Genomic DNA, 57,671 nt, shown 5'->3' with positions numbered 1-57,671 from the left:
TCCGCGTGCTTCAGCAACCAATGTGGTAAAGTTTGCGTCGGCAGAGATATGGGTGTAGCGCTCTTCCATCTCGGCGTACGTGGTGGGATAACCAAGTTGGTCCATCAGAATGACCATATCTTGCAGATCGGTAGGGGAGCTATGTCTAATCGTCACATCCAGGCTCATAATGTTGTATCCTCCTTGGGTCTTTCCTTCAATGAAAGTTCAATAATGGTATCCAGCAGCTCTGCAAAAGAAATGCCTGCAGCGGCTGCACTTTTGGGCAGCAGACTGTTACGGGTAAGTCCCGGCAGCGTGTTCACTTCAAGCACATAAGGCATGCCTTCCCGAATCATCATATCCACGCGCGCGTAGACGCTGCATTTGAGCACCTGATAGCAAGCCAATGCCGCAGCTTCAACGCGATGGTGAAGGTCCACAGGCAAATGCACAACCTGCTCATCGGCTCCATGGTCATCGTATTTGGAAGAATAATCGAAAAACTCCGCGTTCGAACGAATGGAGATCACCGGCAGCATCTTACCATCCAGAATGGCACAGGTAATCTCTTCACCTTCGATATACTGTTCAATCATGACCGTGTCATCCCAGGCGAGGGCAGCCTCTACAGCGGCGGGCAGGGCGGAAGCTTCCTTCACCACTTGGGTACCAATGCTGGAACCGCCTGAATTGGGTTTGACCACCACGGGGTACGTTAATTGTTGAACAGCAATAGAGGATAGTTCCTCCATATGGCTCACCCGCAGCCATTCTCCGGTAAGCACACCTGCATGCTGCATGAGTTGTTTGGACATGTCTTTATCCATGCATACACTACTTGCCAGCACACCACAGCCTGTGTAGGGAATACCCAGCGATTCCAGTGTGCCTTGAACCGTACCATCTTCGCCGTATTTGCCATGCAGGGCAAGCAGTGCCACATCGATCCCCGCTGACTTGTCGATTAGATCGCGCTTGGTATTCAGCTCAATGGGTACAACCTCGTATTTGTCTCTATTCAGGTGTGCAATCATCTCCTGTCCGGTGAGCAGGGAAATATCCCGCTCTGAAGATGTACCGCCCATAATCACGCCAACTTTCATGTGAAATCCTCCTTATCTCATGTGAGCTGCTGTCTCGCCAATGATACGAATGCCTTTACGTATATTCTCATCGCTGACTCTGGAGAAACCCAGACGCATCGTGTTTACACCCTGACCGGGTTCCAGATAAAAGGTATCCCCTGGTGTAAACGTTACACCTTTCACTTTACAGGCCGCCAGCAGTTCACGGGTTCTGTATTCAGACGGGAACTGCACGAACAGATGCAGACCACCCGCACCGGAAATCCGGCACATTGGTAGATGCTGCTTCAGGCAACGCACAACCAATTCGTATTTTCGCTTATACTCCGTGCGAGCTCGCTTCAAATATTTCTCGAAATTACCGTTGCTCAAATATTGATACAATAACGATTGGTCCAGCGTGGAGGTATGGATGCTGCGTGCCCGTTTCATACTCTCCAGATAATCAATCAGCGCCGCATCCGCAATAATCCAACCTACCCGCAGACCTGGGAACAGAACTTTGGAGAAGCTGCCCAGATACACCAGTCCATTGCCTTTGCCCATGCTGGCGATCAGGGGAGATACGTGGGAACCGGAATAGCGCAATTCTTCGTTGAATCCGTCCTCAATGATGGGTACCTGATACTTGTTCATCAACCGGATGATCTCTACCCGTTTCGCAGGGGACGTCACAATCCCGGTTGGATTGTGATAGGATGGCACGAGATATGCCAGATCATATGGACTTGCCTCAAGTTCATGTTCCAGTTGCTTCAAGTCCAGGCCATCCGGCTCCATATTCACACCGGTCAAGTGGAACTGGTGCAGCTTCAGGTTTTTGATCGCCGTGTGGTGCGTTGGATTCTCGCAGAGCGCTTTTCCGCTTTTTTTGCGCAACGATCCAAGCACCAGATCGAAACCTTCCGTGAATCCGTTGGTGATCAGAATGTCCTTGCCCCGGAGGTCGACACCTTTGTTCTCCATATAACGTAGTAAATAGTTCATCAATGGTCTGTATCCTTGCGCATATCCGTAATTCAGCAGTACTTCGCCTTCAAGTGACATGCGATCCAGAAAAGCCCGCTTCACGTTGTGCAGATCAAACAGCTTTTCATCCGGTGCTATGCTGGTAAACGATATCTCGCCGCGCTCTGCCCCGGAGCCATGCTTCATCAGATCGTACTGCTCTGCCTGAATGGCATACTCGCTTACCTCTGTTGTCCAGTCCAGTTCCCAGCTTGCTGTTGCCTCAGGTGTTTCGATGGAGGCACTGACGTAATTTCCCTTGCCTTTGACGGCATAGATCAAACCTTCATCTTCAAGTTCGGCATATGCGAGCAGGACCGTGCTGCGACTAACCTTCATGAGTGTACTGAGTTCACGGGTCGAGGGCAGCTTTTGTTTGGCTTGCAGGCCACCTTTAAGCATCAATCGCTTCATATAATCTTTGACTTGTATATATACAGGGCGGTCCTCCGTCAGTTTCAGATCGGAATACATCCCATCACTCCCTCTACTGGTATCTTGCCATATTATAAACCCGACAGAAAGAACCACGATACCTCTGTTTCCCTGCGAGTGTGGTTGGTTATTCGTATAAACGCAAAAAAGCCCTGGCAAGTATGCCGGGGCCTGGTGGTGAAACTTGATCCATTTTCTATAGTACTGCTGCTATAATTTCTACAGTTGCATTGCATGACTAGTCTCTCTAGGATCGATAGCTATCTGACCTTCTACGTGTGTCTATTAACTTCAGTACGACTATAATTGCAGGCTTTCTAGGTGATACTTAAAATCTACAGTGAATCATGAATCTAGGTTTTTCTACGTTTGCTTGCTGCAAGGGTCGATTAGATGATGAATCCACAATCTATAAGCTAGTGTTCTTGCTAACTGTACTCTTGTCGTGATCACGTAACAGAATTCAGCATGAAAAAGAGTTTCAATCATAGGGTACAATAGACGGAGGTAGATATAAAGACGTATGTCTCAGTGCCCAATTTCTTCCTCATACCCCTATAGTACCACTTTGAATCAGGGAAGTTAACCTTTTTTTTGAAATATTTGTCGTAATAGCGAAAATTGCGTGAATTGTACTTCATATAGATTGAAATGGTGTCCCTTTATAATATGTGATAGGATGAAAACCTATAGATAATGAGGAAGTGAGCCTATTGATTAATATTACCGTGCCAACACCGGATGTAACCATCACTAAGCAGGTTGATCCACAGCTTAGCCACATTTATGGATTTACTGATTTTCACCTGATTACCCGGGAACTAGGCGGGATTTTCATGTTTTACAATGCCGCTGGAGAGTTGTTATTTGTCGGGAAAGCACGAAAATTAAGACCACGTATCAAAAAGCATTTTGAAGACACGGTATCACCAATTAAGAATCACCGCGAGGAAGTAACGAAGATTGAAGTATGCCTGGTTGAAGATCCAGTAGATCGTGAAATTTACGAGACCTATATCATTAACACGATGCGAGCGAAATACAATGTAGACAAAGTGTTGTACAAATAAGAAGCTTAAAAAGCACATGAACATGCAATGTCTGGGACATATGTCCTAAGTGTTGCGCCAGTGGGTAAGGATGTAATCGAAGGATTGCATCCGATTCCTTCTGGTGGCATCCCGATATTTTCAAGGGAGTAGCTTGTAGAATTGAAACGTAGTAAGCCCAAGCTTAGTATCACAGATATACCAAATACATATGAAGAGGTGATTGTGTTGATCGGTCGTAGCGGTAACCCTACACTTAAAGACAGCACGTTTGAAAACAGAGGATATGGAGAAGATCGGTATCAGAATTACATGACGATCAACGGCACGGTGAACAAAGCGTTTATTACGCTTGTGATCCTGCTGGGCAGTGCATTTGCAACCTGGATGATGTTCTTTAACGGACAACAAGTGATGCCGCTCGCTTATGGCGGATTAATCGTTGGTTTCATTCTGGCACTTGTCATTTCGTTCAAACCCGTAGCGGCACCTTATCTGGTACCCGTCTATGCCGTGGCAGAAGGGTTATTCCTGGGCGCACTCTCAGCAACCTATGAGTCACTGTATAACGGAATTACTTTGCAGGCGGCCCTGTTGACCATGGCTGTGTTCATCGCCCTGCTGATGGCATACAAAACCAGATTGATCAAAGCTACGGAGAACTTCAAGCTTGGGGTCGTGGCTGCAACCGGCGGTATAATGATCATGTATCTGCTGAGCTTTGTACTGAGTTTCTTCGGCATTTCGATTCCTTACCTGCATGATAACAGCTTGATCGGCATTGGTATTTCGGTCGTTATCGTCATTGTGGCTGCCCTCAATCTGGTCCTTGATTTCGACTTCATCGAGGGTGGTGCTGAACGTGGTGCGCCCAAGTACATGGAGTGGTACGGTGCATTTGGATTGATGGTTACCCTGGTATGGCTGTACATTGAGATCATCCGTCTGCTTGGCAAATTGCGGAGCCGGGATTAGTCCTATTCAATACGTCAGATAGACGTAAACGGATTGTGGATTTAAAGCTAAAAAGCTAACGCGTGATACTCACGTCGTTAGCTTTTTTTAACATCAGCCGGGGTCATCTTGATGGAGGCCTGTTACTCTGAGTGACAAGTTTTGTTAGAAATCATTGACTCGTTGAGCCTAGCACCGCTTTATACCAACTCTGTATACAGATCCTCCAAGGTTAAAATTTCGGGTTGGCTCGGCAGCTCTTTCCCAGCCGAACATGCCGCAAGCATATGTCCATCATCCAGTCGCTGACTGAGAAAGAGATATGTCTCGGCCTGTTTGCAATGCCAATCCTTCCGCTCATCTGGCAGGATGGCGAAGGAATCCAGTGGTATGGACAAGCCCATACCCTCTGCCTTGATATAACTTTCCTTCAGCGTCCATAGACGGTAGAAGGTTTCCAGCCGACGATCGTCAGGCTCGGCGGCCAAGAACTGGCTCTCCTTAGGAGAGAAGAAACGCTCTGCAATCTGCATGTCAATGGGAGCTATTTTTTCCACATCCACGCCCAGTTCATCTGTACCGCCGGAGATCAGAGCAATCCAATCACCAGAATGGGAGACGTTGAATTGTACATCCGAATGGTGACTGAGCGAAGGTTTGCCGTAGGAATTACGGGTAAAAGAAAGCTCAGCAGGTCTCAGTCCAGTTAACTTGCTCAAAGTCACACGAGTCAATATCTCGCCCAGCACGGAGCGATATGCGTCAGCCTGATGCACAAAACGCGAAGCCTGAGCACGTCGCTCCGCAGAGACTTGCGACAGAAAATGGTTCCAGTACGCCTCGGGCAATACTTCTGGAACTTGGAGCACACGAATAGTTATCATCATTAATCACCTGAGGACATATTCGGCGTGGATCAACGAGTTTCCTTTATATGGAACGTTCCCTCAACTCTTCCTCCCAAATCATCACTATAGGGATGTCCCTAACAAGCAAGCCGGTTGTCTCGCTTTTCATGTTAAGGCCTCAGGTTCTGCATCTCCCTCTCATGCTTCCTGTACTCGTTTCCATTCCGTGTGTGCAGACTGCACTCGCTCCCACATATCTTGGCATTCCAGTTCGCTGTAATTCACCAAGGGTTCATAGAATATTTCAGTTAATACGTCACGCCACTCGGTATAATTCTTGGTCTCCGTTTTCCGGATTCCTTCGATATCATGTGTTCGGAGTATACATCCACGTAGTTCATTACTGCGGTTCTCATTCCGCTGACGAAGCAAAAATACGTTATGCCAAGGTGATTCGACCGCTCGACTGTAGAAATCATGTTTGGGAATGAACTCTTCCAGACTGGAGAGTGCTTCAGGAGCATAGTCGACTCCTTCACTTGGCCCATTCGGCTCGTACTCAAGCCGCCATCCCTCAGCAGCAACAGATGATGGCATCAATTGGTATGTGAACGGAGCTGAACCATAGGTTCCATAACGAAGTGGCAGAGGTTCAAAGGGCATTCCGCCGAGACCTACATCTACAATCCAGCGCTCAACTGTCGGGTCAGCATCCGGCAGAAGGACAGACAGACCGAGATGGAATGAGTTCACACGGGGTTGTTCACCATGAGGCTGTACTCCCCCGCGATGCCAATCAACCGTATAACCCAGCGAGCGGAGAAGAACACTAAATGCACCATTTAGATGAAAGCAGTAGCCGCTGCGTCCCTGTAATATAAGCTGAATTGAATCTTGAAGACCGATTCCCGCAGGACGACCTGCAAAAATATCGACCGTTTGCCAGGATAAATATTGGACATGTGCTCGCTGGAGTTCAAATAAGAATTCCAGTGAGGGTTTCTTTATATCATCTATGCCGATCCGTTTCAGATAGGCCTGTATTTCAGCTGTATTCAATAGTTCAATCATTCAGATCACCTCACGTCATATAGTGGGCTGCAGCCCACATTTTTATAAACTTCTGCTGCCCTGAGTTCATTGTAAAAGTGAACGGATGAAAACAACATCATCAGTTGAGCAGATTGTATCGGTACAATTCATAGGATAGCCTTGAAAATCATCTCAAGAGATAAACATGGTTTTTACATCATTGAAATACAATATATGGATGAGCTATTTCTTTTTCTGGGGTATGCTAACCCTTTGGAGTGGATATAGGTTAGAATATAGATAGATAGCAGGATTAGGAGATGGAAAAATGGCTAATGATGAAGTGATTTTGACACAGGAAGGCTTGGAAAAGCTGGAGGACGAACTGAGGGATTTGAAGACGGTGAAGCGTAAGGAACTGGCTGAGCGTCTGAAACTCGCGATCAGTTACGGTGACCTGAAGGAAAATAGTGAGTATCATTCAGCCAAAGATGATCAGGCCTTTATGGAGACACGGATTTTGATTCTGGAGAAGATGTTGACGAAAGCAAGAGTCATCTCTTCAGACAATATAGACTCCAACAAAGTGAGCATTGGATCGACGGTGTTGCTTAATGACATTGAGTTCGCCGAGAAGATTGAATATAAAGTGGTTGGTCCTGCCGAGGCCGATGTTGCGGATAATAAAATTTCGTACGAGAGCCCGCTGGGCAAGGAATTGATGGGCAAAGAAGTGGGTAGCGTCATTCATGTCAATGCTCCAATGGGCGTTATCAAGTACGAGTTACTTCAAATTAAAGTGTAATTCAAAATAAGAGGTGCTCCGCAGTCATCCAAGTGGCTGAGGGGACACCTCTTTTTGATTCTATTGGGCTTTGAACGGTTGGGAATATGGATTTGTTGAAACTTCATACGGTTGGACTATCGGACTTTATCACATACTGTGTTTAGGGAACTTATGAGATGAAGATTTCCGCGTGTTTTATATGTAAAAAAATAACATTTCGACAAATTTCGAATTTCGAATGACCTGACAAGGTGAGTAGTATATAATTACGGGAAAACTTTAAAGTGATGGAGTAGATACGATGAATTTTAGTAAGCCTAATCTAGATCAAGACAACGCTGGCAAAGGAGAACGTTTCTCCCAAGCTGGATTTATCCTGGCAGCCATTGGTAGTTCGGTTGGTCTGGGCAACATGTGGAAATTCCCGTACATTACGGGTGAGAACGGAGGGGCTGCGTTTTTCCTGCTCTTCATCGTCTGTTTGCTGCTCATCGGTCTGCCAGTGCTCCTGGCTGAACTCGCGATTGGTCGCAGTGGCAGAGGTAGTGCAGCTACGGCTTTTATTAAAGCAGGTGGACATAAGGGCTGGCTCGCAGCCGGATTGTTGCAAGTATTAACGCCGTTTATCATCCTGTCCTTTTATGTCATTATTGCGGGCTGGACATTGCAATATGCAGTGACTTCCTTCAGTGGCACATTGTTCAACAATCCGGATTATGCCGGACAGTTCGATTCCTTCATAGGTGGCTATATGCCGATTGTATGGCAACTGGTTTCAGTTCTGATCACAGGCTGGATTGTTGCCAAAGGAGTATCAAACGGAATCGAAAAGTTCAACAAAATTCTGATCCCGGCGATGCTGGTGCTGCTCATTATCCTGATGATCCGTGCAGTTACATTGCCGGGTGCGGGAGCTGGGGTGTCCTTCTTCCTGAATCCGGACTTCTCGCAGCTTACAACGGAATCCGCACTGGTGGCGCTTGGACATGCCTTCTTCTCCCTGTCACTCGGGATGGGTATTCTTGTAACCTACGGTTCGTATGTGGATAAAAATCAATCCCTCGGTGCGGCAACCGTTGCTGTTGGTGCAGGTGACCTGATCTATGCATTCATTGCCGGCCTGATCATCTTCCCAACAACATTCTCGTTTGGTATTGCACCAGACCAAGGACCGTCACTGATCTTCGTGGCTCTTCCGGCGGCCTTCTCGGCGATGCCACTTGGCTTCTTGTTTGGCGGACTGTTCTTCATCCTATTGGCTATTGCGGCATTGACGTCAGCAGTATCCTTGCTGGAAGTTCCGGTGAAATATTTCATGGAACGTTTGTCCTGGAGCCGCAGTCGTGCGGTATGGGTTATTTCGCTAGCGGTCTTCATCGTGGGACTTCCTTCGGTATTATCGCTCGGCTTGCTGCCTGAATGGACGATTGGATCGAAGAGTGTGTTCGACTGGATGGACTTTGTAGCATCCAACATCCTGCTGCCTGTAGGTGGACTGCTTGTGACGATTTTTGCCGGATACTTCTGGAAAACGGCTGCTGAAGCTTCCGGCCTGCGTTCCGGATGGTTCCGGGTGTGGCTGTTCATGCTGCGTTACGTAGCTCCGATCCTGGTTCTGCTGGTCCTACTGCACACATCCGGTATCATTCACTTCTAATGGTGAAGGCCCGATAGGGTTAAATATGGTCTGTTGTGCAGATTTACCATGGATAAAACCTCTTGGAAGAAATGCAAAAGCCCTTGTTTTCCCTCGTCAATTTTGGGACAATACGGAGTAGAGGTTTTTTGGGTAGGACCGATAAGCCATATGCTTTCTTGCGAAAAGAGGATTATACAATGAACAAATCATCCATATATGGATTAACATTAGAGCAATTACGTTCCTGGCTACCGGAGCATGGGCAGAAAAAATCCCGTGCTTCCCGGATCTGGGAATGGTTATATCAAGAGCGTGTACACGATTTTCCGGCAATGTCCGATGTCCGTCAAGAATGTCTGGATGTGCTCTCCGAGCACTTCACAATGAACTCTCTTAGCGAACATGTGAAGCAGGAATCGGCAGATGGTACCGTGAAGTTTCTGCTTCGGATGCAGGACGGCAATCTGATTGAGACGGTATTGATGCGGCAAAAATACGGACTTACCGTCTGTGTGACCACACAAGTGGGCTGTAATATTGGCTGCAGCTTCTGTGCGAGCGGTTTGATCAAGAAGAGCCGTGACCTGACCGCTGGAGAGATTGTGGAACAGATTATGCATGTGCAGCGACATCTGGATGCAGCAGGTCAAGATGAGCGGGTAACAAACGTGGTTGTGATGGGGATTGGCGAACCATTCGACAACTTCCAGCACATGAGTGATTTCATCGAAGTCATCAAGGATCGCAAAGGACTGGCACTTGCCGCCAAACGGATTACTGTGTCCACGAGTGGCCTTCCGGACAAAATCAAGGAATTTGCAGACAGCAGTCTACAGGTTAATCTGGCGATCTCTCTGCATGCGCCTAATAATGAACTGCGTACACACATCATGAAGATCAACCGGGCTTTCCCAATCGAGCAATTGATGGATGCGGTGGATTATTATTTGACTACAACGAACAAACGCATCATGTTTGAGTACATCCTGCTACGTGACGTTAACGATCAACGTGAGCATGCTGCGGAACTGGCTGAACTGTTGTCCAGCCGCAAGAGTATGGTCAGTGTGAATCTGATCCCATACAACCCGGTGGATGAGCACAGTCAGTATCAACGGAGTACAGAAGAATCGATTCTGGGCTTCTATGATACGCTCAAAAAGAACAACATCAACTCCACTGTACGTATGGAACATGGTACGGATATCGATGCCGCCTGCGGACAGTTGCGCAGTAAACAAATAAAGAACAACGCTGCCGAATCCCAATCAGACCGTCTGGCACTGGGATAAGCCACAGCGCGGAGCTGGCAAGTAAAGTTAGGATACTTGGTTGCTCTAATGGGTGCCTCTACGTGCCATTTACCGTTGTTGGGTCGCAAATGCGTTGCCTGAATGCAAAACGCCTCTGTATATCACTGAGAAGTGATAAGGAGGCGTTTTTTTGGAGTGTCATTATTTCAGTTTTTTGGTCATCAGCAGATGGGGAATGCCGTCTTCCATAAATACTTCCGATGCGGGTGTATATCCGAGACGTTCGTAGAACCCGGAAGCTTGTACCTGTGCGTGCAGCTTGGCTTTCTCAAGACCATCAGCAACAGCCATCTGCTCCAGCTTGTCGATCAGCACACGGCCCAGGCCGTGTTTGCGGTAATCGAGCATGACACAGATCCGTTCCAATTTGGCGACCTGTTCCACCACGCGCATTCTGGAGGAAGCAGCAGGTACACCGTCTACGTAGAGCAGAATATGGCGCGCCTCCGCATCTAATGTATCATAAGCATCGAATTCATCCGCTGCGGGCACGCCTTGTTCTTCGACGAAAATAGCGGTGCGAATGGCGAAACAGGCATCAAGCAGTTCCTGATTCTTAACTTCAACAATCGTTGTATTCATGAATGTTTCTCCTTTGGGTGATCGTAATGTTATCCTGACGTGATAAACTGGTACATAACAGGAAGTTGGAACGAATCTCGTTATTTTACATGCTTTAAGTTATATAGCTAAAATTGAAACCAATTCAACTGTAGTTATACCATCAATTATGTTGCGAATGCAACAATTTTATAGGGGCGTGAATGTGTTGACTGAGAAAAAAGAAGTGCTGCGTGAAATTGGTATGATTGCCCGCTGTCTGGATTCAATCAGTAATGTCGAGTTTCAGCATCTGAACCTGTCCCGTGGGCAATATCTATATCTGTATCGAATCTGTGAGAATCCGGGTATTATTCCGAATCAGCTTGCTGAACTGATCAAAGTGGATCGCACGACGGCGGCCAGAGCGATTAGCAAACTTGAATCCGATGGATTTATTGTTAAACAATCGGCAATAGATAATAAGAAGAACAAGTTGTTATATCCAACAGAGGCAGGGCTTGAAGCGTGGCAATTTATTCGTAAAGAGGGTGTGCATTCGGATCAGGTGACTCTGGATGGTCTGACTGAGGAAGAGATCGAGACCGCGGTTATGCTTCTCCGTCGAATGCGCCATAATATCGAGGTGGACTGGAAATTTGTCAAAAAGGGTGGACGAAGACCCTACATTGATATTTCGGAATGAACAGAGGAACGATCCTTGACCCCAGCATCCCAGACTCTAGCCGAACCTATCTAAAGGAGAAGAGCCATTATGCCAGAGCAGCATCAGTACAGGAGGGAGTCATGAAACGGGTAAACCGGAAAAGGCTAACGTGGTGGATCATATTGGCAGTCAGTATCACGGCAGCGTTAATTATTTTTGTGAAGGAGCGGTTCGTGATGAATGAATCATCCCCTACGGTATCCTTTGTCCAAGATCATATGACCAATCCCAATGGTACACTTGCGTCCTATTTGCAAGATGCTACCTCAGAGAGAGCGGACATTGTAGCAGGCAGAGAGGCTTTATCTGAGTCACTTGGTCTTTGGATGCAATATGCTGTAGCCAAGAATGATCAGGCGTTATTCGAGGAAAGCTATAAACTGTTGACGACCTATTTCCTCATGCCGCAAAAATATATTGCCTGGAAGCTGGATGCTGAAGGTAAATCTCAAGTGACCACCAACGCGCTTGGCGATGATTTTCGAATTGTCGGTGCCCTATTAAAGGCAGCAGATCAATGGGAACAAGGAAGAGAAGCCAAACTGAAAACGGCTTCAGAAATATCCCGTACACTTTCGCAATCGGTTCAGAATAAAGGATATTATGTTGATTTTCACGATTTCGCGACTGGTCACTCCACAGATACGTTAAGCCTGGTTTATGTTGATCTCCCGTCTCTGCAATTGATGGAAAAACATCAGATGGTGGAACCGGGAACTTATGCCAAGTACGAAGCGTTGCTGAAGAGGATGCCAGACGATGGATTGTTCTATCCGAAGACCTTCGATGTGGTCCGTAAAAAATATACGTATGATAATAAAGTGAATCTGATCGACCAGTTAATCGTGGCGAACCATCTAACGGTGACCGATCGCAAACCGGACAAGCTCATTTCTTTTTTGAAAAAGGAGTTCAATACCCGGCATCAGCTGCCCGGGCAGTATAAGCGAGAATTACGCACACCTGCCGTCTCTTATGAATCTTCTTCGGTATATGGCCTCGCCATCTTACTCGCTGTACGTTCAGGTGATCCAAAATGGGCCAAACAGTTGTATAACCATATGATTACGTTGCGTGGTCAGGAATCTCGTTATCCAGGTGGATATGTATTTAGCGGAAACACACATCTGTTTGATAATCTTTTTCCTCTGCTTGGAGAGACTGCATTACAAAATTCACTTAAGAAGTAATCTACTGGAGAGAATAAACCTATGATGAGGAATAAAGCACCCATCCGTCGTATTGCATGGGGATATGCCAGTTTGATCGGATTAGCCGTGATTCAGCAGCTCGCTGTCTATCTTAAAATTTATATGAATCAGAGCTATACCACACAGGATTTTGTGTTTAGCATCGTGTCGCTTGTAACGCTGATTCTGGGTTTTGTGATACCTGTCGGAGTGTCTGTCGTTCTCGGATTTATATATCTGGTCGCTTATTTTGTATGGCTTGTTACTTACGCGGATGTCAATGTGCTTACGTTCTCATGGTGGTTGCTCATTCCGGCTAATGCGGTTGTGGCTGCCTTTATCAAGGCAAGTCTTGTGCGTAGAGCGCGTGTCATAGAGCGTCTGCAGGAGCTTAAGGGGCGTAATCCGGAGATTGATCTGGACACCTCCCTGGGTAATAAGGGTGCCCTTGCGGACACACTTGTTAAGCAAAGTAATCTGGCCAGACGTTATTCGGAGCAATATGGCTTCAGCATGGCGATGTTCAAGATCGAGTTTTTGCCGTTGGTATTGGAATCACTCGGTTCCGTGCGTTATGCACAGTTTCTTCTTGAACTATCCACTACCATACAGAAGCAGATTCGGTTTGAGGATTATAAATTTTTTGTGGATCGGGGAAGGTTTGTCATTATCTGCCCGATGACCAATGTGGAATACATGCCCATTCTGAAACAACGGATCAAAAAAGCCATGATGGATCTGCAGATTATCGATAAAAGGGGAAATGAATTGCAGACGGTTATTCGAACTGGTGCGCTGGTATTCCACAAGGAACAATTCAGTAAGTATAAGGATATCGATGCAGTTATTGCGGCGCTGGAACGGAACACAGAGACGGATCTCATTGGTGAATATATCTAACGAACAGGAAGGAGAGATTTGCTGTGGATTATATGTCCTGGTTCATCCCTGTCTGTATCGCTGTCAGTTGTATGTTTGCCGTATGTACCGTTTTACTAACGATTGCTACCCTTCGTTTTCGGTCAAAAGTCAATCGCAAGTACGATCGGAGGAAATTAATTGACTGATTTTATTCTGCTGTTATCGATATTCAGCATCTGGATTGCCGTATTCGAGTCCATTGTTATCATGGCAGGTGCGATTCGTTTTATTAATAAACAGGACAAAAAAGGGATTCAGATCCCTGAAAATATGGATCATTATCCAACAGTCACGGTCATGGTACCTGCGCATAACGAGGGTCTGGTCATTGTTGCGACGGTAGAGCATATTCTGTGCCTGAATTATCCGGAGGATAAAGTTCAGGTCATCGTGATCGCAGATAACTGTACAGATGATACCGCAGAGAAGCTGAGATCATTCCTCAGTCAGACCAGTTATAGGCATCGCAATGTGACGGTAATGGAGCGAAAAGGAACCGGTGGCAAGTCCGGGGCATTAAATGACGGACTGGAAATTGCCACGGGCGACTGGATCTGCATCTTCGATGCAGATGCCGCACCTGAACGGAATTCATTAATGTTTTTGACGCAAAAATCGCTTGAGAACCCTGAACAATATGGCGTGGTTTTTGGCAGAAACAAAGCACGCAACAGAGGACAGAATTTCCTCTCCAAATGCATCAATCTGGAGATTATCACTTCGCAACGTGTGTATCACACGGGTCTGTGGGAATTGTTCCAGCTTGGTTCCATCCCGGGAACGAATTATATTATCAAAACCGAGTTGATCCGGGAGATTGGCGGCTGGGATGTGACAGCTATTACAGAAGATACTGCGCTATCATTCGAGATTTTGAATCGCGGACAGTTTGTGGCGCTTGCGCCGCAAGCGGAAGCCTATCAGCAGGAGCCGGAACAGCTTCGTGTATACATGAAGCAGCGCGAACGCTGGGCCAAGGGGAACTATCAGGTCGTACTGGATAATATCCATAACCTGTTTAACCGCTCCAGTTGGCGTAATAAGTTGCTGGTCATCTATTATGCGGTCAGTTACTTCTGGTTTATGCTTGCGATCATTGTATCGGATATTATATTTCTCGTGAATCTGGTCTATCAGGTCATTGCCATATTTAAACCAGATGTAAGTTCACCGTTCCAGTTTGCCGGTGATGCGTATGTGTTCCTGGTCATTGGTTGGGCGCTTATGTACTTTATTTACGTGTTACAGATCAATCTGGCACTTGCCGCAGATATTGGACAGAGCAATACCCGTAATTTCATCTATGCCTGCGTGTCCTACTTCACGTATGCACAGCTGTTCATCCTGATCTCGATCAAGGCATTTTACTCCTTGATTATGGACAAGATTCGGAAACGCGAGAGCAAATGGTACAAAACAGAACGTTTTGGCTAAGCGGCGAAAAATAGGTTAAGTGTAAGGAAGAAAGGCTATTTGCTGGTCAATATCAGTAAACAGCCTTTTTGTTATAGCCAGACCCATCCATATTCTGTATACTCTTACAGGCTGTAAATAGGAAGTATGCTTATCCGAAATGGAGGGTCACGGAATGAAGGACAGAGGATCGGATTTTTACGATGATGTGGCGAACTTTGAGAAGTATATGGAACGTCGCAAGTGGCAGGAGAACGCCAATGATACATTGGAGAAGCCGGTGATGCTGGAGTTGATTGGAGATGTTGCCGGCAAGAACATACTGGACCTTGGTTGTGGAGATGCAAGGTTCGCCGCAGAATTGCTGAGTAGCGAGCGCGAAGGTGCGACGTATACGGGGATTGAAGGTTCGGTGAATATGATTCAGGCAGCCAACAAATCCGTAAAAGGATTGAATGCCCGGATTGAGCAAGCGTTCATGGAAGATTGGACCTACCCGGCCGAAGTGTACGATCTGGTGATATCGAGACTGGCTGTTCACTATATTGAGGATGTGGAGAGCCTGTTCTGCAACATATACAATACGTTAAAAGAGAATGGGACATTTGTATTCTCGGTAGAACATCCTGTGATCACGTCCACACTGCAACCTTCCGGGACACGAACGGATTGGGTGGTTGATCAGTATTTTGTGGAAGGATTCCGTGAGCAGCAGTGGCTGGGCGGTTCTGTGAAAAAGATGCATCGTTCCATTGAATCCTACTTTATGGCATTGCAGCGGGCAGGATTCCGTGTAGAACATTTGCGCGAGTCAGCACCACAACGTGCTTATTTTGTAAACGAGGAAACCTATCTGCGCAGGCAGCGTATTCCATTGTTTCTGTTCCTGGCAGCCCGGAAATAGATCGTGGAGAAGAATATAGATAAATAGAAGGACATAACTAAGTTATACTCATAAATTAGAAAGTTCTACACAGAAAACGGTGGATAACACTAGATATAGCAGTTAAAAGCCCGAAATCTATCCACATGTGGATAAGATATTGGGCTTTTACTGTTAAGTTTCTTCACCTATGTTACGTTTGCTGTGTATAACCCCGCAATTATGAATCCGCCGCTACTCTGACATAGACACGATCCCCGTGCCGATCCACTTCCACGGGTGCCTCGAAGAAGTTACTCAGCACTTCGGTGTTCATCAGCTCGCTAGTTATTCCACTATGGACTATTTCACCTCGGCGAAGCAGGAGGCTGTGACTAAAGACAGGCAATATTTCCTCGGTATGATGGGTGACGTAGATGAGCGAAGGGGTATCTGGACGATGTGATAGTTCACGAATGCTGTCCAGCAGTCGCTCCCTTGAGAACAGATCCAGTCCATTGCAAGGCTCGTCCAGAATGAGTACGCGTGGATTGGCCATGAGTGCTCGGGCAATAAGGAGTTTCTGTTTCTCGCCTTGAGAACAGGTACGATATTCCCGATCCCACAGGTGCTGACAGCCCAGCGTTTGCATTAATTGTTTTGCTTGATCCAGATCATCATCTGACAGCTTGTCATACAGGCCAATGGTGGCGTGTTTGCCACTGATTACGACATACTGTGTGCGATCCGTACCGTACAATTTCTCTTGCAGAGATGAACTGACCCAGCCAATGGATTTGCGAAGCTGTCTCAGATCCACATCCCCATATTCATGGCCTAACACGGATATCTTGCCTTCGGTCGGCCAGAGATATCCGGTGATCATGTTCAGGAGTGTTGTTTTGCCGGAGCCATTCAGGCCAAGCAACGCCCAGTGTTCACCATCATTAACTTGCCAGCTTACATCGTTCAGCAGGGTAAGAGGTCCCCTTTTCCAAGTGACATGCTGTACATCAATAATCATGCGTTACTCCTCCCTCCTGTTATCCTCGAGTGTCCTAGGTGTATTGTAGTCACAAAATCAGTGAGGTTTCAACGGTTATCACGCTGTTCTTGGTTGGTCCTTGCGTAGAAATACAGCACACACACCAAGCAGTGGCAAAAACGAACATAACTTGATAACAAACGAAATGCTCGTCACGTCAATTAAGGAACCTAACACAACCGAACCAAGTCCAGCCATTCCGAACGACAGGCCAAAAAATAACCCGGATACCGTACCAATATGACGAGGAAGCAGTTCCTGCGCATAAACAATGATGACGCTGAAACCGGACATCAGGATGAGTCCAATCATTCCACACAACACCATGGACAAGACGGGCCCTGCATAAGGTAGCAACAGGGAAAACGGTGCAGTGCCTGCAATGGAGAACCAGATCATCGGTTTGCGTCCGTATCGGTCAGCGAGTGGTCCACCAAGCAAGGTTCCGACCATGCCTGCAAATTGCAAAATAAACAGACAGATCTGTGCCTGGGAGAGAGGCAAGTCATATGTATCGGCATAATAGAAGGCGTAGTACCCGGTCATGCCTGCAATATATACGAATTTGGAGAACAGCAGCAGGATGAGAATTCCCATTGTAAAAGCGATGAATCCCCTGCTCACAGGCCGAGCTGCTGGCTCTGCGCCGATTGATTTTAGAGGTCGTTGCTGACGAATGCGAGTCTCGGCAAGTTTGTCTCTGTACCAACGACTGACCAAAGACTGAATGAAGATACCGATCAGGGCAAAGCCCATCAGCCATAGAAAACTACGCTGCCCATGTGGCAGCAGGATGAAGGCGACCAGTAATGGAGCAATAGCCTGTCCTGTGTTGCCTCCCACCTGAAAGATCGACTGCGCCATTCCGCGTCCACGGCCGGCTGCCATATGAGCCACGCGTGATGACTCGGGGTGCAGGATGGATGAGCCTATGCCAATCAATGCGGCCGAAACAAGCAGCATCCATAACTCGGAAGACAAGGCTAAGCCGAGAACACCGATCAGGGAGAATAACATGCCTCCGGGAAGCAGGATCGGCATGGGCTTGCGGTCTGACATATAACCGACCAGTGGCTGAAGGACGGATGCGGTAATATTCAGGGTGAAAGCAATCCAGCCCATCTGGGCGAAGCTGAGCTGCATGGTCTGCTGGAATAGTGGGAAAGCAGATGGAACCACTGTCTGCATCGCATCATTCAGCAGATGGGCGAAGCTGACTCCGGCAAGTGCCCAATTGGCGGAGGAGTTGATTTGCATTTTGCTTAAAGTGGCCTGAGCCATGGGAGATCACCTCGAATTATTTTTTTCTATGATAAAAGATGTGAGCAGATCGTGTCTTTGTGAAAAGTGCTTGGAAAGTGAGCACGATTTGCTATAATGTCTGCAGGTGAGCAAACGATGGAATTAAACATGACGCTAAATGGGTTGGAATTATGGAAAGCTACCGGAGGGTTCGCAAATGAGCCGCATGTACATGACGACTGGTATCAGCTAACGCTGCCGGTCAGAGGTCAATGTCATCTGGTACAGGAACGGCATGCATACCCGCTAAAAGCAGGGATAGGGATTATTGCTCATCCCCAGACTGAGCATTATTTTGAGATAGGGTCGGATTCGGCTGTCATTGTGATCAAGTTCCGTAAACCGCCATTAAGCAGTTTCGGAGGTGCGGAGTTAAATGGGGGGCGAGCTGAGTTTCGACCTACCCAGACTTTTGATCCTGCTGAGATCAGCAGTCTGTTTCGAAGTTGGAATTCCATTTTGTTGGATGACGTGCCCGACTTGCTGCAAGTGCAGGAAACCGAGCTGGCGGTCGAGACGTATCTAAGACGCACGTTGACGGGGCAGGAAAATGGTAAAGGGACTGTGGATCACGGTACATTCATTGACCCTCATCTCCAACGAGTGTTGGATTACATTCACAGTGCCTATACAAGCCCAATGGATATTGATTCGATGGCGATGGTTGCGCATCAGAGCCGGTATCATTTTATGCGTTCTTTCAAAGCTCTTACGGGAACAACACCGTATCAATATTTGCTGAAATTGCGCGTAGAAGAAGCGTCCAAGAGGCTTCGCCATACAACAGATTCAGTGACCACAATCAGTTATGAACTGGGATTTTCCAGCGTCAGCCAGTTTTACAGAGCCTTTCAGCGAGTGTATGTTATGACACCGATGGAATATCGGAATCACATTTAGATTTTAACGGGCAGTCTCGCATATGCGAGACTGTATTTTAGTACGTTACAACATGACACTGATTTTTGTTGTTGCCAAACATTGAAGACTTTGCTAAGATGGGAAAAAGTTTATGTAAGCGTATACATTTAGGTTGAAATTACAACGTTGTAATTATGGTTATGGCAAGTGTTGAAAAGACATAAATACGGTGTGAGGAGGCCTATTTCAAGTAAATATCTCGTTATTATGCAGATTAATATAGGTTGTTAAAAAATTTGAATGAGATGAATAACAAATACGTCAGTGGAATGACAGTTTCTTTTTATTGAAAAATTCAAACGTTGTAATTATGTAGCGAAGGGGAGTGTTTCACGTGAAAAAACGCATGTCCACGCTGTTCAGCCTGATCAGACGGGATAAGTATTTGCTACTGATGTTTTCGCCTATCTTTCTGTATTACCTCATCTTCATGTACCTTCCGATGCCTGGCGTGCTGTTGGCATTTCGTAATTTCTTGCCGGGGCAGGGCATGCTCAGCGGGGAGTGGGTGGGGCTGCGCTGGTTCGAACAGTTTGTGAATTCCATTTACTTCTGGCGACTGCTGCGTAACACATTTCTGCTCGCCTTCCTGCCACTCCTGTTTGGTTTCTCCATTCCAATTTTATTCGCTGTCTGCATCGTGGAGATCAAGAACCGGACATTCAAGCGATTTGCCCAGACGGTTACGTACCTTCCTCACTTCATCTCCACTGTCGTTGTAGCCGGCATGATTATTAACTTCCTGTCACCAACAGACGGTATTGTGAACACCCTCATCGCGAGTCTTGGCATGGAAAAAGTGAATTTCATGATGGATGCCAGCTGGTTCCGTACCATCTTCACAAGTTCCGACATCTGGCAGAGCTTTGGCTTCAGCTCCATCATCTACATTGCAGCCATTATGGGGATCGACCCCGAGATGTATGATTCCGGCAAAATTGATGGCGTCAACAAATTCCAGGAGCTATGGCACCTGACCCTTCCGAGTATCAAACCAACCATTGTCATTCTGCTGCTTCTGTCGCTTGGCGGCATTATGAGTGTAGGTTTCGAGAAAGTATATCTGCTCTACAACGGAGCCACCTACGAAACGGCAGATGTCCTGTCCACCTATGTATACCGGATGGGGATTGAGGGCCAGAATTACGGCTTCGCCACAGCGGTCGGCCTGTTCAACTCCGTGATCACCTTTGTCCTTGTGTTTGCTGCCAATTCCATGACCCGCCGCCTGACCAAGATGTCACTCTGGTAAGACTATAACCCGGACCAAAGGAGACCTGTATGCAAAAATCGAGAAGTGACCGTTTATTCTACGGATGTGTCTACCTGCTGACCATACTGGCGGTTGTTGTCACGTTGTATCCCTTTCTGTACGTTATTAGCATTTCATTCAGCTCGGTGGATGCCATCGACAAACAAAAAGTGGTATTGTGGCCCGTTGGATTTACCCTGTCAGGTTACCAAATGGTACTGCAATACAAGGAGTTATGGGTTTCGTTCTACAACACCCTCTGGTACACCGTGGTAGGCACACTGTTAAACATTGTGGCAACATGTCTTGCCGCGTTTCCGTTATCTAGACAGCAGTTTTTCTTACGTCGCAAATTGAATTTCTTCATCGCTTTCACCATGTATTTCTCGGGTGGGCTCATTCCGGTCTACATGCTGATTACCTCGCTTGGGCTGTACAACACCCGCTGGGTTATGGTGCTGCCTGTGCTGGTGATTACGTTTAACGTCATGATCTGCCGCTCAGCGTTCGAAGGTATTCCGAATGAAATATTCGAAAGTGCCAGTATAGACGGGGCCAACGAGATGACGATGCTGTATCGTCTGGCGGTTCCCATCATCAAGCCAACACTGGCTGTGCTTACGCTGTACTATGCAGTATTCCACTGGAACAACTTTTTCTCGGCCCTGTTATATCTGGGCAAACAGGATATGCAGCCCTTACAGATGTTTCTGCGAAGGGTGCTGATCATGGCATCTCCGGAAGTGATGCAGAAGATGGGCGGCACAATGACATCCGGTGCGCTGGCGGTATCGACCCTTCAGGTTCGCTATGTATCCATTGTAGTCAGTATTCTGCCTATTGTTACAATCTACCCGTTTATCCAACGGTATTTCGTTAAGGGGATCACCCTCGGAGCCGTGAAAGGATAGCTTTACTTACTTAAGTGTCATGTCATTCAAGGGCGTTCAAAATGGTTCATACCTAAGGAGGAATGATGGATGAGATTTAAAGGGGCAGGAAGAAAAAGTGTAATGGCAGCGATACTGGCAATCAGCCTGGCGGGATGTAGCGGCGGAACAGGAGCGGGAACCGATGCGGGGAGCACCCCGTCCAGTTCGGAGCCAGCCTTCAATTATACCGGGGCAGGGCCGGTAACGGATCAACCGGATGCCAAGCTGTCTATTCTCGGCACCAACGCCTGGACGACGAACGTGGATCTGTCCACCGCAGCGATCGTTAAGAAAATCGAAGGCAATGCTGGTGTTGCGGTGGATTGGGATCTGATTCCGCCGCAGAACTATGCGGATGCCGTAAATCCCAGGCTGGCTGCCGGTACCGGCTTGCCCGATATCGTGTACCTGCCGGATCAGGATCAACTGATGAAGTACATCAATAGTGGCCTGTTTATCCCGATTGACGAGCTGGTAGAGAAGTACGGCGTGAATCTCAAAAAAATATATGAAAAGTCCCCTTCGGTTAAAGCCAGTTTAACGACGCCAGATGGTAAAATGTATTATATTCCGCAGCAGACGTTAACCCGCAACTACATGCCGGTATTTATGGTCAATGTGCGCTGGCTTGATAAGCTGGGATTAAGCGAGCCGACCACGCTGGATGAATTTACTGCCATGCTGCGCAAGTTCAAGACAGATGACCCGAACGGCAACGGAAAAGCCGATGAGATTCCGCTGTCCATGGAAGCAAAATTTGTGTCAATGGCCTTTGGCCCCGCGTTTGGACTTGACCTGTCCAACCAGTTCTATGCAGACGATCAGGGCAAAGTACATTTCAGCTATTATGAGCCTGCCTACAAGGAGTACTTGACCTATCTGAACGGACTGTACAAGGAAGGTCTGCTTGGGGTGGATTATGCGAGTACTACGAGTGATCAGGTCACGTCGCGCATCTCTCAGGATGTGACGGGAGCAACGTTTAATTTTAGCTGGTATATGTCGATGGTCTACAGTCCGTTGTTCAAGGATTACAATCCGGAAGAGCCGATCATCAAAGGCATTTTACCACTGAAAGGACCGCATGGGGATCAGTTCTATGTAGGACGTACACCAGTGAGTGGCATCTTTGGCATTACACGTGATAGTAAAAATCCCGAACTTGCTTTCCGTTTCCTGGACTATGCCGTAAGTGAGGAAGCACAGACGTATTATACGTGGGGCATCAAGGATGACACGTATACGGAAGAGAATGGCGTGAAGACATTCACGGATAAAGGCAAGGACAATGAATACATCCAAAAGCTTGGCATTGGTCCGGTGAATCTGCCGAACATCCAATCGACCGATTCTGCCGATTCCGTCGTAGCCCCTTGGCATGCGAAGATGGATAAGGAACTGGAGCCGTATGTGCGCGAACCGTTTCCATTTGTCTATGCCCTGCCGGATGAAGCGAGTGTGGAGAGCATGGCGATGCCTGACATCACGACATTTGTGGAAGAGATGAACTTCAAGTTTATTAGCGGGGACGCCAGTCTGGACCAGTTTGACAGTTATATTGAGACGTTGAAGAAGATGAATATAGAGCAGGTTATTGCGGGCAGACAGGCACAATATGATCGTTATAAATCTGCACAGAAATAGGAAATAGGTTTTTAGGCGTATGAGAGGTGTTGATTGATTTTGATAACCATTAAAGACATTGCCAAACTGGCGGGGGTGAGCTATAGCACAGTATCGAAGGCGCTGAATGATGATCCCCGAATCAAACCGGCAACAAAGCAGAAGGTGCTTGCGGTCGCAGAGAAACATCAATATCGGAAGAACATGTTGGCCCGGCAGCTTTCCACCGGCAGGAGCAACATCATCGGTTTTGTGCTGGATGAGCTGAGCAATCCGTTATTCTCGAACATCTCCGGCCGTCTGCACACCGAACTGAAGAAGCGGGGATATCAGATGATCCTGGTTGTGGCGGATGATGGCGTGGATGTCTTCAGCCAGCTGCGCGTGGACGGATGTATTCTGTGGGACTACGCACTGGACAATCGCGAGATGTTCTGGAAAAAGTTCGCCACACTCAACATGCCATGTTTTGTGCTGGGTACAGATGAAGCGCCGAACTCTCCTTACATCAAGATTGATCGCAAAGAAGGGCTGTTCAAAGCAGTCGAGCATCTAAAATCGCTGGGGCACAGCCGAATCGGATTCATCGGCAACTCCCAGAATATTAAACTGGAGGGATACCGGGAAGCGTTGCAGCGTACGGGTCTGGCTTTTAACGAAAATCATGTGCTGCCTGCGTATTCCTCTTGGGAGGACGGATATTTTGCCATACGTAATCATGTGTTTGGGCCGGAGTCGCCAACAGCTTTTATTGGACTGAACAATCTGGTCACCCGAGGGGCGCTCCGGGCTTTGCTTGAGGCAGGTTACAGTGTTCCACGCGATATCTCGTTAATTGGGTATGATGATCTGCCGGATATGCAGTATGCCGAAGTAGCCTTGACGACGATTGGCCCGTCTCTGGATGAACTGGCTGTGCAGGCAGCAGAGTTGATTGTATCGTTAATTCGTGATGAGCAGGTTGATGTTCCGGTAGTCATTCAGCCCAAGTTGAACCTTCGCAATTCAACAGCAGTTAGTCATACATCTATTAGGTGAGTACAACATTCAAGGAGGAATTGCTTATGCAGGTACAGACACAGTTATCCTGGTCTGAGCGAATTGCAGCAACAATCATCCAGCAATGTGACGGGGACGGTTATCATGCGTTCCCTTCGGGACGATGGGCATACGTGGAAGGCATGACCTTGATGGCAATGGCACGAACCGGGCAGTATTATGGCAAGCAAGAGTATGTTGATTTTATGAAAAAACATATGGACCTGTATATCCAGCCAGACGGCTCTATTGGCACCTATACTTTGGAAGAATATAATCTGGATCAGATTAATCAGGGGAAAAACCTGTTTGCATTACTGGATGGTGCTGAAGATCAGCGTTACGCAGAAGCAGCGCATCTCCTGGCAGCACAGCTCGCAGGGCAACCCCGAACGTCGGAGGGTGGTTTCTGGCACAAAAAAATCTATCCATTCCAGATGTGGCTGGACGGCCTGTATATGTCCTCTCCCTTTTTGTCCGAGTATGCGAAGACATTTCATCAACCCGAGTTATGGGATGAAGTGGCACATCAGATTCTACTGATCGAACGCCAGACCCGTGATCCGCGGACCGGACTGCTCTATCATGGCTGGGATGAATCGAAGGAGCAGGTCTGGGCAGATTCATCGACAGGATGCTCGCCACACTTCTGGAGCCGGGCGATGGGCTGGTATGCCATGGCGATTGTAGACAGCGTGGAGCATTTCCCCGTGAATCATCCAAAGCGCGGAACCATCATTGGTATCTTCGAACGGATGTGCCACGCTTTGGTACGCGTGCAGGAGCAGGAGAGCGGGTTATGGTTTCAGGTGCTGGATCAGGGCTTCCGCAAAGGCAACTATTTGGAAGCATCCGGGTCAAGCATGTTTGTATATGCGCTTGCGAAGGGTGTGCGGCTAAGGTATCTGGAGCCGCATTTCAGAGCTGCGGCGGAGAAAGGATGGCAGGGACTGTCCTCCAGATTGGTGGAGGAGACGGCTGACGGCGTTCGGTTAAACGGAATCTGTCATGGCGCAGGACTAAGCCTGAACCGGGATGGCTCGTACAACTATTATGTAACCGAAGCGGTTGTAAGCGATTCCTTTATGGGTGTGGCTCCGCTTCTGCTTGCATCGCTGGAAATGGAGCGATTGCCATGACGCAGCAGAGATTGCCAAATACAGCATTGGAATCATCGGCTCCCTGTCTGACTGTTGCTTCAGACGGGACGGGGGATTATGTGACGATTCAGGCTGCAGTCGATGCGCTGCCGGAGAATGGCATCGGAAACGTCCCGATTCGAGTGAAAGCTGGTGTTTATTATGAGAAGCTGCATATGGAGAAGCCGGGCATCCATCTGATTGGTGACGGGGCGGAGCAGACAATCATTACGTATGATGATTATGCACTCAAGAAGTTCCCGGACGGGTCGCCATATCATACGTTTCATTCCTATACGGCTTTCATTGGTGCTGATGATTTCACTGCAGAGGGGATTTCCTTCGTAAATGCTGCTGGGCCGGGCAAGCAAGTTGGTCAGGCGCTGGCCGTTTATGTGGATGGAGACCGGGCGGTATTTCGCCGCTGTCGTTTGATCGGTCACCAAGATACGATCTTCACCGGCCCGCTGCCGGAGCAGCCCATGGATCGCAGTTACTTTGGCGGGCCACGTGATGGTGCCGAGCGGCGCAAGCTGCGGCAGTATTTCGAGGACTGTTACATCGAAGGTGATATCGATTTTATTTTTGGCTCGGCTACCGTCGTGTTTAAGGGCTGCGAGATCTTTACGAAGAATCGCCTGACTGAAGCGGAGGCTGCGGATGGACAAGTGAACGGCTGGATTACCGCAGCATCTACGCCGGAGGATGTGCGTTATGGATACGTATTTCTGGACTGTGATCTGACCAGCAATGCTCCGCCGCAGTCGGTGTATCTGGGCAGACCGTGGCGTCATCATGCCAAAGTCTGTTTTCTGAACTGCTGGATCGGCGCTCATGTGAAGCGGGAGGGATGGCACAACTGGAACAAGACAGATGCAGAGCAGACTGTTCAGTATGCGGAATATAACAGTGCCGGGCCTGGTGCCGGATGTGCTGCTGATCGTGTACCTTGGGCCAAAATACTGACCGAACAGGAAGCGGCCGAGTACGCTGCACCTCTGATTCTATCCGGCGTGGATGGATGGCAGCCTTTTGAAGGGAGAGGGGAGCAGCTGCGGTAAGATATGCCCTCTTCTCTGCGCAATATCTAACACAGGTTTTCTTTCAAGTCTCCTAAGGAGTTGAAAGAAAACCTTTTTTGTGCGCTATATTACATTTTTCGCCCCCAATAGAACTATTTTATCCCTTATCTCCTTGGCGTTTTACTGATTAAATACAGGGTGAGGATCTGTAAATTCCCTGTAAAATTTGGATAATGTCTTCTGAAAAAGAAAACGAGAGGGAAGGTCCATTTTGATAAGGGAAGGGAGTGAAGCGACACGCAACATCAGATGGCTGAATGAGGTTGGCTCTAATCGATCACAGATCAGATGCAGGTGGACAATTGAAGTTTTGTTTGCAAGGTGAACGTATCCTTAGTACAGGAGGGATTTTGCTTGAATCAAGCTGTTCGATTCCGCCCGGTCATTACATTTGCTTTGGCATTTCTTCTACTTATTTCGTGGTTTGCACCGAGAGCCGATGCCGCCGCCCAGTGGCAGGCAGGCACCGCATACCAGAAAGGAGACCTCGTAACATATCAAAATAAAGATTATGAATGTATTCAGGCCCACACGGCGTTGACCGGATGGGAGCCCTCTGTTGTGCCCGCGTTGTGGAAATACGTCGGGGAAGGTTCAGGAGGGGAAACGCCAACGCCAGATACGGCACCACCTTCTGTTCCTGCGGGTCTGACTTCATCCTCCATCACGAACACCTCTGTGAGTCTTTCCTGGAATGCATCCACGGATAATGTGGGCGTAGCGGGGTACGAGGTGTACCGGAACGGCGTTCTTGTGACAAGTACTTCAACTACAACGGCTGTAGTCACGGGACTGACAGCCAGCACGACTTATGCTTTTACGGTAAAAGCCAAAGATGCCGCAGGCAATATATCCGCTGCGAGCACCTCCCTCAATGTAACAACTTCCAACGGATCATCTAATCCTGGGCCAACCGGCACTAAATGGCTGATTGGCTACTGGCATAACTTCGACAATGGTTCAACCAATATCAGACTTCGTAACGTATCAACAGCCTATGACGTGATTAATGTCTCCTTTGCCGAACCGATTTCACATGGCAGCGGAACGCTTGCTTTTACTCCATACAATGCAACGGTAGCCGAATTCAAATCCGATATTGCCTATCTGCAAAGCCAGGGGAAAAAAGTACTGCTTTCCATGGGGGGAGCCAACGGTACCATTGAGCTTACCGACGCGACCAAGAGACAGCAGTTCGAAGATTCGTTAAAATCAATCATTTCCACGTATGGTTTCAATGGTCTCGATATCGATCTGGAAGGAAGTTCCTTGTCTCTGAATGCAGGGGATACCGATTTCCGTAGTCCAACTACACCGAAAATTGTTAACCTCATCCAAGGTGTGAAAGCGGTTAAGTCACACTTCGGCGCCAATTTCATCCTGACGGCTGCGCCGGAGACGGCCTATGTACAGGGTGGATATTTGAGCTACGGCGGTCCTTGGGGAGCTTACCTGCCAGTCATCCATGCCTTGCGTAATGATCTGGCCCTGCTTCATGTGCAGCACTATAACACGGGCTCCATGGTGGGGCTGGATGGACGCTCTTACGCCCAAGGGACAGCTGATTTCCATGTGGCTATGGCGGAGATGCTTCTTCAAGGCTTTCATGTAGGCGGTAGCACAGGCCCATTCTTTAGTCCCTTGCGACCGGATCAGATTGCAATCGGTGTGCCGGCTTCCCAGCAGGCTGCCGGAGGCGGTTATACAACGCCAGCCGATCTGCAGAAGGCATTGAATTACCTGATCAAAGGTGTGCCATACGGCGGTTCCTATACCTTGCTCCAGCCTGCGGGCTATGCGGGGATAAAAGGGATGATGACCTGGTCAATCAACTGGGACGCTTATACGAATAACCAGTTTTCGAGCGCGCATCGTCCGTTCCTGAACGGGCTAAGTACGCAAACGACAAAGGAGGTTGTGTATTAGATGATACATTTAAATAAACACACTGCTTTCAAGAAAACCGTAAAGTTTCTCATGGGTCTATCCCTGCTTTTATCCGTCATTATTCCTTCTTTTGTGCTCCAACCCGCTACGGCAGCAGCAGCAGATTCTTATAAAATTGTTGGTTACTACCCGTCCTGGGCTGCGTATGGAAGAAACTATAATGTAACGGACATCGACCCAACCAAAGTCACGCATATCAACTATGCGTTTGCCGATATTTGCTGGAACGGTATTCATGGAAATCCGGACCCTTCGGGCCCTAACCCGGTGACCTGGACGTGTCAGAATGAGAAGAGCCAGACAATCAATGTACCAAATGGAACGATCGTGCTTGGCGATCCATGGATTGATACCGGCAAGACATTTGCAGGGGATACGTGGGATCAGCCCATTGCAGGTAATATCAATCAGCTTAACAAGCTGAAACAGATCAATCCTAATCTGAAGACAATCATCTCCGTGGGAGGGTGGACATGGTCCAACCGCTTCTCTGATGTAGCTGCGACTGCTGCAACGCGAGAGGTATTTGCAAACTCCGCCGTTGACTTCCTGCGAAAATACAATTTTGACGGGGTAGATCTGGACTGGGAGTATCCTGTATCAGGCGGACTTGATGGTAACAGCAAACGTCCTGAGGATAAGCAAAATTACACGCTGCTTCTGAGCAAAATCCGTGAGAAGCTGGATGCTGCCGGAGCTGTGGACGGCAAGAAGTATCTGCTTACGATTGCAAGCGGTGCATCGACGACCTATGCTGCGAATACTGAGCTTGCCAATATAGCTGCCATCGTCGACTGGATTAACATTATGACATACGATTTTAACGGGGCCTGGCAAAAAGTCAGCGCGCATAACGCGCCGTTGAACTATGACCCTGCGGCTTCGGCTGCTGGGGTGCCGGATGCCAATACATTTAATGTGGCTGCCGGAGCACAAGGGCATCTGAATGCTGGGGTACCAGCCGCCAAACTTGTGCTTGGTGTTCCATTCTACGGCCGCGGCTGGGATGGATGCGCACAGGCGAGCAATGGCCAGTATCAGACCTGCACGGGAGGTTCTTCCGTTGGAACATGGGAAGCAGGCTCCTTTGATTTCTATGATCTGGAGACCAACTACATTAACAAAAACGGGTACACGCGTTACTGGAATGACACGGCCAAGGTGCCATATCTCTATAATGCGACCAACAAGCGTTTTATTAGCTATGACGATGCGGAGTCTATTGGATATAAAACCGCTTATATCAAGAGCAAGGGACTCGGCGGAGCGATGTTCTGGGAGCTTAGCGGTGACCGGAACAAAACACTTCAAAATAAACTGAAAGCCGATCTGCCTACCGGAGGTACAGTGCCTCCAGCAGATACGACGGCGCCAAGCGTACCGGGAAATGCCCGCTCGACAGGTGTGACGGCCAACTCGGTGACGCTCGCGTGGAATGCTTCAACGGATAATGTGGGTGTTACTGGGTATAACGTCTATCATGGCAATAATCTTGCAACATCCGTCACCGGAACAACAGCAACGATCAGTGGACTTACTGCAGGTACTTCTTATACTTTCACGATCAAAGCAAAAGATGCAGCAGGCAATCTGTCTGCAGCCAGTAATGCTGTAACCGTAAGCACTACCACTTCGCCGGGAGGTGATACGCAAGCGCCAACTGCACCGACGAACCTGGCGTCGACAGCGCAAACGGCATCCAGCATAACGCTGAGCTGGGCGGCATCCACGGATAACGTGGGTGTAACGGGTTATGATGTGTACAATGGAACGACACTGGCGACATCTGTGACCGGAACGACAGCAACGATCAGTGGGCTTGCTGCGGATACCTCGTATACATTCACGGTGAAAGCAAAGGATGCGTCGGGGAATGGTTCTGCTGCGAGCAATGCGGTGACCGTGAAAACAACAGCAGGAACGACGAATCCGGGCGTTTCCTCCTGGCAGGCGAATACAGCCTATACTGTAGGACAGCTGGTCACCTATAGCGGCAAGACATATAAATGTTTGCAGGCCCACACTTCCTTGTCTGGGTGGGAACCATCCAATGTCCCTGCATTGTGGCAGGTCCAATAGTTAAAAAATGGATTACCACATTTTGAATTGAAACGTGCAGTTTTAGCGAGGCTTGGCTATAGGGAAGAGAATATAACGAAAAAACACCGGATACTGGTCCGGTGTTTTTTCGTTATATTATGTCAAACAAAGCAGCCTCCAAAAAGGCTATCTATTAGAAATCGAAGTTGTCCGGGTCAGGTCCAACGCGTACATCTTCGTTCAGAGAACTGATCTGATCCATCTCTTCATTTGAAAGTTCAAAGTCGAAGATAGAGGAATTCTCAATAATCCGGTTTTCCTTGGTGGACTTCGGAATAGTAATGACCCCATTTTGCAGATCCCAACGCAGGATGACTTGTGCAACCGATTTGCCTTTGTCTGAAGCAATCGCCGTGAGTACTGGGTTGTCCAACAGCTGACCTTGCATCAGAGGCGACCAAGCTTCAAGCTGGATACCATGTTTCTCACAGAAAGCCTTAAGCTCAACCTGAGTCAGGCGAGGGTGGTATTCCACCTGATTGACCATCGGTTTCACTTTGGCATCCTGCATCAGGTCTTCGAGATGATGAATCTGGAAGTTGCTTACACCAATAGCTTTAATGCGACCAGCCGCGTACAGTTCCTCGATTGCTTTCCAGGCTGCTTTATATTTGCCTGCCTTAGGCCAGTGAATCAGATACAGGTCCAGGTATTCCAGTCCCAGTTTGTTCAATGTGGTATCAAAAGCGGCAAGTGTCTCTTCATATCCGAGGTCTGCATTCCATACTTTAGATGTAACAAACAGTTCTTCACGTTTCAGGTTGTTTTCTTGCAAAGCTTCGGCAATCGCTTGGCCCACACCGGCTTCATTGTCGTATATTGCAGCAGTATCAATGCTGCGGTAGCCATGTTTAATCGCATTTTTCACGGCTTCAATCAGTTCAGATCCTTCTTCTACCTTAAATACACCAAGTCCGAACCAAGGCATAGAAACACCGTTATGCAGAGTTACTGTGGATTGTAAATGTTGTGCGGTTTGAGTTGTTGTCATGAGATTTCCTCCTTAAAGTGTGTAAAAATCAGTCATATTAAGCTGAATTTTCGTTTTTTAATCATACAAAATTAAATCATAGTAGATCAAATTGGGTTCAACGTATTATAGTATAATAAAATACAATTGAAACCGGTTCCCCTCGCAAGCTGGAACTGATATATATAAGAGTGAGACCCATGGTCGGAAAGGAAATTAGAACGAGGCTTTCTCCATTTCGACTGATGCATGTTGATCCTTGCTTTCCAGCATTTTAGCCCATGCGGTCAGGATTACGGCTACGAGAACCATCAAGGCTCCGACCCATGTCGTGTGAATCAAACCGATGGAGTCATTGATCACTCCACCCAAATAGGCACCTATAGCGATCCCTGCATTAAATGCGGCAATGTTAAAGGCTGAGGCTACATCCTTGGCTTGTGGTGCATATCGTTCAGCCAAGGTTACCACGTACATCTGAAGACCAGGCACATTCATAAAGGCGAGCATACCCATACCCATAATGGTGAGTAGTGCTGCTAACTTGAACGGTACCGTAAAGTACATTACGCCCAAAATGATCGTCTGAATGATGAACATGTAGAAGAGAGCCTTGAGCGGGTTGCGATTGGCTGCTCTGCCGCCGATGATGTTGCCAACAGCGATGGCGATTCCGTACAACAATAGGATGAACGCTACCGTTTTCTCGGAATATCCGCTAATATCATGCAACAATGGGGACAGATACGTAAAGACAACAAATGTTCCTCCGTACCCTACGGCAGTGATGGCAAAAGCAAGCAGCAAGCGTCCACCTGTAACCAGCTTCAGTTGCTCCCGAAATGCCGTTCGTGTTCCTCGCTTCAACGTGGATGGCACGAGTATCAGGTTTCCAATCATCGCAACGATGCCAACCACAACAATCAGGATAAAGGCAGCGCGCCAGCCCCAATGTTGGCCGATGAGTGTACCGAGAGGTACACCGGTTACTGTGGCAATGGTTAGACCGGAGAACATGATGGCAATGGCACTCGCCCTACGGTTTGCAGGCACCAGATCGGCTGCAATCGTGGAGCCGATGGACATGAACACCCCATGTGCCAGAGCGGATACTACTCGTGCAATGAGTAACATGGTGATGCCCGTCGATAGTGCAGCCATCGTGTTACCCGCAATGAAGCCAATCATGATGGCAAGCAGTAGCGTTTTGCGTGATATGGTAGACGTCAGTGAGGTCAGAACAGGAGCCCCAAAGGTAACGCCTAATGCATATAAAGTAACGGTCAGTCCCGCTGTAGTTACGGAAATGCCCAGGTCATCTGCAATGAGGGGCAGTAGCCCAACGCTGATAAATTCTGTGGTACCGATCGCGAATGCACTAATGGCCAGTGCTAGCAACGCCCACGTGCTGCGTTTTGAATCTTGTAACATTTCTTGCTCAACTCCCCAGAATGTAGATTTACGTACCGGCAAATGCTATTATGAGTTATTCGGTATAGATTGAATAGTACGTACTTTTTAGTACCCTACGTACTTTTTGGTGCCTATACAGCATGCGACGGATGTAACCAAATCATCAGGGAGGAAGCAAGTTATGGTTAGAAAAAAATATAACATCTCGGTTGAAGCTACCTTAGAGGTGATCGGTGGCAAGTGGAAATGCGTCATTCTCTGTCATCTGACACATGGGAAAAGACGAACCAGTGATCTCAAGCGTATTATGCCCGCGATTACACAGAAAATGTTAACACAGCAACTGAGAGAGCTTGAAAACGACGGAATCGTAAACCGAATCGTATATAATCAGGTCCCTCCCAAAGTAGAATACGAATTGAGTGATTACGGAAGAAGTCTTGAACCGATTCTCAATGCGCTCTGCAATTGGGGAGATCAACATATTGTGAAGGAATACGGAGACAAATCAGCAGTTCTGGAAGATAATGGACTCAATGATTTTAACTCTGACAATAGGGAGCTGGTGCAACCGTGAACTATGAGATTTTATATGATGGTGCTTTTGCGATGCTCAAGGTACATTTGCAGCGGGGAGAGCGGTTCAAGGCCGAGAGTGGTGCGATGGTATCCATGACTCCTACGGTTGAACTGAAGGGTTCAGCAGAAGGTGGGATGTTTGCCGGGTTCGGTCGGATGCTGAGCGGGGAGAAGTTTTTCTTTCAGGAACTGACGGCTGCTGGCGGGTCGGCAGAGATTCTGCTCTCACCTTCAAGCATGGGCGATGTAGAGGCTGTTGAATTGGACGGTTCCTATTCACTCTATGTGCAGAAAGACGGGTTTCTGGCAGGAACTGAGGGCATTCAGGTGAATACCAAAATGCAAAACCTGAAGAAAGGTCTCTTTTCGGGAGAAGGTTTCTTCATTATTGAGATCAGTGGACGTGGAACTGTATTTCTGTCTTCCTATGGTGCCATCCATGCGATTAATCTGGCAGCGGGTGAAGAAATGATCGTGGATAACGCTCATCTGGTGGCATGGCCTCATTATGTAGATTACCGTATTGAGAAAGCTTCACAGGGCTGGTTATCGAGTGTTACAAGTGGAGAAGGACTGGTATGCCGGTTCCGGGGAGAAGGAACCATTCTTATACAGAGCCGCAATCCGCAAGGATTCGGACAATGGGTGAAGCAGTTTATACCTGCGCGCTAATTCATTTTTTTGAGAAAGAACACACAGAATTGCAACGGATATGTTTCCATCATCGTTATATGAATAATGGATATACTTCATTGACTGGTGGGTACATAATCTGTTGCATAAGTCGCACATCATGGAGGTATGAGATGAAAAGCTCACGGTATAAAAACGCACAAGATAGCCCGGGATATCTGTTATGGCAGGTTACAGCCATGTGGCAAAAGGAAGTACGCAGGGTGCTGGAGCCCCTCGAACTGACACAACCTCAATTTGTATTGTTGCACGCCTGTTTATGGCTCAATGAACATGATGAGGAAGGTAAAGGGGTTACTCAGGTTCAAATTGCACAATTTGCCAAAGTAGATGTTAATGTGACTTCTCAGGTTCTGCGTGCTCTTGAAAAGAGAGGGTTGATTACTCGTGCTCGTCATCAGACGGATACGCGTGCCAATATTATTACAACAACGGAAGAAGGAACCCGATTGGCTGTGGAGGGAATCCATCTGTGTGAGGAGTCGGACAAGGCATTCTTTGAAACTTTGGATGATCGTAAGGAAGAGTATATGGAGATCATGCAGGAGTTTCTTCGCCAAAAAACAGAGAGTTGATCCGTAATATATCTTTTTTTAAATGTATTAAACTACAGAATGTAGTGTCATTGGAAGTTTTTATAATTATTAATAATTATAACACCTCTGCAAAACATAAATAGACCTCCTGACTTCATCTTGTCGGGAGGTCTATTTCGGTTGCTCAATCGATTCGATAGGACGCAAACGGCTCGCGGCGACGGAAAGAGTCACTGATCTGACCCAATTCGGTCAACAGATCATCAGGCAATGACATGTCCAGGCTAGCCAGATTATGTTCCAACTGATCGGTGTGTGTAGCGCCAACAATTACTGTGGATACAGCCGGACGTGTCAGCAGCCATGCAAGCGACAGCACACTCGGGGAGCATCCATATGCAGCAGCTTGTGCACTCACTTGTTCACTCAGTTGTATATTATGCTCCAGCAGAAAACGATTGAAGGACGGATCGGTGTCTGCTCTGGACCCGGAAGGCACGCTGTCCTGTCCGTTATATTTACCGGTCAGAATACCACCTGCCAGCGGGAAATACGGGATAATGCCTACACCCTGATCCAGACACATCGGTACCAGTTCCAGCTCAGGCGTACGGTCAGCCAGGGAATAGCTGGTTTGGGTGGAGATGTAGCGCACATATCCTTTCTGTTCACTGATGCCCAAAGCTTTCATCAGCTCCCAGGCTGCGTAGTTGGAGGCTCCGATGTAACGAACTTTACCGGAAGTGACCATATCGTCCAGTGTGCGCAGTGTTTCATCCAGCGGTGTATGCGGATCAAAGGTATGGATCTGGTATAGATCCACATAATCCGTTTGCAGACGCCGCAGGCTATGTTCCAGCTCTTGTTGCAGATGGTAGCGGGAGGAACCCCGCCCATGAGGACCATCATGCCGGGGCAATCCGGCCTTGGTAGCAAGCACTGCGTTTTCCCGTCGACCTGTGAGAGCCTGTCCAATGATGCGTTCCGATTCCGTGCCTGCATAGATATTGGCGGTATCGATAAAGTTGATGCCCTGATCCATGGCTGCATGAATAATGCGGGTAGCAGCTGCTTCATCCGCGCGTTTGCCAAATGCATTGGTGCCAAGCCCCAGTGCCGACACACGCAAACCACTATGGCCCAAACGTCGATACTCCATCATTCATCGCTCCCTTTATGCTCGTTTTGTAGAGGTAGTTCAAAAAGTTTAATTTTGATTACGAATGATGCCTGGCGGCATCATCAGCAGCGAATATGAAATTCAGCCGAAATGTCCGTTGCTCACGTAGTTTTCCCTACGCTCCGCTACTCCATTTCTAGCTTCATTCCATCTTCTTGGTACTGAAAACCAAACTTTTTGAACACGTATTTGTATAGCAGATTATAACGTAATCTATTGAAAACGTGTTATTAATATAGTTAAATGAATCTAAGAACCCGTTATTAAAGGAGATATGATGGAAAACAGTGCTGCACATTTAACAAGACGGAAGCCGAAGAACCCGAAGAAGAAATGGAAGAAACCATTGATCATCACCCTAAGTGTTCTGCTTGTGTTGGGAGGACTCGGATTTATTTATCAAAAGCAACTCGTCGTGTTTGGCTTTAATTTGTTCGCTTCGGCTAAGGTGAAGGAAGCCTTGGATGACTCCTTTGTACCAGCTGGCGATAAGGATGCCCCTGTCGTGGAACATACGGACCCGTTCTCATTGTTGCTGCTGGGTATTGACCAACGGGATAACGAACCAAGCCGTTCGGATACCATCATCTATTCCGTTGTGCGTCCAGAAGATAATAAAGTGCTGCTGCTGTCCATTCCACGTGATTCCTATACCGAGATTGTCGGTCGGGATGTGAAGTCAAAGATCAATTCAGCTTATGCCCACGGCGAAGCCAAGATGGCCATGGATACGGTGGAGAATTTGCTGGGGAACAAAGTGGATTTCTATGCCGCGATTAATTTTAACGGGCTCAAGGATATTGTTGATGCGGTGGGTGGCGTTGAACTGCCGATCAAAAAGAATATTGAGAACAAGCTCAAAATTCATGAGAAACTGTTTGTTGAAGCGAATAAACCGATCTATAGCGGTGAAGAAGCGCTTGGATATGTGCGTTACCGGGAAGATTCCGATTTCAATCGGACGATGCGTCACCGGATTTTTTTAAGTGCCTTCATGAATCGCGCGCTGGAAGTGAAAAATCTGACCAAGATCCCGGATGTAATCCAGATTGCCGGATCGAATTTTACAACCAATATGACCTCGGACTTTATCGTGAAATTTGCCGAGTCCTTATATATGAAAGACGGTGCACCCACGATCAGCAATTACATGCTGAAGGGGGAAGGCGCAACGCGCAGTGGCACATGGTACTACGATCTGTCGGAGGACGATCTGCAATATGTGCGTGGCATGATCGCCAGTTGGCTAGACCCGGATGCAACCGAGATTATTGAACCGGAGTCAACCGATTCAGCGGCAGCGGATAAAACCTAGATTAGAAGCAGTAGAAGAAGGTTGCTGCAACGATAGAATATAACAAAGTACACGGAAGGCACTATGCTTTCCGTGTACTTTTTTTATGGCATAACGGTATGCGTTAACTTGCTTCGACTCCAGTTCCCTCAGTCGTTACCGTTATATGGACTTTGAGATGACATGGCAGCGGAAATAGGCAGCAAAGCGGTTAGATGTGTGAGATCGAATTCATCTGAGCTGTTGTCCACGGAAATAACCTCGATATTCTCCCACATGCATGTATTGGCTTGCATCCCCTGTACAAACGTCTCCCAGTGATCCAGCTTCCACCTGTCTCTCTCCAGACCGCGGCTCTTCAACCGTTGTTGAAGAACATCAACATTCACATCTACCCTCAACACCACGGGTATGACTGTTTTCCACTCATATTTGGCAGTCAGATGATTGATGTAATCGCTTTCGCGAAAGTAACCGACAAAAGGTGCATCCAAGATGACTGATCTACCCAATTGCAGATTGTCATTCGCCACGTTTAACAACGTTTCATATTCAAGGTCCATAACGGTATCGAGGTAATAGGTGTTGCCGTCGCGATCATGAGGGGAATACCCTTGTGCTTCCAGAAGCTTCCCTGTAAATGTGTTGCACACGACATCTTTATCCAGATAACAAAAGTGGTGCTCGGCAGCAAGCTTTTTGCCAATGGTGGATTTGCCCGAACCGGCAGAGCCAATCAAAAAGATCAGGACAGGTTTCATGGACGGTCCCTCCTCTACATAATATTCAGATCGTATGAGTATGAAAGGTATTATAGCGTTCATCAAAGTTCGCATATACGAACCTTATTCGCATTGGTGAACATTTGCTATTAGAGTATACCGTTTTCAACTGAAATACAATCCTTTTTGGAGAAATAGTATACAAAAAAAGTTTTAAGAAAGCGGTTGATATTTTCTGTACGGCTGATCTATAATGAGGGCATCGTTCGGTGATGTGAATTAAGTTCACATATGCGAACTTCGACGTCGAAGATTTAAAGGAGATAATATGGATCATATTCGCATGAATAAATCTGCTGAACGAGTCGCGGATTTACTCGTTCTATTTGCCAAAAGTGGCGCTCCATTAACACTGAATGAAATTTGTAAACAAATGAGCTTACCCAAGAGCAGTGGGTTTGAACTGGTACAGACACTGCTGCACAAGGGTTTTATTGAAATGGATGATGTTCGTCTCAAAACGTATCGGCTGGGCATTGCCGTGTTTGAGACAGGCATGGCGTACTTGTCCAATATGGGTATCCCCCATATGGCAAGACCTCTGCTTCAAGAACTCAATCGCCAGACGGGAAGCACTGCATTTCTCGGGATTGAGGATAAGGGCCGGATTGTATATCTGGATAAGGCCGAGAGTTATTCGGTTATGCGACCAACAGCGAAACTCGGTTCCCGCAGATATATGCACACAACAGGTCTCGGCAAAGCTTTGCTGGCAGCGCTCCCCATCGGCAAGGTGCTGGAGATTATAGGTAGCGGTGAACTCCCTTCGCGTACATCCTTCTCCAAAGTAACCATTCCTGATATTTTGCAAGATATGCAGGAGATTCGTGAGCGCGGCTACTCGATTGATGACCGGGAGGACCATCTGGAGATGTATTGCATCGGCTCTGCTGTCTATGACCAGTGGGATGAGCCCGTTGCCGCAATCAGTGTTGCCAGCATGTATTCCAATATGACTCCGGAACGTGAGGAGAACATTGTAAAACTGGTCAAGGAAGCTGCTTGGAAGCTTTCAGGCCAACTGGGTTATAGCGGTGATCGACTGTATCCCAGGACAGAAGAGTAAATTGAATTGAATTAAACCCCATTAATAGGTACAACGGGAATCAGGAGGTTATTTGGATGTGGAGAAAGCTAGAAAACATGAAAATCATCGCTGAATCCGGAATCGTATTGATTATCCGTTCGGAAAGTGAAGAAGAAGCGTTGTCCGTCGCAGAAGCGGCAATTGCAGGCGGTATTCGGGCGCTCGAAATTACGATGAGTGTTCCCGGAGCATTGGATGTAATTAAGGTGTTGTCTCGCAAGTATGCGTCCCAAGGCATTCTGATTGGCGCGGGTACAATATTGGATGGTGAGACGGCGCGTGCAGCGATATTGGCTGGAGCGGAGATGTTGGTTAGTCCTCAGCTCAACCCAGACATGATCAAGGTAGCTAATCGCTACCAAGCGGTTACTGTCAGTGGTGCGTTCACGGCCAAGGAAATTGTAGAAAGCCTTGAAGCGGGAGCGGATATTGTCAAACTGTTCCCGGCGGAATCCGTAGGTCCGCAATATGTCAAAGCGATATCGGCCCCTCTGCCACAGGCAGCGATTGCCCCTACTGGTGGAGTGACACCGCAAAATGTACATGAATGGCTGGATGCCGGTTGTGTCGGGGTTGGCGTGGGGAGTTACATCACCAAAGCAGCAAAAGATACTGGCGATTATGGGCTAGTAACCAAGGCTGCTGAGGAATTTTTACAGGCCGTAGCCGCGGCACGCTGATTATTCTTATCCAGGTTGGGTTGCCGTGAGGTGAAGTTCACAGCGATAAAGGGCAGGGTTCACGCCTATCGTTGTGAACGCACATGGCGGCACGGATGTATCCTTTGGAATTCAGGGAAAGGATATTACGTTTTGAAAACGCATACTTCAAAAGCGCCTGTCTGAGAGTAGAGGACAGAGCTTCTTATCTGCAGCCTTTAATTACCATATTTATTCATAATATATATTTTTAGTAACTTTATATTTATATGTGTTGAGGAGAGTGAATTTACATGGCAACCTTAAAAACATCACCGTCCCCTGCCACGGTACCTCAAGCCCCAAAAGTGGGATTAAGGTGGGGAATTATTCTGTTATTGCTGCTGGGTGCAGTGGTTAACTATTTGGACCGATCCAATCTGAGTATTGCGAATACAACCATTGCGGCCGAATTTGGGCTGTCCTCCACACAGATGGGATTGCTGTTGTCTGCCTTCCTATGGCCTTACGCATTAGCGAATTTGCCAGCCGGCTGGCTGGTTGACAAGTTTGGCCCCAAAAAGATGTTTGGATGGGCTTCAGGACTGTGGTCCATCGCTACCATACTCAGTGCATTTACCAATTCTTACTCCCTGTTATACGCCATGCGGATGCTGCTTGGTGTATCTGAGTCTCCGTTCTTCACCTCCGGCTTGAAGGTGACAGAGCGCTGGTTTGCAAAAAGTGAGCGCGGACTACCAACCTCCATTATCAATACAGGCTCACAGATTGCAAACGCGATTGCACCGCCGCTATTGACCGTTCTGATGTTAACAATGACGTGGAGAGGGATGTTTATTTTTGTCGGCGTAATTGGTCTGATCATCATGCTTATCTGGATCAAGGTATACCGAGATCCGACTTTTGCGGAGAAGCAGATGATTAAAGGGCCGGATGCCGCCGTTGCAGAACAGAGCACGAGCGCAAATGGGACAGCGGCAACAGATGCACCCAAAGCCAACTGGGGATCGCTGTTCAAACATAAAAGCACCTGGTTTATGATTATCGGTAATTTCGGCATCATGTTCACAATCTGGGTATACCTAACTTGGTTGCCGAGTTATCTGGAGAAGGAGCAGGGCTTTACGTTGAAAGAGACAGGCTGGATTGCATCTATTCCGTTCGTAGCCGGTATTATCGGAGTGCTGTTAGGTGGATTTATCTCGGACTTTTTCATTCGAAAAGGAGTCAATGTGGTCACTTCGCGGAAAGTTCCCATCGTAGGTGGCGCTATTCTGGCGGCGGCTTCGGTAGCACCTATTCCGTTCATTGACAGTACTGTGGTGAGCATTGTCCTTCTGTCTGTAGGTTACTTTGCATCCCAACTGCCATCGGGCGTCATTTGGACGCTGGCAGCAGACATTGCGCCGGGTGAACAGGTAGCTTCACTTGGAGCCATCCAGAACTTTGGTGGATTTCTGGGCGCAGCGCTTGCTCCAATTGTAACCGGATACATTTTGGATACAACGGGCAGCTTCAACAATGTATTCTTACTGGGAGCGGGTCTGCTGCTCATGGGCGCCGTCTCTTACGGAGTATTTTTGAAAAAACCAATCCCTAAAGCAATTCACTAATTCCCTTCAATGAGAAATTAACTTCTATTTTAGAAAACATCAGCAAATTCTTGTGTTTTTGATTGCAAAAACCGGAAATGCTGATGTTTTTTATTTTTGTTGCTTGGGCTGTAGTGAATCATTAGTAACTGGAAAATAAAACCTCTTTTTATGGCATACATATAGTAAAATATAGGGAAAAGATTAAACATCAAGCAACGGAGGAAGCTCATGAAGGAGTTTAAGGAACGGCTTGGGCAGGTTCAGGAGCAGCAGAAACAGCTGGCGAAGGAGTATCACGCCCTACTCCAGGAATACCAGTCCGATGACCTGATCGTTCAGAATGAACAGTTACAGGAACAGTATGAAGCCCATAAGCTCAAGCTACGCCAGCTTGAACTTCGCTCGCGCAAGATGGAAGAAGAGAATGCACGTCTTCGTATGGCGTTATCTGAACAGATGCTGGATGAGAAGCTGAATCTGATCCGGGTATCGCGGGAGAAGATGGAGACCTATTTTCAAGGGAAAACAGCGGTACATAATGATCGAATTGCATTCCATGAACATCGAACCAAATCCAATCTGAACGCGCTGTACAACCAGGCAGCACAGGAGTTGCAAGAGGACTCCCATGAGGTGAAGGAGAGGATTGCTTACCTTGCGGCAGAGGTGAATGAGCGCATTGAATCGCACAGACGAGCTGTGCGGGATAGAGAAGAGGCTCTGCGTGGGCACATGGAGCGTGGATATGAGCAGATGGCGGAAGAGGGATTGAGCGAAGAGACCATTCAGCGCCGGATCAAGCAGAATCGCATGGAGATGAAGATTGGACTTAGCTGGATCAACAAAGTGGCCATCTTGCTCCTCATTCTGGGGGTTGGAGCAGCGTTTCAATACTCGTACTCGACCTGGTTTAATGACGAGATGAAGAGCGGAGCCTTTTTCCTGCTCGGTGCACTGATGCTTGCTGGAGGAGAATGGCTGTTCCGCCGCAAAAGGCAGACGTTTGCGATGGGGCTGCTCGGCGGTGGGATATCCGTGTTGTTCGGCTCCGTCTTCTATAGTTACTTTTTACTGCATATTATCGGGTTATATACGGGACTTGCCCTGTCTGTATTGGTATCGGCAATCTCCGTATTGTTGTCCCTAAGGTATCAGTCGAAGACCATCTGTTCATTGGGTTTGGTAGGCGGATATCTGCCGTTATTCTCCTATATGTTCTCGTTCGGGCTTGAGGGCCCTGCTGTCTATGTAGCCATGATCTATCTGCTGCTCTTAAATGGCATTATTGTGTTCATTTCGTTTGGCAAACGGTGGCCGGTAGTGCACTATATCAGTTTCCTGTTCAACACACCATCCATGCTCATCCTCTTATGGCTGTCGCCAAGTGAGAAGATTGGCATGTTGTATTCCATTGTGACGTTTGCATTATATCTGGGCATTACACTGGCATATCCGTTCAAACACCGAATGAAGTTAACCTGGTGGGATTTCGCTCTACTCGCCATGAATACGAGCATTAGTTGTCTGATGTTATACGTGTTATTTGATGTGGCGGGTTGGAATGATGCTCAGGGCTTGCTGGCGTTGATCTTCTGCGTGGTGTATCTGGGACTGGCACGATTCGTCCAGAGCAATATGGCTCAGGAGAAACAGACCATTCTGCTCTTCTATGTCACTTCCCTGACCTTTGCCATTCTGATTATTCCGTTCCAGTTCGGGGCCAAGTGGTTATCGATGGGCTGGTTAATTGAAGGGGTTCTGTTGGTTACGCTTGGACATCTGAAACGGCTCAAGTCGGTGGAACGTGCCGGATGGGGCATTGTGCTTCTATGTCTAATCACTTTTGTGTACTATGATCTGCTGGCGCTATTCTTCATCGGGGAACGTTCTTACTTTATGTTAAAATACACCAGCATCACGCTGGGGACCCTGCTTATTACACTTTATTATGCCTGGGCAGTTGGCAGCAGTTCATTTTCCAGAGAGAGATTCAAATACAGTCCGCTGGAGCTGGGTTTTCTGAACGGATTCAAGTATGTGACACTTGCGAATCTGTGGTTATACGTGCTGTATGAGTCGAATGAATTGTATACCAGAACTGTCGATGGGACGTTCCTGTTATACATGTTCTACAAGTTGCTCATGTTCGCAGCGCTCACCATTGCATTGGCGTATGGACTAGGCAAAGTGAAGCTGCTGCGCGACCGATTCGTGCAGGTGTACACCACCTTTCTGAATGCCGTTGGCTGCTGTATTGCACTGGCTGTAACCTTAACCATGCCAGCGCTTCAGCCGGAAGTTCAGCAGCATACAGCGGCGGAGATTGTTGGTTTGCTAGTGTTAATTATCTTTAACGTAGGGGTATTCTTTGCAGGAAGGGATCTGCTGATTGCAGGCATCCGCGGGCAGTTCAAGAGCATTGAATGGTACCCGGTTATCGCAGGGGTGTATCTGCTGGGTGTCATTAACGTATTCCTGACGATCCAGTTCCAGTGGGGTGATGTGGGGCTGATGTTCAGCCTAATCTATCTGCTGCTCGCGATTCTCTATATTGCCTATGGATTCCGTAGAAAATATGTCATGATTCGGCGTCTGGGTCTAGGACTAACGTTGTTCGCTACGGGTAAGATGGTGTTCTATGATGTGGGGATGCTCACCTCGGGCAGCAAAATCTTTGCCTATTTCAGCTTCGGCGTTCTATTGCTGGGAATCTCTTACCTGTATCAGAAGGTGTCCAGCCGGATGGAGGAAATACAGTCCAGAGAGACAGGGAAGCCTGACGACGAACCGACTGTGCCTGAGGAAAAACAAGATTGATATAATGATTCTACTTCCAGCCCATGATGTGTGTGGGCGGTTTGAACGGACGTTCTTGTTGGTGTATGTTCTTATTTGAACTAAATGGAAGGACTCCGGATGTGTTTCATATCCAGAGTTCCTTCACAATTTCTTTACTCCTTGTTCTTAATCTCTTCGACGACTTGAAAGCCGTTTGCTTTTCCATTAAGATATCCTTGCTCATAGTAGTCTATGCCATCAGGGGTTATAGTTACTGCAACTGTCTCCGAATCATTCTCCACGGGCTGTGCAACGATATATCCTCTGTCTAGCAGATATGAGATGGCTCTGTACTTTTCTATGTTTTCCTTTTGGTAGAATCTATTTTTCGGTAAAAGCATCGCGGGATTTTCAGTAAACCAAGCTGAATATATTTGCTCCGTAATATCGTACCTTTCTTGTATCCTCTCTTTAATTTGAATCTCTCTTTCATCGAGCATACGCACACCTCCGCAAATTAAAGTGTCTATCTTAAAGGGTACACTTTTAATAGCAGCCTAACTGAAGAAAATTTCTTTTATTCTTCAAAGCTACGTTCTGTCTTCCAATACCAGAACTTCTCACCCTGAGAGATTAGAAAGCGATCTAACCATGTTTCAAAATTACTGTAAAATCGGCTTGCGTATTCCACAGGATTTAAACTCTCACAAAGCAGCAAGTAATCTTGATCCTGAGAGCGCCAACGTTCTAAATCGATTAAAATTCGATCATCAAGAATATTGGCGACCACAATCTTATTATCTGATGCTTCATTGTAATGTATAACATCTTGAGCTGAATATAAGAAGCTCTCCCCCCCATATTCAGGGTCTTCAAACAAGGACGCTCCATTACATAATCGTAAAAAGCTTATGTAGTCTGGAGGTAATGGAGTAGAAAAATAATCGGAAAGATCTTTAATTTTATCTTCGGATGCACCAGGTTTGAATCTATTAAGAGCAGTCGTTTTCCCAGTAGGAGTAAGTATTTCAATGTGACCTTCATTTTGGTCAGACCATTCCTTAAATGCTTTAATTAACATCTATATAGCCCCTCCTCAAAAAAACTGACTTTACAGATTTTCTGTAAAGTCAGTTTATCATATTATCCGTCTATGTTCTGGGCGGTTTATGATTGAAATTATGGCTGGACAACCCTGTGTCAACGATCATCTGCGCCATAGCCTAATATGACATTCGTGAAACGTTTTGCGTGGTGATCACGTTATAATAGAGTAGACTTAGGGTTGGATCTTCATTTGTAACCATGAGGTTTCGGAAGCCGATGTGCCTTTCAGTGATTCTCCGCCATCATCATTCATACGGGAGAGCACGGTTAATGTCATGGACAGGGCAAAGGCGAGTAGCACGTATATGAAAATGTTTTTTTTGTTCATCAGAAGGTACCTCTCTTGTTGAATGAGCTAAAGTAGACATCCGGCCGTCATGAGAAAAAAAGCACAACGTCTGGTATAGTAGAGTGAGTAGAACTGAACATAAATCGTTCCTGTATACCACTATATTGAACTATAGCGGTGCAAACAATGGAACAAATCTGATGATCTTATCATTATTGTTATGAAATGTTTATAGTACGTGTTCAAAAAGACCGGTTTTCAGTACCGAGAAGATGGGATGAAGCTAGAAATGGAGTAGCGGAGCGTAGGCAAACCTACGTGAGCATCGGACATTTCGGCTGAATTCCATATTCGATGCTGATGATGCCGTTAGGCATCCGTAGTAATCAAAAGCGGGATTTTTGAACAACCTCTTATAGAGATCGAGTGATCGTTGAAGGTGGGAGAATAATATGCGGGAGACGGCAAAAATCGTCATTCGTACGCCAGGGCAGGAAAGTGACGGCTCGTTCGCTTATGTAAGCCAGGGTCGCTCCATTACGGTGGGACGTTACACAGGCGGTAGTGAATTGGACTTGTCTGTTTATAATCAGATGATATCGAAGCGGCATTGCCGCATTCATTATGATGCACAGCAACAGCTATGGATTGAGGATCTGGATAGCAAAAATGGAACCGAACTGAACGGGCAGCGCCTCGTTCCCTATGAGAAATATCCGTTTGGCGAAGGAGATAGCCTGACACTTGTCAATGGACTGATCCAGCTTCGCGCTGAAGGGGATCTTGGAGAGACCAGGGAATATCGGGTGTCGGATCTGCTGGGTGAGGGTGTACGTTTGCAGGATCACCTGCAAACCGTGCAGATCGGTGAAGTGGAGATTCCGCTGTCCAAGAAGGAGTATCAGCTGTTCAAGCTGCTGTATAGTCAACTGGACCATTTTTTGACCCGAGAGCAGATTGTGGCTCAGGTGTGGCCGGAGCGGAGCATGCTGGAGAGTGAAGCGGTAGGGATCGACGAGATTAACTCGCTAATCTATCGGACGAATCGCAAGCTGGGTGTACATTTTACCATCAAGTCCGTTTATAAAAAGGGTGTATATATGAAGTCTCATGTGCCGGAATGAATGAGTGATAACAAAGGGATGAGTTCATGTTCATCATTTACCTGATTCCATGGCTGATTGCCGTGGTGACATTGATAAGTGTTATATCCATCATACTCGTCAGTTGGAAGAACGGGATTTCCCCGATGCCCACATCCGGCCGTGTCAGGCAGGTGGTCATTCAAGAGGTGAACCGGATTCCCGGGTACGGGGATGTGCTTGAAGCAGGCTCCGGATGGGGCACACTGGGGCTGGATGTTGTAAGGCATTGTCCTGGTAAAAGGCTGACCGGGATAGAGAATTCTATCATTCCCTTATGGTCTTCCCAACTGATTGCCTATCTCAGTGTTCGCGTACGTCGAGCCAAGGGAAACAAGCACTCTCTCAAGGGCAGGCTGCGCTTCATGCGCGGGGATATCTACACCAGTTCCTATGAACATGCAGATTGTGTGATCTGTTATCTGTTCCCGGGAGCCATGACCCGGCTTCTGGACAAGTTCAATCGGGAGCTTCCGCCGGGTGCCAAGGTCATTAGCGTCTGTTTTGCCCTCCCGGGCAAGGAACCGCTACGCACCATTACATGCCGGGATGCCCTGCGTACCAAGGTGTATGTGTATGCATTTTGACGAAAAGAAAGTGTAAATAATAATATTAGTGATCAAGGTTACTTTGGTTTTACAATCTTGGTTAATGAACCATTTTATTTTGCAAAAAAAGAAGCAACGAGTGATGAACTCGTCGCTTCTTTTCTTTTGCTTCTTAAGGTTGCTTCGTTACTGGAATGTAATCAAAATCTGGTATCAATGCACCAGCTTTATCCGTTATTTGCGCTTGGTCTTCTTGATTCATTTTCATATATTTTATCTGGATACTATTCCCCTGATCTACAGCTTGTTTGAATTTCCAAGAGTACTCATCTTTGAGATTAATATTAATTTGATTCTTTGAATTTGTTAGGATATAACCACGAAGTTTAAATTCTTCCCCGTCCACATTTAATGTCAAACCAGCAGCTACAGCGGATGAGTTGTCCAATTGGAAACCATTCGCAAAGGATACAAGGAGTTTACCGCTCGATTGAGAATAATTTGCTGTTGGAGTTCCCGAATCAGGAAGTTGAGCAATTGATCCATATACTAACTCTGCTGGATAGGCGTCCTTCGCCCAATCTGTTATCCCATTCGTATTAAACTTAAGCTCTCCATCCCCCTCGGCGAGTGGAGTGTTAAATTTAAGGGTATACGTCATCTTAGTTGAACCATAACTGTATCTTACCATGTCCGGGTAGTAATTCTCATTTGCAATTTGAACCGTAAAACGAGACTTTAACGTATCGAAGTTAATACTAGGATTCTCGTAGGGGTCCCAGCCCGGTTCAAGTTCCGCCAATAATGTGCGGCGATCTGAACTCAATGTAACAGAAGTGAATTTTGGACTTAGTGATACGATAGAGTTATTCGTGTAACTTAACGCTTCATTGTTGGCATCACTGATATCCTTTATTGCTGATCCGCTATAACTTACCTTTAAGCTAGCCAAGTCACCTTCGGTAATACCACTGACACTCAGCTTCACGTAAGCTGGCTGCATTCCTGATGCTTTAGTAGAGTTAACTATGCTTACGGACTGCACCTGACCTTTACTTAATGAAAAATCTTGTGCAGCAGGAACACTGTCTGAATCAAGTTTCTCATTGTAATAGATATAGATAGAATCCAGTGCATCATTAATGTACTTGCTAGAAACTACAGGTGGTTGATTATCCAAACTGTCGAGAACCGCTTTGTCAAATTGAATTCTGGTCACTGCCTTAGAGGTATAATTTTTAGTCGAATCCACAATAGCAAATTCTACTTTTGCCTCTGATTTGTTGGTATTGGTAATGTTAACTCCTGTATCAAAATCCTGGACTTCATTGACTTGATCCGCACCCAATTGGAAGTATGGCCATGAATTCACATAAATAATAATATCTTCGCCGGAATGTCCCCCGATAACAGATTTTACATCAGACTTCCATGATCCATTGACCACATTGACAACCATATAAACTTCGGCAGGTGATTTCAGAGCGTATTTAACATGAATTGTTCCGTTTTTAACATACGCTTGAGGATAGCCCGCTACAAAATATGGATCAATAAATCCGTCAATGCTCACCTGATCTGTTCCGATTGCTCTGACTGTTAAATCGTATTCATGTGTGCCTATAGCGTTACCGCTAAGTACTGCCTTCAATTTAACAAATTTATCTTCATTTTCGTTTCTTTTAACTTCGCCACTGTTTGTAATTGTTGTTTCATCATTTGTTGACCAATTGATGGAAACGCCAGGATAGGCATCAAGAGCAGAAGGTAATGACAAGTTCCCTACAATATTGTTCTTGTTCGAATTCGATCCTAGGAAGATCTTTTCCAGTTCGGCAAAGACTTCTTCTGCGCTTACCAGTTTCTGAATAGGTCCGAAAGCTGCACTGAGTGCAGAGCCGCTGACTTGAATTTCATCCGCTGAAACGTACACCCGAATATATTTACCGCTGTTAGCTTCCGTTAGAGTATAGGTGGACGATGTTGCTTCGTTGATTGCATCGTACGGCCCGTTTTCATAATCAGACTGATACCATTGATAAGAGACTTCTTCATTAACAGGTGAACCTACATATTCAACTGTTCCTGTAGTCAACTCAGATCCAATGGTGATATCTCCTGTTATGTTTCCAATTGAATCCATGGTTACTGTCCCGTTAGGTCGATATGTCACTGTCATTGACGTTTCCGAATAGCCCTCTTGCGAGATAATTAAATTATGTTTTTCAATACGTTCAGGTTGATTCACGTTCAGCTTCAACAGAAAGCTGCTTTCGTTCTCTTGATTAAGCCCGACCCCATACTCTGGCGTGTACATCTGCCCATCCAGTGTCACTTGCACATCGGAAACATTAGTTAGTGGGTGACCACTTTCATCAACTAATGACACTACAGTGTATACAGAGGAGGTGGTAGCTCCTTGTAGAGCTTGTGAAGCAGTTATGGCAACGTCATAATGATGAGCTTTAATTTTTGATTTACCCGCATTAACAATGGAGATATTTTCGCTATTTGTCTTTGTTTCCTCATTGATTCCAGTTTCAGGATCAGCCGTTAGTTGATCGTATTTAGACAGTTGGATGCCTAGAGTGGGTTTTGTAACGGTGACGGTGACAGCGGAAGTAAATCCTCCGTCAACCGTCGTTGCAATAACGGTTGCTTCCCCCGCACGCAGAGCGGTAATTAAACCAGTATCGGATACACTGACAACATCAGAACGATCTTCAGCTATTTTCCAAATAACTTTGGAATTAGTAGCATTCTGTGGTGTTACTGCTGCAGAAAGCTGCTGAGTTTGACCGGTTACCAGAGAAACCGAAGCAGGGGAAACGTTGACACCTGTCACAGCAATAGTATGGTTTCCACTTCCTGGTGTAGATCCACCTGAATTTCCTGAGTTACCTGAATTACCGCCAACGGGTGTATTTCCACTTCCTGTTGATCCTGAACTTGTACCTGTACCTGTGCTTGGTGTCGTTGTACCGACAGGTGATGTAGGTGCTGTACCATTAACTAATACACTGGATTGACCGGAGGTTTTATCAATGTTGACATTACCCGTGATCCTTGTGTCTGCTTCAGCAGTAAATTCCTTGATTGATCCGGCTGCTGTAATTTGAACATTTGGAGCATGATTGACTACTTTGTTAAAATTACCATCCAGTTTAATTTCTTGGCCTGCCAAAAGATCAGCAGGGATTTCGATGGTTTCAAAACCTCCGCCAGTAAGGTCTTTCGTAACAACTAATGCACCACTCTCCAGGAAAGTTAAAGAAACGGATGTGTTGCCTGTTGCCAATATACGTACTCGTCCATTGTATTTATTAACAACAAGAGCTCCTTGTACATCTACATTATTAAAGATAATGGAATGTTCGCCACCACCTTGGACATGGACGTTTCCTTTAATTATCACATTATCCAAAGTGACTTCGCCTTCCCCGACACCTTGAGTCACATATAAGTCGCCAGAGATCGTCATATCTTTCAGAGTTACATCTGGCGTATTAACCACAACGTTACCTTGCACATCATTTGAATATGTTCCCTTCGTAGTAATAAGGGTTTGGATCAGGCGATCAAACAAAGTAACAGCTTCCGCACGAGTAAGACTCTCTTGTGGATTGAATGAACCGTCAGGTCTTCCGCTAATGACGGATACGGATACTAATTTTTGTACTGAATCTTTTGCCCATTCAGCAATCTTATCACTATCGTTAAACGTGACAGGGTTTTGACTATCTTTCGTTTGGAAAGCACCATCTATGAGTACCGCTGCTTCTTGGCGTGTAATCGTTTGGTTAGGTAATGCCTTTCCATCAATACCATTCAATACTCCTGCTTTATTCAGCTTAAGCATGGCATCGTAATACCATTGCTCTGCATTTAAATCCGAGAAATTATTGCTACCTTGTTCTATGTATTTCATAATACTGTCGATCATCTTGGAGAACTCGGCTCTTGTCACCGGCGCGTTGGGTCTGAAATTACCGTTGTACCCTTGAATAATGCCATAATCGTCCCACTCTTCAATAGCCTGTTGACCCCAGTGTCCTGAAACGTCTTTAAATGTGCTTGCTGTTTCTCCAGGCAAGTTACTGTTTGTAGCCCCAAAAACAGGTACTGCACTTGATAAAAGCATGGCAATAGCGAGACCTGAGCTAACTACTTTTTTTGAAAATGTTTTTCTCATTACATGTACTCCTTCGTTAATAAATGAATTGGATAAATCTAAGAGTTTCTTTCTAAAATCTAAAGATGTAGTTCATGTGTCCTGGTTCTAATTTCCTTAAAAGTTACTATCATGTAGTAAAAAAGACATAATTATTTTATATTATCTCGTTACTTAACTAAAAACAATAAAAACCTATTAATATTTTCTAATCTTTGTAGTTTGTTCCGAACATGGGGTTTCCAATTAGTTAAAAAACCAGTACTTAAATGACTTCTAAAGTCATTTAAGTACTGGTTACTTGATAAGCTAGGTATTCAGGGCAAGGCATGACATGAACACTCAGCTTATTCATTTCAGTTATTTTGTCGAATCTGTAATACCTGTAGTGCCAGTGCTGTCAGAGGTTGTACCGGATTGGGATCTGTTTCTGCCGCCTCCAAATCCGCCTTGTCCGCCGCCACCAGGACCGCCCATACCTGTATTGGCAGTGGTTACACCAGATTCATTCACCCAAGTCACATTACTGGTCGATTGGAATGCAACTACTTGAGTTCCGCCACTGTAGGTACCGTCTGTGTAGAGTCCATCCACCGCTTTACCTGTAGACGTACCACCGGAGTAGATCACATAGGAGCCATCTTTTTTCAGATCCGGGGAGCTGACAACCACGGTTTGATAATCTTTTGCCGGAGCAAAGGTCAGGATGTTGTTGCCTTCGCTGTCTTGTACATGTACAAGTGTTCCAGCCTTTTGTGTTGCAGGGAACGTCATCACAATGGTATTTTGCGTAGACGCATCGGATGTTCCTTGTGCCATACCAGAGCTTCCGGCAGCCACGAGGTATCCACCGCTGATTACAAATGTACCGTCATAATCCAATGCTCCGTTACCGTTATCCGTTGGTCCGTTCACAATAACCGTACCACCAGTCATGTTAATGGAACCATTGGAATCCAATCCGTCACCACCTGCGTTCACGGTGAGTGTACCGCCGTTAATGTGGAATTCGTTATTGCTCGCTGCTGCTCCCATACCGCCCGGTCCACGTCCTTGTTGAGTAGCATCTGTACCTTGGGATGCCTGATCGGTAGTTGATGTTGTGCCTGTCGTTTCGGTTACAGAGATGTTGGAAGTCGTTGCGGCATCGGTTGCTGTAGTAGCGCTATCTGTACTTGCCGCTGTATTCGTAACTGTTTCCGTCTCGCCACCTGCAGCATTTACGCCATCATCGGATGCTGTTACATCCACATCCCCATCATTCAGGGTAATGATTGCACCTTCAAGTCCTTCATAACTCTTCGCAATCGTGATAGTTCCTCCATTAATCGTCAGGGCCTGATCGGCATGAATGCCGTCATCACCGGATTCAATGTTGAATGTTCCGTCATTGACTGTCACGTTATTGTTGCTGTGCAGGGAATCATCCATGGAATCAATGGTATACGTACCACCATTCAACGTAAGGTCTGTACCTGCTTTGAGTGCTTTGGCACTTGTGGACTCGGTTGCTGTTGTTGCTGTGTCCGCATCGGCATTGTTATCCGTCGTTGTTGTTGTATTGGCAGAGTTGGATGCTGCTGCGCCGTTTGTATTAGCACCTGCATTCGTACCGCTGTTAGTAGGGATCTCCGGCATATCTGCAGGAGGTTCGCCATCCGGTGGTGTGCCCATATCCGTTGGAGGTGTTCCGCCACCCCATCCACCGCCACCGCCGCCAAACGGACCTTCTTCTACTTTGGCTGGTGCATTGGCGCTACCACCGGCAGTTACAATGTTGTATGTGCCGCCATCCATAACAAGTGCAGTTTCGGCTTGAATACCGTCATTGCCACTCTGAATATCGAAGGTACCTCCTGCGATGGCAACGAAGCCTTTGGTGGTATCCGTGTCATTGGTTGATTTAATACCGTCGCCTTCTGCTTCAATGGTGATGGTACCCGTTTGGATGGCGACCATATCCTTACCTTTGATACCGTCATCGGCTGCTTTGACACTGATGTTACCACTAATGATTTTCAGATCATCCTTGCTCGTAATACCTTCATTATAGTTACCTGTGACGGTTAATTGACCTGCACCATTGAACGTAAGATCCGCTTTACTGAAGATCGCAGCATCCGGCTCGTCTGTCGTAGCATCTGCGTACACATACGTTTTACCATCGGAAACGGTATTCTTGGTTCCTTTTTCGAGTGTAATTACCGCTTTACCGGCTTTCTGAATATAGATCGCTGCACTGTCATTATCATGGATGGTAGCTCCGTTCAATACGAGATGTACGGTGCCTTTATCAGCAACATTGACCACGATCTGGCCGTCGGTTAGCTCACCGCTAAGTACATAAGTACCTGCTTCAGTGATGGTTACTGAGCCATTGGCTGCTTTGGCTCCCGAACCGGTTACCGTTGCAGTTGTACCGTTCAACTTAATCGCTGTGGAATCTGCCTCACTCCAGCTAATGTTGGTATCGTCAGCATCCAGAGAGACCAGATCTGCATATTTCACAGAAGTTTGTTCGCTGACAGATACCGTTTTGGTTGTTCCTGTCGTTGACGTTGCAGCATTGGCAGTTGAGCTTGTGGTTGCTGGTGAACTGCATGCTGCGAGAAGGCTGGTAATCATGGCGATGGACCAAAGTTTGCTACCTGTTATCATTTTCTTCTTCATATAGATCGTTCCCTTCGAATGACAAATCAATATTCCGTTGTTGGACTCATGGTTAATGAGATATCCAGGTTGCCGTTCCGTGTACGGATCGCATCAAGGAATTCCTTTTGGCTAACACTTTCGTGAATGGTTACACTGTAGACCAGCTCATATAGACTGCCGAGTTCGGTCGTTCTGATTTTTTTCAGATCAAATGGTACGTTGAATTTATGGAACACTTCATTAAGTGCTTCTTCATAGCTCAAGTTCTCGGGAATGGTGACTTTCAACGTCTTCAGCTGACTCTTCTTGCCCCCGAAGTTGAAGCGACTCAGGACAAACATCAGCACACACAGGATAATGGTGAACAGAACCGCGTATCCAAAAGCGCCTACACCGCAGGCAAGACCGGAAGCCATCGTGAACAATACATAAGCAATGTCCTTTGGATCACCAGGTGCACTGCGGAATCGGATGATCGAGAAGGCACCTGCCAAGCTGAAAGCTCGAGCGATGTTGCTGCCGATGAGCAGGATGATGATGGCGACAATGACGGGCAGGACAACCATCGTTAAGGTGAAGCTCTGGGAGTATGTGCTTTGGTTAGTTTTCATGTAGGTGAGGCTGATGATTAACCCCAGAATGATGGCAAGACCAATGGTGATAACGGCGTTGTTAAACGTCAAATTGGTATCGGTCAAAGCTGAGTTGAAGATGGAATCAAGCATATATTACACTCTCTCTTTCTCTAATTAATTGTTCTTGTTCTTGTTCTATGGATGGGTCGAAATCGGTACCTGGTACAAGAATGCGCTCCGTCTGGTAATTCAGGTTCGTCGTTCTTACTAGATGTCTGAACTCGTTGCCGTATTTCGAAAATCCGGTGCGGTAGAGACCATGCTCACAGAGCAGTTGCGACAGCCACAGCGGAACGGTTTTCTCGGCTTTCACTTCCATCAGCCATCGTCCGTCCTTCACCAGCGGTTCACCGTAATCTCCCTGTTCCAGCTTTAGATCATATCTGCGGCTGCGAATGTTGGTGTCAAAGGTAATGCGGAGATCCCGGCTGTTCTTGTCGAAGAGTGCTTTGCGTTCATACGCCAGATACACTTTCGGTTCAAGATCGTAGAGGCGAAGGAAGTATTTGATCTCCTCCACAACCTGTTTGTTCATGTAATCCGCCAGCTCCGGTGCCTGTCCCGAACGGACAAATTCGTAAGCTTCATCCAGCTTCAATGCTGTTCTGCGCTTGTTCACCAGGCCAAAAACTTTCTTTTTGATCTCCAGATACACCTTTGCATTCTCTTCAGGTACTCCATAAGCCCGCAGTCTCAGCTTCTCCTTGTATTTTGGTTTGGAGAGACTGGCGCGAATCAGGGAATCCTGTGGAGTGTCGAAGTACAGATTGCTGATGGAGTAGTACTCATGTTTCTTGTTGTAGGCATCCAGCTCCATGTATTTCAGCAGGTCGTTGTAGAAATGTGCGTACTGCTCATCCGTTAGAAGGTATTTGCTCTCGTATCGATTGAATACTTCAATAGCCATGTGGGACTCATTCCTTTCGTTGGTGGGTTGTATGTTTTGTTGCATCGTGTATTGCTTCCATGTCTGTATCTTAGAGCGCCAACCTTGAATGAATCTTAAATGATTTTACATTGCGTTAACATTTTTTTACCTTCCTATAATAGTACGCGTGCACAAAATGCATTAAGATTGATTCAAGGTTTAATTGATAGAATAAGAACATATAAAACAAGTCCATTGAGAGAAATAATTCAAGCAGAGGAATGAATAGAGCATGAGAATATTAATTGCGGAAGATGAGGTTCATTTGGCAGAGGCTGTATCGCAGATTTTGAAAAAAAACAACTACTCCGTGGACATGGTCCACGACGGCAGATCAGGATTCGATTATGCGCAGAGCGGTATCTACGACCTGTTACTGCTCGACATCATGATGCCGGAGATGGACGGGATCACCGTCCTGAAGAAACTCCGCAGTGAAGGTAATCATACGCCTGTCATTCTGCTTACGGCCAAAGGTGAACTATCGGACAAAGTCACAGGCCTCGATTATGGTGCCGATGATTATATCGCCAAGCCCTTTGCCACAGAGGAATTACTGGCCCGGATTCGTGCAGCCTTAAGGCGGAAGGGCGAAGTGGTTCCCGAGGACGGACTGAAATTCGGCGACATTGAGCTGAACACAACGCAGTTGAAGCTGAGCGTTAAAGGTAAGGAGATCAAGCTGAATCTGAAGGAGAATGAGCTGCTGGAGCTGTTGATTGCCCGCAAACAGGCGATTACCTCCAAAGAGCAGATTATTGAGAAGTTATGGGGATTTGATTCGGAAGTGGAGTATAACAATGTGGAGGTGTACATCTCGTTTTTGCGCAAAAAATTAACCTTCTTGAACTCTGCAGTTCGCATTAATACGATTCGGGGTGTGGGGTATGTGCTTGAGGTGACGTCCTGATGTTCAAGAAACTCCGAAATCGATTCCTGATCGTGAATTTGGTCTCCATATCCATTTTGATGCTGGTGGCATTTGCGACGATCTATACGATTACGTATCAGAATGTGCAACGTGAGACAAATATGGAGTTGTACAAGATGTCTGATTTCTATCACGGTCCTTATAATTCATCCAAGATGCTGCGTGGGGAAGATGGGGGGACGGGGACGGACTCTGGTACAGGTTCAAATTCAGGTTCGTTGCCCTCCGATGCCATGGGTGGTGATAATGGAAGACCTTGGGGTGATCCCAACTCACCTCCGGCACGTTCCGTTTCGTTCATGATCAAGACGGATGACCAGTGGAAGGTTACGGATACGCATTCTCAATTTGATATGGAAGATACGTTTTATACGGAGGCGCTGCAAAAGGTTGACCAGAATAAAGTTAGTGATTCGGAACGGCATACTGGACAATTTGCACTGGATGGAACGGACTGGGCCTATGTGGTTGATTCGAGTGGTACCGGGCATATGATCGTATTCATTGATGTGACGGCGCAACAAGGTATTCTTACGAATCTGATCTATACATTTGTTGTTGTTGGATTAATCATGTTGATTGTGATCTACTTCCTGAGCCGTTATTTTGCCAATCGCTCCATTGCACCAGTCAGAGAAGCGTTTGAGAAGCAAAAACAATTCATCGGTGATGCTTCACATGAGCTGAAGACACCTCTGGCGATCATCAATACCAATACCGACGTACTGCTTGCGAATCAGGAGGATACGATAGCTAACCAGGCGAAGTGGCTGCACTATATCAAGTCGGAAACCGAGCGCATGACCGGACTTACGAATGATCTGCTCTATCTGACACAGATGGACGACTCACGCTCCACGATGATTCATGCGAAGTTTAATATGAGCGATGCGGTAGAGAGTATTATTTTGCCAATGGAGGCCGTTATTTTTGAGAAAAACATCTCCCTCGATTACAACATTGAGCCGAATCTTACGGTTCATGGGAATAGTGAGCAGATCAAACAGGTCATTCTGATCCTGCTCGATAATGCTGTGAAGTATTCCGGTCCCAAAGGGTCGGTAAACGTCACCCTCCAGAAACAGAATAATGATGTCGTGCTGGCCGTGTCCAATACAGGGGAAGGCATTGCGCCGGAACATCTGGATCGGATCTTCGATCGATTCTATCGTACGGATTCTTCCAGAGCCCGCAAACATGGTGGGCATGGTCTGGGGCTGGCGATTGCTCGTTCCATTGTGGATCAGCACAAAGGAGAGTTGTACGCCCGAAGTGTGGTCGGAGAGGGCGCTACATTTTACGTGCGGTTGTCGTAGGGACGGCGTGATGAGCCAGCGTATGAAAAGATGTTGCTTACGTTTCGGCTCAACACTAAACCTTCGCTACCGCTCTATAATCGTTCTTCAGGCATAAGTTCTGCCTGTAATGGGTTAACCTATGCTACAATGGCAACAGTATGTATGAATCAAGGAGATGAACTGAACGTGGCAGAAGCAAATGCAATTAATGAACAAGAAATGATGCAATATATTGCAG

The 57,671-nt window shown here is 46.8% G+C and carries 51 protein-coding genes (2 of these 51 cut by a window edge); 32 read left to right on the top strand and 19 right to left on the bottom strand.

All coding sequences use genetic code 11. From position 1 onward, the window contains the following. The 3 genes in view from QVE09_RS23255 to pdxR are tightly spaced (at most 12 nt apart) and all read right to left on the bottom strand, a layout consistent with a single transcriptional unit that may run on beyond the window. Window positions 1–168 carry the 5' end (the start) of a GNAT family N-acetyltransferase gene (locus QVE09_RS23255; protein ID WP_315938707.1) on the bottom strand. 291 nt of this gene lie to the left of the window's left edge, so the window shows 168 of its 459 coding nt (coding positions 1–168); its start codon is at window positions 166–168; its stop codon lies off the left edge, out of view. Continuing rightward, complete coding sequence (locus tag QVE09_RS23250) at window positions 165–1,085, bottom strand: D-alanine--D-alanine ligase (protein WP_315938706.1); 921 nt, start codon at window positions 1,083–1,085, stop codon at window positions 165–167. Before QVE09_RS23250 ends, QVE09_RS23255 begins: the two co-directional genes overlap by 4 nt. A 12-nt stretch (window positions 1,086–1,097) precedes the next feature. After that, window positions 1,098–2,549, bottom strand: coding sequence for a MocR-like pyridoxine biosynthesis transcription factor PdxR (gene pdxR / locus QVE09_RS23245; protein WP_315938705.1), 1,452 nt, complete (start codon window positions 2,547–2,549; stop codon window positions 1,098–1,100). A gap of 674 nt (window positions 2,550–3,223) precedes the next feature. On the opposite strand from pdxR, the gene QVE09_RS23240 reads away from it, so the two are divergent. Together QVE09_RS23240 and QVE09_RS23235 are read left to right on the top strand one after the other, a co-directional pair. Then, complete coding sequence (locus QVE09_RS23240; protein ID WP_076213814.1) at window positions 3,224–3,580, top strand: nucleotide excision repair endonuclease; 357 nt, start codon at window positions 3,224–3,226, stop codon at window positions 3,578–3,580. A 207-nt stretch (window positions 3,581–3,787) separates the two neighbouring features. Further along, entirely contained in the window at window positions 3,788–4,534 is a 747-nt protein-coding gene (locus QVE09_RS23235) for a Bax inhibitor-1/YccA family protein (RefSeq protein ID WP_091036514.1), read from the top strand. A 179-nt stretch (window positions 4,535–4,713) separates the two neighbouring features. Here the strand turns inward: QVE09_RS23235 and QVE09_RS23230 are convergent, their stop codons facing one another. Then, a complete protein-coding gene (locus QVE09_RS23230; protein ID WP_315938704.1) occupies window positions 4,714–5,397 on the bottom strand; it encodes a 4'-phosphopantetheinyl transferase family protein in 684 nt (227 codons plus the stop codon). Window positions 5,398–5,559: 162 nt separating this feature from the next. Further along, entirely contained in the window at window positions 5,560–6,429 is an 870-nt protein-coding gene (locus QVE09_RS23225; protein ID WP_397387087.1) for an arylamine N-acetyltransferase family protein, read from the bottom strand. Between the two features lie 292 nt (window positions 6,430–6,721). Here QVE09_RS23225 and greA point away from each other — a divergent pair, with 292 nt between their 5' ends. From greA to rlmN, 3 genes are all read left to right on the top strand, one after another. Next, entirely contained in the window at window positions 6,722–7,198 is a 477-nt protein-coding gene (gene greA, locus QVE09_RS23220; protein WP_062836673.1) for a transcription elongation factor GreA, read from the top strand. Between the two features lie 283 nt (window positions 7,199–7,481). After that, window positions 7,482–8,837: a sodium-dependent transporter gene (locus tag QVE09_RS23215; RefSeq protein WP_315938702.1), complete on the top strand. Its 1,356-nt coding sequence runs from the start codon at window positions 7,482–7,484 to the stop codon at window positions 8,835–8,837. A 179-nt stretch (window positions 8,838–9,016) separates the two neighbouring features. Next, window positions 9,017–10,111: a dual-specificity RNA methyltransferase RlmN gene (gene rlmN, locus QVE09_RS23210; RefSeq protein WP_315938701.1), complete on the top strand. Its 1,095-nt coding sequence runs from the start codon at window positions 9,017–9,019 to the stop codon at window positions 10,109–10,111. A 162-nt stretch (window positions 10,112–10,273) separates the two neighbouring features. Here rlmN and QVE09_RS23205 read toward each other — a convergent pair whose 3' ends face one another. Next, a complete protein-coding gene (locus QVE09_RS23205; RefSeq protein WP_315938700.1) occupies window positions 10,274–10,714 on the bottom strand; it encodes a GNAT family N-acetyltransferase in 441 nt (146 codons plus the stop codon). Window positions 10,715–10,937: 223 nt separating this feature from the next. Between QVE09_RS23205 and QVE09_RS23200 the strand changes: the two genes are divergently transcribed. From QVE09_RS23200 to QVE09_RS23180, 5 genes are all read left to right on the top strand, one after another. Continuing rightward, window positions 10,938–11,378 (top strand): MarR family winged helix-turn-helix transcriptional regulator, encoded by a 441-nt coding sequence (locus tag QVE09_RS23200; RefSeq protein WP_315938758.1) that lies wholly within the window; start codon window positions 10,938–10,940, stop codon window positions 11,376–11,378. A gap of 101 nt (window positions 11,379–11,479) precedes the next feature. Then, window positions 11,480–12,589 carry a glycosyl hydrolase family 8 gene (locus tag QVE09_RS23195; protein ID WP_315938699.1) on the top strand — a complete coding sequence of 370 codons (1,110 nt, stop codon included), beginning with the start codon at window positions 11,480–11,482 and terminating at the stop codon, window positions 12,587–12,589. A 24-nt stretch (window positions 12,590–12,613) separates the two neighbouring features. Then, window positions 12,614–13,489, top strand: coding sequence for a diguanylate cyclase domain-containing protein (locus QVE09_RS23190; protein ID WP_315938757.1), 876 nt, complete (start codon window positions 12,614–12,616; stop codon window positions 13,487–13,489). Window positions 13,490–13,648: 159 nt separating this feature from the next. Continuing rightward, window positions 13,649–14,944: a glycosyltransferase family 2 protein gene (locus tag QVE09_RS23185; RefSeq protein ID WP_315938698.1), complete on the top strand. Its 1,296-nt coding sequence runs from the start codon at window positions 13,649–13,651 to the stop codon at window positions 14,942–14,944. 154 nt (window positions 14,945–15,098) lie between these two features. After that, entirely contained in the window at window positions 15,099–15,827 is a 729-nt protein-coding gene (locus tag QVE09_RS23180) for a class I SAM-dependent DNA methyltransferase (protein WP_315938697.1), read from the top strand. Between the two features lie 199 nt (window positions 15,828–16,026). On the opposite strand, the gene QVE09_RS23175 is transcribed toward QVE09_RS23180, so the two are convergent. After that, window positions 16,027–16,809: an ABC transporter ATP-binding protein gene (locus QVE09_RS23175; RefSeq protein ID WP_315938696.1), complete on the bottom strand. Its 783-nt coding sequence runs from the start codon at window positions 16,807–16,809 to the stop codon at window positions 16,027–16,029. Between the two features lie 78 nt (window positions 16,810–16,887). Further along, window positions 16,888–18,111 (bottom strand): MFS transporter, encoded by a 1,224-nt coding sequence (locus QVE09_RS23170; RefSeq protein ID WP_315938695.1) that lies wholly within the window; start codon window positions 18,109–18,111, stop codon window positions 16,888–16,890. Between the two features lie 117 nt (window positions 18,112–18,228). Between QVE09_RS23170 and QVE09_RS23165 the strand changes: the two genes are divergently transcribed. The 9 genes from QVE09_RS23165 (at window position 18,229) to QVE09_RS23125 (ending at window position 30,145) form a co-directional block, all read left to right on the top strand. Next, window positions 18,229–19,032 (top strand): AraC family transcriptional regulator, encoded by an 804-nt coding sequence (locus QVE09_RS23165; RefSeq protein ID WP_315938694.1) that lies wholly within the window; start codon window positions 18,229–18,231, stop codon window positions 19,030–19,032. Between the two features lie 355 nt (window positions 19,033–19,387). Further along, on the top strand, window positions 19,388–20,305 hold the full coding sequence (locus QVE09_RS23160; protein WP_240768206.1) for an ABC transporter permease: 918 nt from the start codon (window positions 19,388–19,390) through the stop codon (window positions 20,303–20,305). Window positions 20,306–20,334: 29 nt separating this feature from the next. Next, on the top strand, window positions 20,335–21,216 hold the full coding sequence (locus QVE09_RS23155) for a carbohydrate ABC transporter permease (RefSeq protein ID WP_124116782.1): 882 nt from the start codon (window positions 20,335–20,337) through the stop codon (window positions 21,214–21,216). A 69-nt stretch (window positions 21,217–21,285) separates the two neighbouring features. Continuing rightward, window positions 21,286–22,881, top strand: a complete 1,596-nt coding sequence (locus QVE09_RS23150; RefSeq protein ID WP_315938693.1) for an extracellular solute-binding protein — start codon at window positions 21,286–21,288, stop codon at window positions 22,879–22,881. A gap of 39 nt (window positions 22,882–22,920) precedes the next feature. Next, entirely contained in the window at window positions 22,921–23,898 is a 978-nt protein-coding gene (locus QVE09_RS23145; protein WP_315938692.1) for a LacI family DNA-binding transcriptional regulator, read from the top strand. A gap of 26 nt (window positions 23,899–23,924) precedes the next feature. After that, window positions 23,925–25,037 carry a glycoside hydrolase family 88/105 protein gene (locus tag QVE09_RS23140; protein WP_315938691.1) on the top strand — a complete coding sequence of 371 codons (1,113 nt, stop codon included), beginning with the start codon at window positions 23,925–23,927 and terminating at the stop codon, window positions 25,035–25,037. Continuing rightward, window positions 25,034–26,098, top strand: coding sequence for a pectinesterase family protein (locus QVE09_RS23135; RefSeq protein ID WP_315938690.1), 1,065 nt, complete (start codon window positions 25,034–25,036; stop codon window positions 26,096–26,098). The genes QVE09_RS23140 and QVE09_RS23135 overlap by 4 nt, the downstream gene beginning before the upstream one ends. 375 nt (window positions 26,099–26,473) lie before the next feature. Continuing rightward, the gene (locus QVE09_RS23130) at window positions 26,474–28,045 is read left to right on the top strand and encodes a chitinase (RefSeq protein WP_397387083.1); all 1,572 of its coding nucleotides are present in this window, start codon (window positions 26,474–26,476) and stop codon (window positions 28,043–28,045) included. Further along, complete coding sequence (locus QVE09_RS23125) at window positions 28,046–30,145, top strand: glycosyl hydrolase family 18 protein (RefSeq protein WP_315938689.1); 2,100 nt, start codon at window positions 28,046–28,048, stop codon at window positions 30,143–30,145. It begins immediately after the preceding gene. 154 nt (window positions 30,146–30,299) lie between these two features. Here QVE09_RS23125 and QVE09_RS23120 read toward each other — a convergent pair whose 3' ends face one another. Together QVE09_RS23120 and QVE09_RS23115 are read right to left on the bottom strand one after the other, a co-directional pair. Then, on the bottom strand, window positions 30,300–31,157 hold the full coding sequence (locus QVE09_RS23120; RefSeq protein ID WP_315938688.1) for an aldo/keto reductase: 858 nt from the start codon (window positions 31,155–31,157) through the stop codon (window positions 30,300–30,302). Between the two features lie 195 nt (window positions 31,158–31,352). Next, window positions 31,353–32,567, bottom strand: a complete 1,215-nt coding sequence (locus tag QVE09_RS23115; protein ID WP_315938687.1) for an MFS transporter — start codon at window positions 32,565–32,567, stop codon at window positions 31,353–31,355. A 163-nt stretch (window positions 32,568–32,730) separates the two neighbouring features. On the opposite strand from QVE09_RS23115, the gene QVE09_RS23110 reads away from it, so the two are divergent. From QVE09_RS23110 to QVE09_RS23100, 3 genes are all read left to right on the top strand, one after another. After that, window positions 32,731–33,126, top strand: a complete 396-nt coding sequence (locus QVE09_RS23110) for a winged helix-turn-helix transcriptional regulator (RefSeq protein ID WP_017691613.1) — start codon at window positions 32,731–32,733, stop codon at window positions 33,124–33,126. Then, window positions 33,123–33,800, top strand: a complete 678-nt coding sequence (locus QVE09_RS23105) for a TIGR00266 family protein (RefSeq protein WP_017691614.1) — start codon at window positions 33,123–33,125, stop codon at window positions 33,798–33,800. The genes QVE09_RS23110 and QVE09_RS23105 overlap by 4 nt, the downstream gene beginning before the upstream one ends. A gap of 134 nt (window positions 33,801–33,934) precedes the next feature. Further along, window positions 33,935–34,396: a MarR family winged helix-turn-helix transcriptional regulator gene (locus QVE09_RS23100; RefSeq protein WP_315938686.1), complete on the top strand. Its 462-nt coding sequence runs from the start codon at window positions 33,935–33,937 to the stop codon at window positions 34,394–34,396. 145 nt (window positions 34,397–34,541) lie between these two features. Here QVE09_RS23100 and QVE09_RS23095 read toward each other — a convergent pair whose 3' ends face one another. Then, window positions 34,542–35,516: an aldo/keto reductase gene (locus tag QVE09_RS23095; protein WP_315938755.1), complete on the bottom strand. Its 975-nt coding sequence runs from the start codon at window positions 35,514–35,516 to the stop codon at window positions 34,542–34,544. Between the two features lie 295 nt (window positions 35,517–35,811). On the opposite strand from QVE09_RS23095, the gene QVE09_RS23090 reads away from it, so the two are divergent. Continuing rightward, entirely contained in the window at window positions 35,812–36,852 is a 1,041-nt protein-coding gene (locus tag QVE09_RS23090; protein WP_315938685.1) for an LCP family protein, read from the top strand. A 128-nt stretch (window positions 36,853–36,980) separates the two neighbouring features. On the opposite strand, the gene QVE09_RS23085 is transcribed toward QVE09_RS23090, so the two are convergent. Next, window positions 36,981–37,592 (bottom strand): P-loop nucleotide/nucleoside kinase family protein, encoded by a 612-nt coding sequence (locus QVE09_RS23085; protein ID WP_315938684.1) that lies wholly within the window; start codon window positions 37,590–37,592, stop codon window positions 36,981–36,983. A gap of 289 nt (window positions 37,593–37,881) precedes the next feature. Here QVE09_RS23085 and QVE09_RS23080 point away from each other — a divergent pair, with 289 nt between their 5' ends. The 4 genes from QVE09_RS23080 to QVE09_RS23065 all read left to right on the top strand — a co-directional run bounded on the left by QVE09_RS23080 (window position 37,882) and on the right by QVE09_RS23065 (window position 43,771). Further along, entirely contained in the window at window positions 37,882–38,679 is a 798-nt protein-coding gene (locus QVE09_RS23080; RefSeq protein ID WP_315938683.1) for an IclR family transcriptional regulator, read from the top strand. Between the two features lie 56 nt (window positions 38,680–38,735). Then, the gene (locus tag QVE09_RS23075) at window positions 38,736–39,380 is read left to right on the top strand and encodes a bifunctional 2-keto-4-hydroxyglutarate aldolase/2-keto-3-deoxy-6-phosphogluconate aldolase (protein ID WP_315938682.1); all 645 of its coding nucleotides are present in this window, start codon (window positions 38,736–38,738) and stop codon (window positions 39,378–39,380) included. A gap of 272 nt (window positions 39,381–39,652) precedes the next feature. Next, window positions 39,653–40,972, top strand: a complete 1,320-nt coding sequence (locus QVE09_RS23070) for an MFS transporter (protein WP_315938681.1) — start codon at window positions 39,653–39,655, stop codon at window positions 40,970–40,972. 210 nt (window positions 40,973–41,182) lie between these two features. Next, a complete protein-coding gene (locus QVE09_RS23065; RefSeq protein WP_315938680.1) occupies window positions 41,183–43,771 on the top strand; it encodes a DUF2339 domain-containing protein in 2,589 nt (862 codons plus the stop codon). Between the two features lie 134 nt (window positions 43,772–43,905). On the opposite strand, the gene QVE09_RS23060 is transcribed toward QVE09_RS23065, so the two are convergent. The 3 genes from QVE09_RS23060 to QVE09_RS23050 all read right to left on the bottom strand — a co-directional run bounded on the left by QVE09_RS23060 (window position 43,906) and on the right by QVE09_RS23050 (window position 45,167). Further along, window positions 43,906–44,232: a hypothetical protein gene (locus QVE09_RS23060; protein WP_315938679.1), complete on the bottom strand. Its 327-nt coding sequence runs from the start codon at window positions 44,230–44,232 to the stop codon at window positions 43,906–43,908. 77 nt (window positions 44,233–44,309) lie between these two features. Continuing rightward, the gene (locus tag QVE09_RS23055) at window positions 44,310–44,813 is read right to left on the bottom strand and encodes an SMI1/KNR4 family protein (RefSeq protein WP_315938678.1); all 504 of its coding nucleotides are present in this window, start codon (window positions 44,811–44,813) and stop codon (window positions 44,310–44,312) included. Between the two features lie 198 nt (window positions 44,814–45,011). Then, window positions 45,012–45,167 (bottom strand): hypothetical protein, encoded by a 156-nt coding sequence (locus QVE09_RS23050; protein WP_165980318.1) that lies wholly within the window; start codon window positions 45,165–45,167, stop codon window positions 45,012–45,014. A 413-nt stretch (window positions 45,168–45,580) separates the two neighbouring features. On the opposite strand from QVE09_RS23050, the gene QVE09_RS23045 reads away from it, so the two are divergent. Then, window positions 45,581–46,252, top strand: a complete 672-nt coding sequence (locus QVE09_RS23045; protein ID WP_315938677.1) for an FHA domain-containing protein — start codon at window positions 45,581–45,583, stop codon at window positions 46,250–46,252. 26 nt (window positions 46,253–46,278) lie between these two features. Next, window positions 46,279–46,857: a class I SAM-dependent methyltransferase gene (locus tag QVE09_RS23040; RefSeq protein ID WP_315938676.1), complete on the top strand. Its 579-nt coding sequence runs from the start codon at window positions 46,279–46,281 to the stop codon at window positions 46,855–46,857. A gap of 133 nt (window positions 46,858–46,990) precedes the next feature. Here the strand turns inward: QVE09_RS23040 and QVE09_RS23035 are convergent, their stop codons facing one another. The 4 genes from QVE09_RS23035 to QVE09_RS23020 all read right to left on the bottom strand — a co-directional run bounded on the left by QVE09_RS23035 (window position 46,991) and on the right by QVE09_RS23020 (window position 55,183). Further along, a complete protein-coding gene (locus QVE09_RS23035) occupies window positions 46,991–51,010 on the bottom strand; it encodes an S-layer homology domain-containing protein (protein WP_315938675.1) in 4,020 nt (1,339 codons plus the stop codon). Between the two features lie 339 nt (window positions 51,011–51,349). Continuing rightward, complete coding sequence (locus tag QVE09_RS23030) at window positions 51,350–53,659, bottom strand: carbohydrate-binding domain-containing protein (protein WP_315938674.1); 2,310 nt, start codon at window positions 53,657–53,659, stop codon at window positions 51,350–51,352. Between the two features lie 26 nt (window positions 53,660–53,685). Continuing rightward, complete coding sequence (locus QVE09_RS23025) at window positions 53,686–54,366, bottom strand: DUF4956 domain-containing protein (protein WP_074092740.1); 681 nt, start codon at window positions 54,364–54,366, stop codon at window positions 53,686–53,688. After that, complete coding sequence (locus QVE09_RS23020) at window positions 54,359–55,183, bottom strand: polyphosphate polymerase domain-containing protein (protein WP_315938673.1); 825 nt, start codon at window positions 55,181–55,183, stop codon at window positions 54,359–54,361. Before QVE09_RS23020 ends, QVE09_RS23025 begins: the two co-directional genes overlap by 8 nt. 253 nt (window positions 55,184–55,436) lie before the next feature. Between QVE09_RS23020 and QVE09_RS23015 the strand changes: the two genes are divergently transcribed. The 3 genes from QVE09_RS23015 to QVE09_RS23005 all read left to right on the top strand — a co-directional run. Then, on the top strand, window positions 55,437–56,114 hold the full coding sequence (locus QVE09_RS23015) for a response regulator transcription factor (RefSeq protein WP_315938672.1): 678 nt from the start codon (window positions 55,437–55,439) through the stop codon (window positions 56,112–56,114). After that, window positions 56,114–57,451, top strand: coding sequence for a sensor histidine kinase (locus QVE09_RS23010; protein ID WP_315938671.1), 1,338 nt, complete (start codon window positions 56,114–56,116; stop codon window positions 57,449–57,451). Before QVE09_RS23015 ends, QVE09_RS23010 begins: the two co-directional genes overlap by 1 nt. 201 nt (window positions 57,452–57,652) lie before the next feature. Then, a protein-coding gene (locus QVE09_RS23005; protein WP_124116914.1) for a hypothetical protein crosses the window boundary here: on the top strand, window positions 57,653–57,671 show its 5' end (the start). The gene runs 236 nt beyond the window's last position; only the first 19 of its 255 coding nucleotides appear in the window; its start codon is at window positions 57,653–57,655; its stop codon lies beyond the right edge, outside the window.

This window comes from Paenibacillus sp. ClWae2A, from assembly GCF_032452295.1.
In the GTDB taxonomy this organism is placed as follows: domain Bacteria; phylum Bacillota; class Bacilli; order Paenibacillales; family Paenibacillaceae; genus Paenibacillus.
The sequence above is the reverse complement of the archived record's forward strand: the minus strand, read 5'-3'. Positions and strand labels throughout refer to the sequence as shown.

Coding starts and splice junctions, on each gene's coding strand:
- QVE09_RS23080 (WP_315938683.1), top strand. CDS start 37,882: ATGGATCATATTCGCATGAATAAATCTGCTGAACGAGTCGCGGATTTA.
- QVE09_RS23040 (WP_315938676.1), top strand. CDS start 46,279: ATGTTCATCATTTACCTGATTCCATGGCTGATTGCCGTGGTGACATTG.
- QVE09_RS23075 (WP_315938682.1), top strand. CDS start 38,736: ATGTGGAGAAAGCTAGAAAACATGAAAATCATCGCTGAATCCGGAATC.
- QVE09_RS23155 (WP_124116782.1), top strand. CDS start 20,335: ATGCAAAAATCGAGAAGTGACCGTTTATTCTACGGATGTGTCTACCTG.
- QVE09_RS23175 (WP_315938696.1), bottom strand. CDS start 16,809: ATGATTATTGATGTACAGCATGTCACTTGGAAAAGGGGACCTCTTACC.
- QVE09_RS23110 (WP_017691613.1), top strand. CDS start 32,731: ATGGTTAGAAAAAAATATAACATCTCGGTTGAAGCTACCTTAGAGGTG.
- QVE09_RS23095 (WP_315938755.1), bottom strand. CDS start 35,516: ATGGAGTATCGACGTTTGGGCCATAGTGGTTTGCGTGTGTCGGCACTG.
- QVE09_RS23195 (WP_315938699.1), top strand. CDS start 11,480: ATGAAACGGGTAAACCGGAAAAGGCTAACGTGGTGGATCATATTGGCA.
- QVE09_RS23135 (WP_315938690.1), top strand. CDS start 25,034: ATGACGCAGCAGAGATTGCCAAATACAGCATTGGAATCATCGGCTCCC.
- greA (WP_062836673.1), top strand. CDS start 6,722: ATGGCTAATGATGAAGTGATTTTGACACAGGAAGGCTTGGAAAAGCTG.
- QVE09_RS23060 (WP_315938679.1), bottom strand. CDS start 44,232: ATGCTCGATGAAAGAGAGATTCAAATTAAAGAGAGGATACAAGAAAGG.
- QVE09_RS23140 (WP_315938691.1), top strand. CDS start 23,925: ATGCAGGTACAGACACAGTTATCCTGGTCTGAGCGAATTGCAGCAACA.
- QVE09_RS23180 (WP_315938697.1), top strand. CDS start 15,099: ATGAAGGACAGAGGATCGGATTTTTACGATGATGTGGCGAACTTTGAG.
- QVE09_RS23120 (WP_315938688.1), bottom strand. CDS start 31,157: ATGACAACAACTCAAACCGCACAACATTTACAATCCACAGTAACTCTG.
- QVE09_RS23150 (WP_315938693.1), top strand. CDS start 21,286: ATGAGATTTAAAGGGGCAGGAAGAAAAAGTGTAATGGCAGCGATACTG.
- QVE09_RS23100 (WP_315938686.1), top strand. CDS start 33,935: ATGAAAAGCTCACGGTATAAAAACGCACAAGATAGCCCGGGATATCTG.
- QVE09_RS23070 (WP_315938681.1), top strand. CDS start 39,653: ATGGCAACCTTAAAAACATCACCGTCCCCTGCCACGGTACCTCAAGCC.
- QVE09_RS23250 (WP_315938706.1), bottom strand. CDS start 1,085: ATGAAAGTTGGCGTGATTATGGGCGGTACATCTTCAGAGCGGGATATT.
- QVE09_RS23230 (WP_315938704.1), bottom strand. CDS start 5,397: ATGATAACTATTCGTGTGCTCCAAGTTCCAGAAGTATTGCCCGAGGCG.
- QVE09_RS23085 (WP_315938684.1), bottom strand. CDS start 37,592: ATGAAACCTGTCCTGATCTTTTTGATTGGCTCTGCCGGTTCGGGCAAA.
- QVE09_RS23190 (WP_315938757.1), top strand. CDS start 12,614: ATGAGGAATAAAGCACCCATCCGTCGTATTGCATGGGGATATGCCAGT.
- QVE09_RS23090 (WP_315938685.1), top strand. CDS start 35,812: ATGATGGAAAACAGTGCTGCACATTTAACAAGACGGAAGCCGAAGAAC.
- QVE09_RS23025 (WP_074092740.1), bottom strand. CDS start 54,366: ATGCTTGATTCCATCTTCAACTCAGCTTTGACCGATACCAATTTGACG.
- QVE09_RS23035 (WP_315938675.1), bottom strand. CDS start 51,010: ATGAGAAAAACATTTTCAAAAAAAGTAGTTAGCTCAGGTCTCGCTATT.
- QVE09_RS23020 (WP_315938673.1), bottom strand. CDS start 55,183: ATGGCTATTGAAGTATTCAATCGATACGAGAGCAAATACCTTCTAACG.
- QVE09_RS23215 (WP_315938702.1), top strand. CDS start 7,482: ATGAATTTTAGTAAGCCTAATCTAGATCAAGACAACGCTGGCAAAGGA.
- QVE09_RS23055 (WP_315938678.1), bottom strand. CDS start 44,813: ATGTTAATTAAAGCATTTAAGGAATGGTCTGACCAAAATGAAGGTCAC.
- rlmN (WP_315938701.1), top strand. CDS start 9,017: ATGAACAAATCATCCATATATGGATTAACATTAGAGCAATTACGTTCC.
- QVE09_RS23115 (WP_315938687.1), bottom strand. CDS start 32,567: ATGTTACAAGATTCAAAACGCAGCACGTGGGCGTTGCTAGCACTGGCC.
- QVE09_RS23030 (WP_315938674.1), bottom strand. CDS start 53,659: ATGAAGAAGAAAATGATAACAGGTAGCAAACTTTGGTCCATCGCCATG.
- QVE09_RS23015 (WP_315938672.1), top strand. CDS start 55,437: ATGAGAATATTAATTGCGGAAGATGAGGTTCATTTGGCAGAGGCTGTA.
- QVE09_RS23045 (WP_315938677.1), top strand. CDS start 45,581: ATGCGGGAGACGGCAAAAATCGTCATTCGTACGCCAGGGCAGGAAAGT.
- QVE09_RS23125 (WP_315938689.1), top strand. CDS start 28,046: ATGATACATTTAAATAAACACACTGCTTTCAAGAAAACCGTAAAGTTT.
- QVE09_RS23170 (WP_315938695.1), bottom strand. CDS start 18,111: ATGGCTCAGGCCACTTTAAGCAAAATGCAAATCAACTCCTCCGCCAAT.
- QVE09_RS23205 (WP_315938700.1), bottom strand. CDS start 10,714: ATGAATACAACGATTGTTGAAGTTAAGAATCAGGAACTGCTTGATGCC.
- QVE09_RS23010 (WP_315938671.1), top strand. CDS start 56,114: ATGTTCAAGAAACTCCGAAATCGATTCCTGATCGTGAATTTGGTCTCC.
- QVE09_RS23050 (WP_165980318.1), bottom strand. CDS start 45,167: ATGAACAAAAAAAACATTTTCATATACGTGCTACTCGCCTTTGCCCTG.
- pdxR (WP_315938705.1), bottom strand. CDS start 2,549: ATGTATTCCGATCTGAAACTGACGGAGGACCGCCCTGTATATATACAA.
- QVE09_RS23165 (WP_315938694.1), top strand. CDS start 18,229: ATGGAATTAAACATGACGCTAAATGGGTTGGAATTATGGAAAGCTACC.
- QVE09_RS23200 (WP_315938758.1), top strand. CDS start 10,938: ATGATTGCCCGCTGTCTGGATTCAATCAGTAATGTCGAGTTTCAGCAT.
- QVE09_RS23065 (WP_315938680.1), top strand. CDS start 41,183: ATGAAGGAGTTTAAGGAACGGCTTGGGCAGGTTCAGGAGCAGCAGAAA.